43 protein-coding genes and 1 pseudogene are annotated in these 56,176 nt (G+C 52.0%); 17 read left to right on the forward strand and 27 right to left on the reverse strand.

Going from position 1 to position 56,176, the window contains the following annotated elements:
• Positions 1-215 precede the first annotated feature (215 nt).
• The 3 genes and pseudogenes from sinH (at position 216) to HEN33_RS14150 (ending at position 11,640) form a co-directional block, all read left to right on the forward strand.
• Positions 216-2,392: pseudogene (gene sinH / locus HEN33_RS14140) on the forward strand (intimin-like inverse autotransporter SinH).
• A 55-nt stretch (positions 2,393-2,447) separates the two neighbouring features.
• Entirely contained in the window at positions 2,448-3,440 is a 993-nt protein-coding gene (locus HEN33_RS14145) for a SinI family autotransporter-associated protein (protein ID WP_160529974.1), read from the forward strand.
• A 109-nt stretch (positions 3,441-3,549) separates the two neighbouring features.
• On the forward strand, positions 3,550-11,640 hold the full coding sequence (locus HEN33_RS14150) for an adhesion domain-containing protein (RefSeq protein WP_176263277.1): 8,091 nt from the start codon (positions 3,550-3,552) through the stop codon (positions 11,638-11,640).
• Positions 11,641-11,684: 44 nt separating this feature from the next.
• On the opposite strand, the gene xseA is transcribed toward HEN33_RS14150, so the two are convergent.
• Positions 11,685-13,061 (reverse strand): exodeoxyribonuclease VII large subunit, encoded by a 1,377-nt coding sequence (xseA, locus tag HEN33_RS14155; protein ID WP_176263278.1) that lies wholly within the window; start codon positions 13,059-13,061, stop codon positions 11,685-11,687.
• 161 nt (positions 13,062-13,222) lie between these two features.
• Here xseA and guaB point away from each other — a divergent pair, with 161 nt between their 5' ends.
• On the forward strand, positions 13,223-14,689 hold the full coding sequence (guaB, locus tag HEN33_RS14160) for an IMP dehydrogenase (RefSeq protein WP_001299507.1): 1,467 nt from the start codon (positions 13,223-13,225) through the stop codon (positions 14,687-14,689).
• A 68-nt stretch (positions 14,690-14,757) separates the two neighbouring features.
• Positions 14,758-16,335, forward strand: coding sequence for a glutamine-hydrolyzing GMP synthase (gene guaA / locus HEN33_RS14165; RefSeq protein WP_000138270.1), 1,578 nt, complete (start codon positions 14,758-14,760; stop codon positions 16,333-16,335).
• A gap of 93 nt (positions 16,336-16,428) precedes the next feature.
• Here the strand turns inward: guaA and HEN33_RS14170 are convergent, their stop codons facing one another.
• The 3 genes from HEN33_RS14170 to HEN33_RS14180 all read right to left on the reverse strand — a co-directional run bounded on the left by HEN33_RS14170 (position 16,429) and on the right by HEN33_RS14180 (position 18,004).
• The gene (locus HEN33_RS14170) at positions 16,429-16,968 is read right to left on the reverse strand and encodes a DUF5384 family protein (protein WP_000755178.1); all 540 of its coding nucleotides are present in this window, start codon (positions 16,966-16,968) and stop codon (positions 16,429-16,431) included.
• 15 nt (positions 16,969-16,983) lie between these two features.
• On the reverse strand, positions 16,984-17,502 hold the full coding sequence (locus HEN33_RS14175; protein ID WP_001295476.1) for an outer membrane lipoprotein: 519 nt from the start codon (positions 17,500-17,502) through the stop codon (positions 16,984-16,986).
• Between the two features lie 310 nt (positions 17,503-17,812).
• Positions 17,813-18,004: a YfgG family protein gene (locus HEN33_RS14180; RefSeq protein ID WP_000076001.1), complete on the reverse strand. Its 192-nt coding sequence runs from the start codon at positions 18,002-18,004 to the stop codon at positions 17,813-17,815.
• A gap of 17 nt (positions 18,005-18,021) precedes the next feature.
• Here HEN33_RS14180 and HEN33_RS14185 point away from each other — a divergent pair, with 17 nt between their 5' ends.
• Both HEN33_RS14185 and pdeF read left to right on the forward strand, forming a co-directional pair.
• Positions 18,022-18,174: a hypothetical protein gene (locus tag HEN33_RS14185; protein WP_000017552.1), complete on the forward strand. Its 153-nt coding sequence runs from the start codon at positions 18,022-18,024 to the stop codon at positions 18,172-18,174.
• A 181-nt stretch (positions 18,175-18,355) separates the two neighbouring features.
• Complete coding sequence (gene pdeF, locus HEN33_RS14190; RefSeq protein ID WP_176263279.1) at positions 18,356-20,599, forward strand: cyclic-guanylate-specific phosphodiesterase PdeF; 2,244 nt, start codon at positions 18,356-18,358, stop codon at positions 20,597-20,599.
• Positions 20,600-20,637: 38 nt separating this feature from the next.
• Here the strand turns inward: pdeF and ppx are convergent, their stop codons facing one another.
• The 4 genes from ppx to purM form a co-directional block, all read right to left on the reverse strand.
• Positions 20,638-22,179 (reverse strand): exopolyphosphatase, encoded by a 1,542-nt coding sequence (gene ppx / locus HEN33_RS14195; protein ID WP_176263280.1) that lies wholly within the window; start codon positions 22,177-22,179, stop codon positions 20,638-20,640.
• Between the two features lie 4 nt (positions 22,180-22,183).
• Positions 22,184-24,250 (reverse strand): polyphosphate kinase 1, encoded by a 2,067-nt coding sequence (gene ppk1 / locus HEN33_RS14200; RefSeq protein WP_176263281.1) that lies wholly within the window; start codon positions 24,248-24,250, stop codon positions 22,184-22,186.
• Positions 24,251-24,421: 171 nt separating this feature from the next.
• Complete coding sequence (gene purN / locus HEN33_RS14205) at positions 24,422-25,060, reverse strand: phosphoribosylglycinamide formyltransferase (protein WP_088541209.1); 639 nt, start codon at positions 25,058-25,060, stop codon at positions 24,422-24,424.
• Positions 25,060-26,097 carry a phosphoribosylformylglycinamidine cyclo-ligase gene (gene purM / locus HEN33_RS14210; protein ID WP_001295474.1) on the reverse strand — a complete coding sequence of 346 codons (1,038 nt, stop codon included), beginning with the start codon at positions 26,095-26,097 and terminating at the stop codon, positions 25,060-25,062. Before purM ends, purN begins: the two co-directional genes overlap by 1 nt.
• A gap of 325 nt (positions 26,098-26,422) precedes the next feature.
• Here purM and upp point away from each other — a divergent pair, with 325 nt between their 5' ends.
• The 3 genes from upp (at position 26,423) to HEN33_RS14225 (ending at position 29,220) form a co-directional block, all read left to right on the forward strand.
• On the forward strand, positions 26,423-27,049 hold the full coding sequence (gene upp / locus HEN33_RS14215; RefSeq protein WP_001295473.1) for a uracil phosphoribosyltransferase: 627 nt from the start codon (positions 26,423-26,425) through the stop codon (positions 27,047-27,049).
• Positions 27,050-27,134: 85 nt separating this feature from the next.
• Positions 27,135-28,424, forward strand: a complete 1,290-nt coding sequence (uraA, locus tag HEN33_RS14220; protein WP_000198328.1) for a uracil permease — start codon at positions 27,135-27,137, stop codon at positions 28,422-28,424.
• Between the two features lie 94 nt (positions 28,425-28,518).
• Positions 28,519-29,220, forward strand: a complete 702-nt coding sequence (locus tag HEN33_RS14225; RefSeq protein ID WP_001307333.1) for a DnaA inactivator Hda — start codon at positions 28,519-28,521, stop codon at positions 29,218-29,220.
• 105 nt (positions 29,221-29,325) lie between these two features.
• On the opposite strand, the gene arsC is transcribed toward HEN33_RS14225, so the two are convergent.
• A complete protein-coding gene (gene arsC / locus HEN33_RS14230) occupies positions 29,326-29,685 on the reverse strand; it encodes an arsenate reductase (glutaredoxin) (protein WP_073519558.1) in 360 nt (119 codons plus the stop codon).
• Between the two features lie 20 nt (positions 29,686-29,705).
• Positions 29,706-31,169: a beta-barrel assembly-enhancing protease gene (bepA, locus tag HEN33_RS14235; protein WP_000489665.1), complete on the reverse strand. Its 1,464-nt coding sequence runs from the start codon at positions 31,167-31,169 to the stop codon at positions 29,706-29,708.
• A gap of 212 nt (positions 31,170-31,381) precedes the next feature.
• Between bepA and HEN33_RS14240 the strand changes: the two genes are divergently transcribed.
• Positions 31,382-32,443 carry an AI-2E family transporter gene (locus HEN33_RS14240; RefSeq protein WP_000892044.1) on the forward strand — a complete coding sequence of 354 codons (1,062 nt, stop codon included), beginning with the start codon at positions 31,382-31,384 and terminating at the stop codon, positions 32,441-32,443.
• A 36-nt stretch (positions 32,444-32,479) separates the two neighbouring features.
• Here HEN33_RS14240 and focB read toward each other — a convergent pair whose 3' ends face one another.
• From focB to HEN33_RS14310, 14 genes are all read right to left on the reverse strand, one after another.
• A complete protein-coding gene (gene focB, locus HEN33_RS14245) occupies positions 32,480-33,328 on the reverse strand; it encodes a formate transporter FocB (RefSeq protein WP_105288168.1) in 849 nt (282 codons plus the stop codon).
• 21 nt (positions 33,329-33,349) lie between these two features.
• Complete coding sequence (gene hyfR, locus HEN33_RS14250) at positions 33,350-35,362, reverse strand: DNA-binding transcriptional regulator HyfR (protein WP_001251517.1); 2,013 nt, start codon at positions 35,360-35,362, stop codon at positions 33,350-33,352.
• Between the two features lie 29 nt (positions 35,363-35,391).
• Positions 35,392-35,805 carry a hydrogenase 4 assembly chaperone HyfJ gene (gene hyfJ, locus HEN33_RS14255; protein ID WP_032184868.1) on the reverse strand — a complete coding sequence of 138 codons (414 nt, stop codon included), beginning with the start codon at positions 35,803-35,805 and terminating at the stop codon, positions 35,392-35,394.
• Positions 35,798-36,556 carry a hydrogenase 4 catalytic subunit HyfI gene (hyfI, locus tag HEN33_RS14260; RefSeq protein WP_000075547.1) on the reverse strand — a complete coding sequence of 253 codons (759 nt, stop codon included), beginning with the start codon at positions 36,554-36,556 and terminating at the stop codon, positions 35,798-35,800. Before hyfI ends, hyfJ begins: the two co-directional genes overlap by 8 nt.
• Entirely contained in the window at positions 36,553-37,098 is a 546-nt protein-coding gene (hyfH, locus tag HEN33_RS14265) for a hydrogenase 4 subunit H (protein WP_000916074.1), read from the reverse strand. Before hyfH ends, hyfI begins: the two co-directional genes overlap by 4 nt.
• A 9-nt stretch (positions 37,099-37,107) precedes the next feature.
• Positions 37,108-38,823: a hydrogenase 4 catalytic subunit HyfG gene (gene hyfG, locus HEN33_RS14270; RefSeq protein WP_001102310.1), complete on the reverse strand. Its 1,716-nt coding sequence runs from the start codon at positions 38,821-38,823 to the stop codon at positions 37,108-37,110.
• The gene (gene hyfF / locus HEN33_RS14275) at positions 38,813-40,393 is read right to left on the reverse strand and encodes a hydrogenase 4 subunit F (RefSeq protein ID WP_000122523.1); all 1,581 of its coding nucleotides are present in this window, start codon (positions 40,391-40,393) and stop codon (positions 38,813-38,815) included. The genes hyfG and hyfF overlap by 11 nt, the downstream gene beginning before the upstream one ends.
• Before the next feature lie 4 nt (positions 40,394-40,397).
• The gene (hyfE, locus tag HEN33_RS14280) at positions 40,398-41,048 is read right to left on the reverse strand and encodes a hydrogenase 4 membrane subunit (protein WP_000147995.1); all 651 of its coding nucleotides are present in this window, start codon (positions 41,046-41,048) and stop codon (positions 40,398-40,400) included.
• Between the two features lie 11 nt (positions 41,049-41,059).
• A complete protein-coding gene (gene hyfD, locus HEN33_RS14285) occupies positions 41,060-42,499 on the reverse strand; it encodes a hydrogenase 4 subunit HyfD (protein WP_176263282.1) in 1,440 nt (479 codons plus the stop codon).
• Between the two features lie 16 nt (positions 42,500-42,515).
• On the reverse strand, positions 42,516-43,463 hold the full coding sequence (gene hyfC / locus HEN33_RS14290; RefSeq protein WP_176263283.1) for a hydrogenase 4 subunit HyfC: 948 nt from the start codon (positions 43,461-43,463) through the stop codon (positions 42,516-42,518).
• A 10-nt stretch (positions 43,464-43,473) separates the two neighbouring features.
• On the reverse strand, positions 43,474-45,492 hold the full coding sequence (gene hyfB / locus HEN33_RS14295; protein ID WP_176263284.1) for a hydrogenase 4 subunit B: 2,019 nt from the start codon (positions 45,490-45,492) through the stop codon (positions 43,474-43,476).
• Entirely contained in the window at positions 45,492-46,109 is a 618-nt protein-coding gene (hyfA, locus tag HEN33_RS14300) for a hydrogenase 4 subunit HyfA (protein ID WP_105277931.1), read from the reverse strand. Before hyfA ends, hyfB begins: the two co-directional genes overlap by 1 nt.
• Before the next feature lie 252 nt (positions 46,110-46,361).
• Entirely contained in the window at positions 46,362-46,832 is a 471-nt protein-coding gene (gene bcp / locus HEN33_RS14305) for a thioredoxin-dependent thiol peroxidase (RefSeq protein WP_038339517.1), read from the reverse strand.
• Positions 46,832-47,404 carry a glycine cleavage system transcriptional repressor gene (locus tag HEN33_RS14310; protein ID WP_000176186.1) on the reverse strand — a complete coding sequence of 191 codons (573 nt, stop codon included), beginning with the start codon at positions 47,402-47,404 and terminating at the stop codon, positions 46,832-46,834. The genes bcp and HEN33_RS14310 overlap by 1 nt, the downstream gene beginning before the upstream one ends.
• A gap of 145 nt (positions 47,405-47,549) precedes the next feature.
• Between HEN33_RS14310 and dapA the strand changes: the two genes are divergently transcribed.
• From dapA to ypfH, 6 genes are all read left to right on the forward strand, one after another.
• Positions 47,550-48,428, forward strand: a complete 879-nt coding sequence (gene dapA, locus HEN33_RS14315) for a 4-hydroxy-tetrahydrodipicolinate synthase (RefSeq protein WP_001295469.1) — start codon at positions 47,550-47,552, stop codon at positions 48,426-48,428.
• Positions 48,429-48,444: 16 nt separating this feature from the next.
• Positions 48,445-49,479: an outer membrane protein assembly factor BamC gene (gene bamC, locus HEN33_RS14320; RefSeq protein ID WP_032184860.1), complete on the forward strand. Its 1,035-nt coding sequence runs from the start codon at positions 48,445-48,447 to the stop codon at positions 49,477-49,479.
• Positions 49,480-49,691: 212 nt separating this feature from the next.
• Complete coding sequence (gene purC / locus HEN33_RS14325; RefSeq protein ID WP_001295467.1) at positions 49,692-50,405, forward strand: phosphoribosylaminoimidazolesuccinocarboxamide synthase; 714 nt, start codon at positions 49,692-49,694, stop codon at positions 50,403-50,405.
• A 167-nt stretch (positions 50,406-50,572) separates the two neighbouring features.
• Positions 50,573-51,436 (forward strand): KPN_02809 family neutral zinc metallopeptidase, encoded by an 864-nt coding sequence (ypfJ, locus tag HEN33_RS14330; RefSeq protein WP_001267498.1) that lies wholly within the window; start codon positions 50,573-50,575, stop codon positions 51,434-51,436.
• A gap of 14 nt (positions 51,437-51,450) precedes the next feature.
• The gene (gene tmcA, locus HEN33_RS14335; protein WP_176263285.1) at positions 51,451-53,466 is read left to right on the forward strand and encodes a tRNA cytosine(34) acetyltransferase TmcA; all 2,016 of its coding nucleotides are present in this window, start codon (positions 51,451-51,453) and stop codon (positions 53,464-53,466) included.
• Positions 53,467-53,539: 73 nt separating this feature from the next.
• Positions 53,540-54,241, forward strand: coding sequence for an esterase (ypfH, locus tag HEN33_RS14340; RefSeq protein ID WP_000679813.1), 702 nt, complete (start codon positions 53,540-53,542; stop codon positions 54,239-54,241).
• A 94-nt stretch (positions 54,242-54,335) separates the two neighbouring features.
• Here ypfH and HEN33_RS14345 read toward each other — a convergent pair whose 3' ends face one another.
• The 3 genes from HEN33_RS14345 to HEN33_RS14355 are packed head-to-tail and all read right to left on the reverse strand — an operon-like array spanning position 54,336 to position 56,051.
• Entirely contained in the window at positions 54,336-54,536 is a 201-nt protein-coding gene (locus HEN33_RS14345; protein WP_000383836.1) for a YpfN family protein, read from the reverse strand.
• Positions 54,537-54,563: 27 nt separating this feature from the next.
• Complete coding sequence (gene dapE, locus HEN33_RS14350; RefSeq protein ID WP_105271471.1) at positions 54,564-55,691, reverse strand: succinyl-diaminopimelate desuccinylase; 1,128 nt, start codon at positions 55,689-55,691, stop codon at positions 54,564-54,566.
• 3 nt (positions 55,692-55,694) lie between these two features.
• On the reverse strand, positions 55,695-56,051 hold the full coding sequence (locus HEN33_RS14355; RefSeq protein WP_176263286.1) for an ArsC family reductase: 357 nt from the start codon (positions 56,049-56,051) through the stop codon (positions 55,695-55,697).
• Between the last annotated feature and the right edge of the window lie 125 nt (positions 56,052-56,176).

Consider the following 56,176-nt stretch of genomic DNA (forward strand, 5'->3'; position numbering starts at 1 on the left):
GCTTAATATTATTTAAATATATGGTGTAATCATTTGTATTCATAATATAAATGATTGCATCCTATTTTATTTGTTGAAACGCAAATGTAAGTGAGCGAAATCACTGTGTTATAAATTTAAGATTATATTTAGTTTTCCTGGCGTGCCTTTCTGAATAATCTGGAATAGAATATTAGAGCTAATTTTAAGCATTATTAATGTCACAGGGGATGTGCATGCTGCGATGGAAACGCTGTATTATGCTCAACATTTATCTCTGGAGCTGCTTTTGCGGCTCCAGAGATAAATGTTGAGCATAAAGAATCGTTACCTGATTTAGGTAGTCAGGCCGCACAACAGGAAGAGCAAACTAACAAGGGTAAATCGCTAAAAGAGCGTGGTGCCGATTACGTCATTAACTCTGCCACGCAAGGGTTTGAAAACCTGACACCCGAGGCGCTGGAGTCCCAGGCCAGAAGCTATCTGCAAAGTCAAATTACCTCTACGACACAATCTTATATTGAGGATACACTCTCCCCCCTACGGTAAGGTCCGAACGAATCTTTCTCTTGGTCAGGGCGGCGATCTGGATGGCAGTTCCATCGACTATTTTGTTCCCTGGTATGATAATCAAACTACTGTTTATTTCAGCCAATTTTCTGCACAACGAAAAGAAGATCGTACGATCGGGAATATTGGGCTTGGTGTAAGACATAATTTTGATAAATGGTTGTTGGGTGGAAATATATTTTATGATTATGACTTTACCCGTGGGCATCGCCGTTTAGGTTTAGGCGGCGAAGCGTGGACTGATTATTTAAAATTCTCTGGCAACTATTATCATCCGCTTTCTGACTGGAAAGACTCCGAAGATTTCGATTTTTATGAGGAGCGTCCTGCGCGCGGTTGGGATATTCGCGCCGAAGCCTGGCTACCTGCTTACCCGCAGCTTGGCGGTAAAATCGTTTTCGAACAATATTACGGTGATGAAGTCGCGCTTTTTGGCACCGATAATCTGGAGAAAGATCCCTTCGCCGTCACGCTGGGTGTGAAATACCAGCCCGTACCGCTCATTGCCGTAGGAACGGATTTCAAAGCTGGCACTGGCGATAATACCGATCTTTCTGTTAACGCAACGCTGAACTACCAGTTTGGTGTCCCGCTCAAAGATCAGCTTGATCCTGACAAAGTGAGCGCGGCTCACTCGCTCATGGGCAGTCGTCACGACTTTGTTGAACGTAACAACTTTATTGTTCTGGAATACAAAGAGAAAGATCCCCTCGATGTCACTTTGTGGCTGAAAGCCGATGCGACGAATGAACATCCCGAGTGCGTGATTAAAGATACGCCAGAAGCAGCCATCGGGCTGGAAAAATGTAAGTGGACCATTAACGCGCTCATTAATCATCATTACAAAATCGTTGCTGCCTCCTGGCAGGCGAAAAACAATGCTGCACGTACGCTGGTGATGCCGGTTATCAAAGAAAACACCCTTACCGAAGGGAACAACAACCACTGGAATCTGGTACTGCCTGCCTGGCAGTACAGCTCTGATAAAGCCGACCAGGAAAAACTCAATACCTGGCGGGTACGCCTGGCGCTGGAAGATGAAAAAGGCAATCGGCAGAACTCCGGCGTGGTGGAAATTACCGTTCAGCAGGACCGTAAAATTGAGCTCATCGTTAACAACATCGCCAATGTACCGGATGAGAACAATCACAGCCACGAAGCCAGTGCGCAAGCAGATGGTGTAGATGGTGTCGTCATGGATCTCGACGTTACGGATAGCTTTGGCGACAACACTGACCGTAACGGTAATGTCTTGCCGCAGGATAATCTCAGCCCGCAGCTGTTTGATGCCAACGATAAAAAAGTGACGCTGACGAATAAACCCTGCACCACCGAAGTGCCGTGCGTTTTTATCGCCAAACAAGATAAAGAAAAGGGGACCGTTACGCTCTCCAGTACGTTGCCCGGTACTTTCCGCTGGAAGGCGAAAGCCGCCCCTTATGATGACAGTAACTATGTTGACGTAACGTTCCTGGGTTCTGACATCGGCGGGCTGAATGCTTTTATCTACCGTGTTGGTGCAGCTAAGCCCGTCAATCTTATCGGCAACAAAGAACCGTTGCCCCTCAATAGCCGCTATCGCTTTGTGCTGTGGCGCGACGCTAACAAAGACGGCGTGTTCCAGCTTTCTGAGAAGCTCACTGACGACGAGATGAAACAGTATGACTATCAGTGGGAATTCACGGGGAATAGCGTAAATGGCAATACCGGCGCGCAAACCAATACCACGAACGTCGATATAGAGATCCCGGCAACCAACAAGGAAGCGGCAGCAAAATTTAATGCTCAGGTAACCGATGGTGTGCAGGGATACGGTTTGCAGGTCAATTACAGCAAGAAATAGGGTCGGCGCCATGGCTGATCGGGCCACCGCTGAATATTAATCAAGGAGAGTGTTTATGAAACCTCATATGAAACGTGGCCTGACAAAAGTCGCGCTGGCACTGATGCTGGCTGGATACTGTGCCGTACCAGCCGCTATGGCGGAAGATGCCGCCTGGGTCGCCAGTGGAACGACCGCTGAATTCGAGGGGACCATACCCTGGCTCTATCGCGAAGGGGGGAATGCCACGATTAACTCGGAAGATGCGGATCACATTAAAGTGACGTCTGATGGTAAAGGTACCCGCCCTGCAGGTAGCGAGACGGATAAACGCCTTTACTCAGGGGATACCATCACTCTGGGATGGGATATCGGCGATACCGAAGGGGATATTGATGATGGTCCCGCAGGCATTGATGCGAAAACGACAGCCACTATCAAGTGGTACAGTTACAGCGATAATGCGGGTGGCGGTAAAACGGAGCTGACCGCAGCGGCAGGTAAGACGAGTTATAAACTCACTGATGACGAACGTGGGCGTTATATCGGTGTTGAAATCCAGCCCATCACCCAGACAGGTAATCCTTTCCAGGGAACGTCGCTGACTCTGCTGGATATTTCAACGGCCAGCGGTGGCGGCAGCGATACCGATAATGTTGATCCCGGCCCGGTTGTGAACCAGAACCTGAAAGTTGCCATCTTCGAGGAAGGTACCACTACCAACCTTATCGGTGGTAATACGGCCATTGCGCTTAACAAAACGTATGTGGCCAAACTGTACTCGGATGAAAACCAGAACGGTAAATATGACGCGGGTACGGATATGGACGTTACCGCTAACTATGACTTTGCATGGGTCTTTAACGGTAACAGTAAACAACTCGGTGCTGCAGGCGGTATTGCTAATGCCAGCTTCGATAACAATAAAATTGTTATCCCACAAACTAACGAAGAAGCAAGAACCAGCCTTAACGGTAGTGATCGTAATGGTAAGAGTGGTCTTGCGATCCCGGCAAACGGCGACGGCGTTCAGGGCTATACGCTGTCTATCATTTACAAACACCACTAATGCGCACAACAGCATTCCCATACGGGGATGCTGTTTTCCGCCTGTTTTGCTTAGCGACGCGTTAAGCAAAACAGGTTGATGTTTTGTTTATCATGCTGGAGTTTTTTACATGTCGGTATGTCTGAAACCAGGGAAAATCATTATGCTTCTGGGCATGTTGGCAGCGTTTATGCTGTCTGACTTTGCACGGGCAGGGGCGGAATGGCAGACATATCCTGATTCTACAGGCGAGTTTAACGGAACCGTTCCTTTTGCCGACAGCGCCAGCGTACCCGTCTATCAGGGCAGTGTTCAGCTTAATCCTGCTGAATCTCATGATGTCGGGTTTACTGCTAAACCGAATGAATTTAGCGTTGACGATGACGCTGCTAACCTGATTGTTGCTAATCCTCAGGACAATGAAGGCGACCAGTTTTCCACACCACCTGCGCTGCGCTGGGAAAATCAAACACCCCCTACCGTCAGCCTGGTGTGGGCCGATGCCGTCACGCCTGATGTGCCCCTTAACCCACAACCCATTGCTAACCGTAGCTTTTGTGCTCAGGGGCTGGCCGGACGCTCGCTGGTGGCCTGGCCACAGATTGATGCGCAGCAAACCCTCCCAATGCTCTACCTGCTGACCTCGACCGGGTATCCCTATGCGGGGACGGTGGCGCTGGTGGACCAGAAAGTGACCCTGAACATCGCGCCAGCACAGGGGGATTTAATCTCGGTGAGCGCCAGTGGTTTTAACGAAACGATCGCGGCGGCAAAAACCACCGTTGGCGACACCATCACGCTCACCGTCACCACTAAAGATTGTCAGGGCAACGTCGCGGGTAATATTCCGTTTATTATCAAACGTAAAGATGCTGAAAATCGCCAGGGGGCAGTGAATAATAGTGCGCCAGTGGTACTGGATAGCACCGAGTTAACGACGACGGCTACCGAATACCATGGCACCTCTGATGCCAACGGCACGGCCACCATCACGGTGAGCCAACCGAATGGCCCTGGCGTCAAAACGCCACTGGTGGTCAGCATTTCCGGCATTGCGCAAACCAGTGAAACCGCAGTGATTTTTACCGTACTCACCAGCCCGGACGTGGCGCAGGCTACGATGTGGGGCCATATGGCGGAGACGGTAGAAGCCCACGGTTACACCTTCAGTCGACCAAAGCTGGCGGCAGAAGTCAGCAATGAAAGCGCCACGGTCGTCGATCACAACGAAACCTGGTCCACCTTCACCTGGAGCGGCGCAGATAGCCACTGCACCGTGCTGCCCGGCATGCGCCACTTCGGCGCGCTGGCGACCGTTATCCCCACATCGGTGCAGACAGTCCTTGGCTGGCCGATGCAGGGGGATTATTACTGGTCATCGCTGGCGGGCACCACCGGGCAGCACCATGCGGCGGATGTCTCTAACCGTGGTGAAACGCAAAAGCCGGATAGCACCACGTTTCTTGTGAGCTGTGTGGATAAGCCAGCGCCTGATGTCGAACCGAAAATCGTCCTTACGCCCGAAAACTATGATGATGCGGCACAGGCGATGAAAGCGAAGGTGGGCGAAGACGCCTCGATGCGTCTGACGATCACTGACACCAAAAACAACGATCAACCGCTGGCGTACTACTACTTCTCGCTGCACCTGGATGACGGTGTTAACCGCAAGAATCAAACCGACCCTACCTGGGAAGCCCATCCGGTACAGATTACTGGTGGTTCGAATTTACAACAGGTTGATGCTCACACCTATGAAGGCATGACCGATGTCAACGGTCAGGCTTCGCTAACCCTGAGTCAGCCCGACGGCGCAGGCGTGAAAACCCATATCACGGCGAAAATGCGCAGCAATTTTACGGCTACAGATGCCAAAGACGTGATTTTTACTGTGATCACCAGCCCGGACAGCGACAAGGCGCGGATGTGGGGCCATATGCGCGGTATTATTGAATCTGGCAGTCTGTTCAAACGCCCATTACTGGCGGATGAAACTGAGCATGAACTGGGAACGGTGCGAGAAAATAACGAAGACTGGGCGCTGTATGATCAAAACACCAGTATGCAGGCGGAATGCGGTGTGGGTCATATACCCCGGCAGAGTTCACTTGAAGGCTTATTTACCGCCCATCCAGGCAACGCCATCGGCACGGAATATGGCTGGCCCACCGCCCAACAGAGCTACTTAAGCGCGGTGGAGCAAGCCACGCATTCATCGGTGAATCTGGGGAGCGGAAGCGTCGACAGCTACTCCGGCTTTAAGCAGAATTACCTCTCCTGTTCGGGCAATGAGATGGTAGCGAAGGTTGAAGTCAGCACCGATCACGATATCACCCCTGGCAGCAAAGCGCAGGCCAAAGTAGGTGACACCATCGTGATGACCGTGCGTACGATTAACGCGCTCAATAATACCCCGGTACCCTTTACTGCATTCACCATTACCAAAGGCATGGGGTATAACCGAGCGGGGCTGGTGAGCGGGTTTGATGACCCGAGCAGCGGCGCAATCACGATGAACGGCACGCAATACGGCACATCACAGCCGTCGATGGTCTACACGGGTACGACAGATGCACAAGGCGTAGCAACGGTCGAAATAGAGCAACCCCAAGGGGTGGGGTTAAGAACCGTGCTGAGCATTACGCCAGTAAATTCCCATTTACCAAATGCCATTAATTACAATGTTATTTTTACCACCCCAACCAGCCCGGACGTTAGTGGCGCGCAGATGTGGGGCCATATGGATGAAACGATTACCGTTGATTCATTAACCTTTACCCGGCCTAAGCTGGCAGCAGAAATCACCAGTCCGGATGGCACACTAACGGAAAAAAACGAAGTCTGGGCGCGCGTTAGCCAGGCCAGTACGGCCATTACCAGTAAAGGCGGTTGCGGAACCAATATGCTGCCGCGCCGCTCCCAGCTCAGTGCGCTCTATGACGCTAATAACGGTAATGCGGTGCAAGCCACACACGGCTGGCCGACGCAGCGTCAGCCCTACTGGAGCAGTTCCCCCGCGGATTTAACGCCGCACAATTACACCATTGCCCTGGATAACGGCGCACAGGCCATCGGCGGCGATACGCCGGTTTACGTCAGTTGCCTGACGACGGCGAACAAACCTGCCAGCAGCATTACGCTGGATGTGGTTGATAACGCACAGTGGGCTGCCGGAAATAACGCGGCGAAGCTGAAAAAAGGCGAAACGCTACAGGTTAAGGTAACGGTAAAAGATGCGCAGGGTAACCCGCTCGCGGATATGCCATTTAAACTGAGTCGCGGAGACGGTTATACCCGCACGGGCGAAAAACATATTGCCGGTAGTGGCGATGCGCTGGTGGCACCGGTGGTGATTAACAGTGGGCTGGCGGATGAAACGACGTTGAACGACACCGCGGGATTTTATACTGCCATGACCGGTAGCGACGGCAGCAAAATCCTCAATATTACCCGCCCGGATACTCACGGCACCAAAACGGCGCTGACGGCGACGTTGTATTCCGATCCAACAAAAAAAGACAGCCTGGATACAATCTTTACTGTGGTCACCAGCCCGGATAGTAGCAAAGCGAAAATGTGGGGCCATATGCCGGAAACGGTGACGGCTGCGGACGGTACGGTATTTAAACGCCCGCTGTTGTTGAAGGAACTGGCCTATCAGACTGGGCGAACATCGACGTCTGAAGACAATGAAAACTGGGCGTTGTTTAACATTAATTATGCGAGTTCTTCCACGACGTATAGTGGCTGTGGAACCAACTATATTCCGACTCAAGCCGGTCTGACGTCACTGTTTGCTAATAATGCGGGCAACACCATGAAAACCGTGCAGGGCTGGCCGGTGGCAACACGCTATTTGTCCAACACGTCCGACAACGGCAGCATGGAGCAGCGTAACTACAAGGCGGTAGATCTCAGCAATGGCACGAGTGCGGCAGTGTCATCAACGGCGCTGCAACTGCTGACCTGCCAGACCACGCCGGTAACCACGGTGGGCCAAATTCTGCTGGAAGCGGCAGATCCGGCGACGCTGGATACCACCTATAACGTGGTAAAAGCGAAAAAAGGCGAAGAATCCGTGGTGCGCGTCACCACCAAAGATACGCAAGGCAACCTGGTGGGCAATACGGCATTTATCCTGACGCGTGCCAACAGCGTGAGTCGGGCTAACGCATCAGCAACCGCGAGCGTGGGCGCGCTGACGGTGACGGATGCTTGGGGAAATACGCGAAATAATTTCCAGTCGACGAGTGAAACGATTTACGGCGTGACTGGTGCAGACGGGTCAACGACATTTACCCTGAAACAGGATAACAGTACCGGGTTAAGAACCGATCTCACGGCAAAACTGGATACGTCCAGCAGCGTCAAGGCGACGCTACCGGTGGTCTTTACTGTCGTGACCAGCCCGGATTCGCCAAAAGCGAATTTTTGGGGACATATGGCCGAAACGGTGATGGCCTCCGACGGTACAATCTATAAACGACCACTGTTGTTGAAAGAGCTGAGTAACACCAGTGGTCGAAATTCTACGGCTGAAAACGGTGAAGATTGGGCAAGATTCACCTGGACTCAGTCGGCTGACACCAGCATGAATGGGTGTGGTACAGATTATATGCCGACGCTGGATGGACTGAAGTCTTTGTATGACGCCAATAGCGGTAATGTGATGAGTACGGTGCAGGGATGGCCGGTAAAAACGACCTATCTCACCAATACCCCGAGTGATACGCAAACAGGGAGCCGTTACTACAATGTGGTGCAACTGAATACTGGTGCAGTCTCACAAATCTCGACGAACACAGTCGTGCTACAAACCTGCCGCACAACGCCGTTGACGGCTGCTAGCCAGATTACGCTGGAGGCCTCAGACCCCGCGCAATTTGTCAGCATTGACAGTACGCTTAGCGCGATCAAAGTGCAGAAAGGCGATAGCGTGTCGATCCGCATTTCGACTAAAGATGCACAGGGGAATTTAGTCGGCAATACGCCGTTTGCCCTGAAACACGCTAACCCGGTCAATCGCCAAAATGTGGCGTCAACATCGCAGAAAGTGTCGGTCACGACTGCGTCGGGTACGACGGTGGATACCACTGCATCGACCATTCTGTATGGCGTGACCGGGCCAGACGGAACCACCACGATGACACTCCGACAGGATGCGTCTACTGGACTCAAAACCGACTTTTATGCTCTGTTGAACGATACCGGCGTGTCGTCGAACACCTTGCCAGTGATCTTCACCGTCGTCACCAGCCCGGATACACCGCTGGCGGCCAACTGGGGGCATATGGCGGAAACCTTTACCAGCAGCAAGGGCGTCACCTTCAAACGGCCTTTCCTCAAAGCTGAACTTTCTGGTGGTACGGCGGTAACGACCAATAATGAAGTCTGGTCGCGCCTGACAGCAACGGAGAAAACGGATGCCAGCAAGGCGGGTTGTGATGAGAGTTATCAACCGCTGATGACTGACATGCAGGGGTTGTATGCGGATTACCCTAACAACCAGTTGGGCACGGTGCTCGGCTTGCCGACTTCCGCCGGGTATATGTGGGCCTACGACATGATGACGGTTTCTGGCAGCAGCTGGAGCAACCAGGCATATTCGCTCGTTAATGGTCAGACAGTTCAGGCATCGTCCAGTTATACGGCGGTAGTGATGTGCCTGGTGGAACCGCATACCGTTCCGGCGATGATAGAGATCACTTCAACAGCACAGGATACGGCAAAAACGGTCAGCAATGGTGGTCGACCGAGCGCCGTAGCGAAGAAAGGTGAGACGATTCCGCTGACGGTGACCGTACGTGATAGCACCGGGAATCCGGTACCCTACGCCGACTTTACCCTCACGCGTGGAACGACGCTGGATCGCTCGAAAGCAACCGTTAACTCGAGTGCGGACGATCTTACCGTGAAGTCATTGATACCCGCGAACAGCGACGCTGGGCTGACGGCAAATGGGGCAAAAGTGCTCAGAACAACGGGCAGTGATGGCACAGCCACCTTTGAAGTGAGCCAGAATGCCACGACCGGTCTGGCGACACCGATAACCGTCACGCTGGCGCGCGATACAACCAAAACCGCCACGCTGGATGTTATCTACACGGTGATAACCAGCCCGGACTCACCGAGCGCGAAATTCTGGGGGCACATGCCGGACACCTTTACCAGTTCGGCAGGTGTCACCTTCAGACGACCGCTGCTGAAAGCCGAAGCGACTTCAGGGTCATCGATTAGCACTAACGGCAATGGTGAAGTGTGGTCGTATATGAGCAACGTTCAAAATTTAACATCGACAGATTGTCCGCTGGAGAATCAACCGCGCAGTAATGAATTGTTGGATTTGTATAATGATCATCCCAACGGCGCGATAATGACTGACCTGGGGCTGCCGATATATGCAGGCAAGTGGTGGGCTTATGATATGGTCATGCCGGATTTATATACATGGCAGTATCAGACTGTCAGCCTGAGCGCAGGAGATATCGCGAAGAGCTCGGCAAACAACGCGCTGATGCTTTGCCTGGCGAAGCCGCATCCGGCAGGCGTCAGCGTAATGTTGACGTCATCCGCAATGGATAACGCCAGAACCCTCAGCAATGGCGGGCGACCCAGCGCGTCAGTGAAAAAAGGTAACCCACTGCCAATTGTGGTGACGGTCAAAGATCGTGATGGCAACCCGCTGGCGGGAGAGGCCGTGACGCTCAGGCGTGGTTCAGCGATGAGTCGTTCAGGAGTAGGAGTGGGTACGCCGGCAAATGGAATGACGTTGACAGAGTTGACACCTGTGTCGGCGGAGTTTTCTCTGGCCGCACACGATACGCAATGGCAAGGTTTCACCGGCAGTGATGGTACGGCCACTTTCAATGTTGAACAGCCTGAGACCATCGGCCTGGCCATCTCGTTCACCGCTATACTGGCGCGAGATGTCGCAACTACCAGCGTCATTGATGCGATCTTTACCGTCGTCATCAGCCCGGATTCCGCAATGGCGACCTACTGGGGCCATATGCCGGATACGGTAACGGCGGAAAACGGCGTGGTCTTTGAACGGCCTAAATTGTTGAAAGAGCTGCCGTCGAGCGCCGGAGTCAGTCAGGTGACGGATAACAATGAAGTGTGGCCGTTGTTTAAGGCAACGCAAAGGGAAGATAGCAGCCTCAGTCCTTGTGAAGCGGCACGTCGGCCATTGAGCGATGATTTATTATCGCTCTACGCGCGCTATCCGGGGAACACGCTGACGACTCAAATCGGCTGGTCTACGAAGTATGCATGGTGGGCACTGGATAACAAGCAGGGGAATGCCCTGGTTGTCAGTCTGAATAATGGTTTTGAATCGTCGACGGCGAGTACGGGGTATCAGGGATGTCTGGTCAATCCCCGCGCGACCGTCTCCAGCGTCACGCTGACATCGACGGCGATAGATGCTACTACGCAGGCAGCGAAGGTAAAAAAAGGTGAAGCCGTGCCCCTCGTTGTTACCGTAAAAGACAGCGCCGGGAAGCCGGTACCGAATGTCGCTTTCACCTTAAAACGTGGTGAAGCCGTGCCACGCAACAGCGGGGCGACGTTGTATGGTGATATTGCGGCGATGGATGATATGACGGTACAACCTGCCAGCGGGACGGTGGTAACGCTGGTTGACAGTGGGAATACGGTCGACGGAGTGACTGGGGCGGACGGTACGGCAAGTTTTACCGTTCGTCAGGATAATACGCCAGGATATAAAACGCCGTTGACGGTGACGCTGACGGATAACGCCACAATAACGGCGATGCTGGATACGATTTTCACCGTCGTTACCAGTCCAAATGTACCCACAGCCCATTTTTGGGGACATATGTCGGATACCACTGTGGTAAACGGTAAAACGCTACATCGTCCACAGTTGGAATCAGAACTGCCATCGGCAGCCATCATGGTGGCAACACCGAACGTCAATAATGAGACGTGGGCACTGGCGCATACTGTTGACTCGCAAAAATGGGATATTTCGCAGCAGTGCGGCCTCCTTGATTTTGCACCGAATTATGCGGATTTAGAGGCTCTGCACACTAACTTCAGTACTCTCGGATGGCCGTCAATGCCTAATACCCCCTATCTATCTAAAGACAGAGAGCGGTCAGGTAAGTATTACTGCGGTATGATTGAAGAGACAGGTTCTCAATCTTGCAGTATTGAGCCTACCAGCACGCCGGGATTTGCTACTTGTGTCAGGTAAAAAAAACAGAGCCAGCACGACGATGCTGGCGCGTTTTATCTGATTTATCGATTCCGCATTTTGTTAGGTGACTGGCGTGAGCGCTTCACTTGACTCACTTCACTGATCACTACGCCATCGCCCAGGCGAGTGGTCAGTGTCTCACCCACTTTAACCTGCTTAACCTGTTTCAGCACTGCGCCATTAGCAGCGCTGGTAACGCTATAACCGCGCGCGAGTGTGGACAGTGGACTCACCGCTTCGAGGTGCGTCACTGTGTTACCAAAGCGTTCGCGCATAGTGCTAAGCTGCGCACGCAAGTTTTCCGCTAAACGATATTCCAGTTGCTGAACCCGCGTTTGTGCGCGATGAATCTTCGGTTGCGGGTTTTGCTGATTCAGCCGCAGTGTTAATCGCTGCTGTAGCTGACCGGCGCGTTTAAGCTGATTCTCCAGCGCAAAGCTCATCCGCTTTTGCAGACGCTCAAGCGTGGTTTGCTGACGCGCCAGCCGGAGCTGTGGATGCTGCTGCTGTAAACGGTGATGAATCTGCGTAAAACGTCGTGTGCGGTTGGCGAGGTAGTAATCCATCGCCATTTCCAGCCGTTGCTGCGCAGACTGCACCTGACGCAGTAACTCTTGCTGATTGCGGCTCACCACTTCGGCGGCGGCTGACGGCGTTGGCGCACGTAGATCAGCAACAAAGTCGGCAATCGTCACATCGGTTTCATGCCCAACGGCGCTGACCACCGGAATGCGGCTGGCAAAAATCGCCCGTGCCACGCGTTCATCGTTAAAACTCCATAAATCTTCCAGCGAACCACCGCCACGCCCGACGATCAGTACGTCACATTCGTTGCGAAGATTCGCCAGCTCAATGGCGCGAACGATTTGCCCCGGTGCGTCATCGCCCTGAACGGCGGTCGGGTAAATTATCACTGGCAGAGACGGATCGCGGCGTTTCAACACATGCAAAATATCGTGCAGTGCAGCACCGGTCTTTGAGGTGATAACGCCCACGCAGTGCGCAGGTGACGGTAGCGGATTCTTGAATTGCTGGTCGAATAACCCTTCAGCCTGCAACTTCGCTTTAAGCTGTTCGTACTTCTGTTGCAGTAAACCTTCACCGGCGGGCTGCATACTTTCGACAATAATTTGATAATCGCCGCGCGGTTCATACAGCGTAATGTTGGCACGAACTAAAACCTGTTGCCCATGCTGCGGGCGAAAGGTCACCCGGCGATTGCTGTTGCGGAACATCGCGCAGCGCACCTGGGCGTTATCGTCTTTAAGCGTAAAGTACCAGTGACCGGAAGCCGGTTGTGTGAAATTAGAGATTTCGCCACTGATCCACACCTGCCCCATCTCATGCTCAAGCAGCAGACGAACCGTTTGATTCAGGCGGCTAACGGTAAAAATTGCAGGGGATTGAGAAGGTAACATGTGAGCGAGATCAAATTCTAAATCAGCAGGTTATTCAGTCGATAGTAACCCGCCCTCCGGGGATAGCAAGCATTTTTTGCAAAAAGGGGTAGATGCAATCGGTTACGCTCTGTATAATGCCGCGGCAATATTTATTAACCACTCTGGTCGAGATATTGCCCATGCTACGTATCGCTAAAGAAGCTCTGACGTTTGACGACGTTCTCCTCGTTCCTGCTCATTCTACCGTTCTGCCGAATACTGCTGACCTCAGCACCCAGCTGACGAAAACTATTCGTCTGAATATTCCTATGCTTTCCGCAGCAATGGATACCGTAACGGAAGCTCGCCTGGCTATCGCTCTGGCTCAGGAAGGCGGTATCGGCTTTATCCACAAAAACATGTCTATCGAGCGCCAGGCTGAAGAAGTTCGCCGTGTGAAAAAACACGAATCTGGCGTGGTAACCGATCCGCAGACCGTACTGCCAACCACGACGCTGCGCGAAGTGAAAGAGCTGACCGAGCGTAACGGTTTTGCAGGCTATCCGGTAGTTACCGAAGAAAACGAACTGGTTGGCATCATCACCGGTCGTGACGTGCGTTTTGTTACCGACCTGAACCAGCCGGTCAGCGTTTACATGACGCCGAAAGAGCGTCTGGTAACCGTGCGTGAAGGCGAAGCCCGTGAAGTTGTGCTGGCAAAAATGCACGAAAAACGCGTTGAAAAAGCGCTGGTGGTTGATGATGAATTCCACCTGATCGGCATGATCACTGTGAAGGACTTCCAGAAAGCGGAGCGTAAACCGAACGCCTGTAAAGACGAACAAGGCCGTCTGCGTGTAGGTGCAGCGGTTGGTGCAGGTGCGGGTAACGAAGAGCGTGTTGATGCGCTGGTTGCCGCAGGCGTTGACGTTCTGCTGATTGACTCCTCTCACGGTCACTCTGAAGGCGTTCTGCAGCGTATCCGTGAAACTCGCGCTAAATATCCTGACCTGCAAATCATCGGCGGCAACGTGGCAACAGCTGCAGGTGCCCGCGCGCTGGCAGAAGCCGGTTGCAGTGCCGTTAAAGTGGGTATCGGCCCTGGTTCTATTTGTACTACCCGCATTGTTACTGGCGTCGGTGTACCGCAGATCACTGCCGTTGCTGACGCAGTAGAAGCCCTGGAAGGCACCGGGATTCCGGTTATCGCTGACGGTGGTATTCGTTTCTCTGGCGATATCGCGAAAGCTATCGCTGCTGGTGCAAGCGCGGTGATGGTAGGTTCCATGCTGGCGGGTACTGAAGAATCCCCAGGTGAAATCGAGCTCTACCAGGGCCGTTCTTACAAGTCTTACCGTGGGATGGGCTCTCTGGGCGCGATGTCCAAAGGTTCTTCTGACCGTTACTTCCAGAGCGACAACGCTGCCGACAAACTGGTGCCGGAAGGTATCGAAGGTCGCGTAGCCTATAAAGGTCGCCTGAAAGAGATCATTCACCAGCAGATGGGCGGCCTGCGCTCCTGTATGGGCCTGACCGGCTGTGGTACTATCGACGAACTGCGTACTAAAGCGGAGTTTGTACGTATCAGCGGTGCGGGCATTCAGGAAAGCCACGTTCACGACGTGACCATTACTAAAGAGTCCCCGAACTACCGTCTGGGCTCCTGATTCTCTTCGCCCGACTTCATGTCGGGCGATTTATATTATCTGTTTCACTTGCCTCGGAATAAGCGTCAATGACGGAAAACATTCATAAGCATCGCATCCTCATTCTGGACTTCGGTTCTCAGTACACCCAACTGGTTGCGCGCCGCGTGCGTGAACTGGGTGTTTACTGCGAACTGTGGGCGTGGGATGTGACAGAAGCACAAATTCGTGACTTCAATCCAAGCGGCATTATTCTTTCCGGCGGCCCGGAAAGCACCACCGAAGAAAACAGCCCGCGTGCGCCGCAGTATGTCTTTGAAGCAGGCGTACCGGTATTCGGCGTTTGCTATGGTATGCAGACCATGGCAATGCAGTTGGGTGGTCATGTTGAAGCCTCTAACGAACGTGAATTTGGCTATGCGCAGGTTGAAGTCGTAAACGACAGCGCACTGGTTCGCGGTATCGAAGATGCTCTGACAGCAGACGGTAAACCTCTGCTCGATGTCTGGATGAGCCACGGCGATAAAGTTACCGCTATCCCGTCCGACTTCATCACCGTAGCCAGCACCGAAAGCTGCCCGTTCGCCATCATGGCAAATGAAGAAAAACGCTTCTATGGCGTACAGTTCCACCCGGAAGTGACTCACACCCGCCAGGGGATGCGCATGCTGGAGCGTTTTGTGCGTGATATCTGCCAGTGTGAAGCCCTGTGGACGCCAGCGAAAATTATCGACGATGCAGTAGCCCGTATCCGCGAGCAGGTAGGCGACGATAAAGTGATCCTCGGCCTCTCTGGTGGCGTGGATTCCTCCGTGACTGCAATGCTGCTGCACCGCGCAATCGGCAAAAACCTGACTTGCGTATTCGTCGACAACGGCCTGCTGCGTCTCAACGAAGCAGAGCAGGTTCTGGATATGTTTGGCGATCACTTTGGTCTGAACATTGTTCACGTTCCGGCAGAAGATCGCTTCTTGTCAGCGCTGGCTGGTGAAAACGATCCGGAAGCAAAACGTAAAATCATCGGTCGCGTTTTCGTTGAAGTATTCGATGAAGAAGCGCTGAAACTGGAAGATGTGAAGTGGCTGGCGCAGGGTACTATCTACCCTGATGTTATCGAATCTGCCGCGTCTGCAACCGGTAAAGCTCACGTCATCAAATCTCACCACAACGTGGGCGGCCTACCGAAAGAGATGAAGATGGGCCTGGTTGAACCGCTGAAAGAGCTGTTCAAAGACGAAGTGCGTAAAATTGGTCTGGAGCTGGGCCTGCCGTACGACATGCTGTACCGTCACCCGTTCCCGGGACCAGGGCTTGGCGTTCGTGTGCTGGGCGAAGTGAAGAAAGAGTACTGCGACCTGCTGCGCCGTGCTGATGCCATCTTCATTGAAGAACTGCGTAAAGCGGACCTGTACGACAAAGTTAGCCAGGCGTTTACCGTGTTCCTGCCGGTACGTTCTGTTGGCGTAATGGGCGATGGTCGTAAATACGACTGGGTTGTGTCTCTGCGTGCTGTCGAAACCATCGACTTTATGACCGCACACTGGGCGCATCTGCCGTACGATTTCCTTGGTCGCGTTTCCAACCGCATTATCAATGAAGTGAACGGTATTTCCCGCGTGGTGTATGACATCAGCGGCAAGCCACCGGCGACTATTGAGTGGGAATGATTTGATCCCTGCACTATGAATTAGCAAAACCCTCTGTTACTACAGAGGGTTTTTTATACTCACGAATCATAGGATTGAAGTTACTGACATCGCTTAGTTAAACCAGCTGTCCGATTTGTTCTCTTCTGCTTTGCCCACGCTTTTCATCAGATCGCGACCGCCTTCAGTCATATTCCTGTTTGCGTCAGCTTCAGATTGCACCACATCGGTTTGCGCAGCTTTGTGCTTCAGTTCCTGATCGATAAATTCGTTTTCTCGCTTAACGCGGGCTTCTTCTTTCGCCAGCGCCAGTTTTTGTTTCTGAATCTCTAAGCTGCGTAGCTCATCTTCATAACTTTGATCGCGTTTCTTGTCCGCAGTGGCTTCGGCGTCCAGTTTATCCTGACGAGCTTTCTTATTCGCCGCTGCCGTTGCCGCTCTTTTATTAGCCGCGGCCTGGGCGTTTGCGCGACGTTGCTTCTCTTGCTGGATTTCCCTGTTGCGCTCCGCGACCCATTCGTCATGCTGCCTTTGCTCTTCATTTTTACCTTGCTGTTCCGCTTCTGCGACAGCAGAGAGTTGATCCTGCAATGATGAGGCGATAGCCGGATAGCTTAAGGAGGCTAAGATGGCGCAAAGAAAAACTTTCTTCATGACTCCTCCTGATTATTAGCTCTTTTCAGGACATTTGGTATTTGGCTGAATACGCGTTTCGTTATACGTCGTGGTAATAACAACGGCTAAACCTGTCGTAAACTGGCACTCTTTACCCACCTGGGTGGAGGTATACACTTTGGTGCCTTCCTTATACGTTAGAGAAACACCTTCCACTAAGGTTTTATCATTCACCATAGAACCTGCTGCCGCGCCAACAGCTCCGCCGCCAACTGCACCTGCCGTCGTTCCGGAATTGCTGCCAGACCCCACGTTGTGGCCGATAACACCGCCAGCGACTGCACCAATAAGCGCGCCGAAGGCTTGTGCGTTTCGTTTATTTTGGGAGTTGTCTACGGCAACTTTTGCGGGAAGAATGGAAATAATATTAACGGTTTTAGTTTCTTGTTTGGTATTCAGTTGATCGGTTTGATAAACATCGGCGGCATGATCATCAGCATTTGACTGGCATCCTGCCAGAGTGAATGACGCTAACATTGCCACAGGCAGAAGACATTTTTTAAATTTCATCACTATTCCTTGTTATACACATTACGAAAAATAAGACATTTAAGATCATCAAAAGAGGAAAGTAAATGTATTGCGTATAAAGGAATAGATTAAATTTATTAAAATTCATGTGGAAAATAATTTATAAAAATACATCATTAAAACATATGTATTAATTTTATATTTATTTCGCAGCCAAACAGGATAAACATCAGTCAGGACAAAGACGTAAAATTTAAGATGAAAGAATATCTGCCGCTTTGATAATCCCAAAGAGCAAAAGCATCCGACAGCGAGGTGCCGTTATGTTCTGTGAAAGTGGAGAAGGTAACCGCTAACGTTGTACCGGTGATTCGACGGAGAGTGTGGATTGCTGAGCTTCTTTTTTGCTCTGATGGTGCTGCCATGCACCGACGGACGAGTAGATAAAACGGCCAAAGAAGAAGATAAAGCTGATGAGCAGTACGATACGGGTCATGCGACTGTTAAATCGGTGTCGTTTTCGCATACTGGTTGCCTGACTCACAAAAGGTTCCTTGAAGTATGTCCCACGCCGTGGACGGTACTTACATTAAGGCACAACAGGACAAAATGGTCAATTCTTCGTTATGTAAAAAAGCGTCAGTGGATACATATTTTAATGTTATGGAAGTTAATTTAATTATTTACAATGATGATGTAATAATGATGAATTAACATGATAAACGTAATAATTCATTAATCAGGGTTATTTTGTTTGATATATATCAATTGGAACTTTCATATGACACTTAGAATCAATGCTCTCTATAGTGATGAATAATCATCATTCGAAGTCAGGTGGGATGCCTGTCTGAATACACCTCCTTCAGGATGTGGGGGATTCTGCTGAGCATCTATGAAACTGAATGCAACCTATATAAAAATACGTGATAAATGGTGGGGGCTTCCGCTGTTCCTGCCTTCTTTAATCTTGCCCATTTTCGCCCACATCAATACTTTCGCGCATATTTCTTCCGGTGAGGTTTTTCTCTTTTATCTGCCTTTGGCACTGATGATCAGCATGATGATGTTTTTCAGCTGGGCGGCATTGCCAGGTATCGCTTTAGGGATTTTTGTTCGCAAATATGCAGAGCTGGGTATTTACGAAACGCTCTCATTAACAGCTAATTTTATTATCATTATCATTCTCTGTTGGGGCGGTTACAGGGTCTTTACTCCCCGGCGTAACAACGTTTCACATGGTGATACCCGTTTAATTTCCCAGCGTATATTCTGGCAGATTGTGTTTCCTGCAACGCTGTTTCTGATACTTTTCCAGTTTGCCGCATTTGTAGGGTTACTGGCGAGTAGAGAAAATCTGGTCGGCGTCATGCCTTTTAACCTCGGGACCTTAATCAATTATCAGGCCTTACTGGTGGGCAATCTGATTGGTGTTCCGCTGTGCTACTTCATCATTCGGGTGGTGCGAAATCCGTTTTATTTACGCAGCTATTATTCGCAATTAAAACAGCAAGTTGATGTGAAAGTCACCAAAAAAGAGTTCGCGCTCTGGCTACTGGCATTAGGTGCGTTGTTGTTGCTGTTATGCATGCCGTTAAATGAAAAAAGCACGATTTTCAGCACCAATTATACCTTGTCATTATTGCTACCCCTGATGATGTGGGGAGCCATGCGCTATGGTTATAAGTTGATTTCGCTGCTCTGGGCGGTCGTGCTGATGATCAGCATCCACAGCTATCAAAATTACATTCCCATTTATCCTGGCTATACCACGCAACTGACCATAACCTCCTCCAGTTATCTGGTATTCTCTTTTATTGTCAATTATATGGCTGTACTGGCAACCCGTCAGAGAACGGTAGTCAGACGCATTCAGCGGCTTGCGTATGTAGACCCGGTGGTTCATCTGCCAAATGTTCGCGCCCTGAATCGCGCGTTGCGTGATGCACCCTGGTCTGCGCTTTGTTATTTACGCATCCCCGGCATGGAAATGCTGGTTAAGAACTATGGCATCATGCTACGTATTCAATACAAGCAAAAACTTTCTCACTGGCTGTCACCATTGCTGGAACCGGGTGAAGATGTTTATCAGCTTTCGGGTAACGATCTCGCGCTGCGACTGAATACAGAATCGCACCAGGAGCGCATTACCGCACTGGATAGCCATCTCAAGCAATTTCGTTTCTTTTGGGATGGAATGCCGATGCAACCGCAGATTGGCGTCAGTTACTGCTATGTACGCTCGCCGGTGAATCATATCTACCTGCTGCTGGGAGAGCTAAATACGGTTGCTGAACTCTCCATCGTGACCAACGCTCCAGAAAATATGCAGCGCCGCGGGGCTATGTATTTACAACGTGAATTGAAAGATAAAGTCGCGATGATGAATCGGCTACAGCAGGCGCTGGAACACAACCATTTTTTCCTGATGGCCCAGCCGATTACCGGTATGCGTGGTGATGTCTACCATGAAATTCTTCTGCGCATGAAAGGTGATAATGATGAACTGATCAGCCCCGACAGCTTCTTGCCGGTCGCGCACGAATTTGGTTTATCGTCGAGTATCGACATGTGGGTCATTGAGCATACGCTGCAATTTATGGCTGAAAACAGAGCGAAGATGCCCGCTCACCGTTTTGCTATTAATCTGTCGCCAACCTCGGTATGTCAGGCTCGTTTTCCATTTGAAGTCAGTCAGTTGCTGGCTAAATACCAGATTGAAGCGTGGCAACTTATTTTTGAAGTCACCGAAAGTAATGCGCTGACCAATGTTAAGCAGGCGCAAATCACCTTGCAGCATCTTCAGGAATTAGGCTGCCAGATTGCGATTGATGATTTCGGCACCGGCTACGCCAGCTATGCGCGGCTTAAAAATGTGAATGCCGATCTCCTTAAAATTGACGGCAGTTTTATCCGCAATATTGTGTCAAATAGTCTGGATTACCAGATAGTGGCGTCGATTTGTCACCTGGCGCGAATGAAGAAAATGCTGGTAGTGGCAGAGTACGTTGAAAACGAAGAGATCCGCGAGGCGGTGCTTTCTTTAGGGATAGATTATATGCAGGGTTATCTTATTGGTAAGCCGCAACCGTTAATTGATACGCTGAATGAAATCGAACCCATTCGCGAAAGTGCCTGAACAGCGAGGGCCGACATTTCTCGTCGGCCCGCAAAGCATTAAGCAGCTATTTCAGGTGAACTTTCTTCTTCAATTTTCAATCGCCAGCCAGCCACGCCTTCCCAGTATTCTTGCTCCTTTTCCAGATCAAGCAGTACCAGTGCATTCTGACTAAACCAGTCATGCGGAAAACGCAATGTCCAGTGACTGTCATCGGTAATCAGCGTTAATGTTGGCGGTGTGGTGGTTGCCTGACGTTGATTGTTGAGCAAGACGCCAAGACGCAATAGCTGAATCAGCGGCAGAAACTGTTTCTTTTTAAACAAGGTAAAGCGCGGCAGATCGTCGAGCTTAATCGCTTTACGGTGATAGCGCACCAGCGTCGCCATCATCAGCTGCTGTTCCTGATTAAAACCCGGCAAGTCGCTGTTTTGCAGAATATAAGCGGAGTGGCGATGCAAACCGCTGTGGTTGATATTCAATCCGACCTCATGCAGCATGGCGGCCCATCGCAGTAGCGCTTCCAGTTGCGGATGCGCCAGCTTCGGTTGCTGCTCCCGCCACTGTTCGTACATTTGCATAGTGGTATCCAGCACCCGTCGGGCCTGTTCACTGTCGATGTGATACTGGTTGGCGAGGCTGCTGGCGGTGCGACTACGCACATCCTGATGACGGAAACGTCCTTCCATTTCATACAGTACGCCTTCGCGTAACGCCCCGTCAGAAAGGCGCAGTTCACGGATGGCTAAAGCATCAAACACACCGCATAAAATCGCCAGTCCAGGAACGAAGACTGTTTTCCGTTCTTCGGAAAGACCCGGTAAACTCACCGATGCGAAATTACGGTGACGTAAAACTTCTTTTACCAGTTTTTCCAGACGTTCCGGGGTAATTATCCCGTCTTTCTCGCCCATTTCCATTAACACTTCATGGGCGGCTTTTATGGTACCGGAAGCGCCCATTGCCACGTTCCAGCCCTGAATTCGAAATTGCCAGGTTAAAGTTTCCAGTTTTTGTGCTGCCGCCATGCGAGCGCGCTGAAAATTCTCTTTATTGATGACCCCGCCAGGGAAATAAAGCTGGGCAAAGCTGACACAACCCATCCGGCGGCTTTCAACGAGAATCGGTTCGAAATTTTCACCAATCACCAGTTCCGTAGATCCGCCGCCAATATCAATAACCAGTTTGCGACCTTTTTCCGGCTGGGTATGTTCCACGCCCATGAAAATCAGACGGGCTTCTTCATTACCGGAAATAATTTCAATCGGGTAGGGAATGACCTTTTCCGCGCGTTTCAAAAAGTCAGTAGCATTCAACGCCTGACGCAGCGTATGGGTGCCAACAATACAAACGCTGGCAGGCGAAAATCCCTGCAAGCGTTCAGCAAACAACGATAGGCAGTTCAATCCGCGTGTGATTGCCTCTTCACTCAACATATTATCTGGCCCCAGACCGTCTGCCAGATGGACACGCTGTTTCAGGCGACCAATAATCTGCATAGCGCCATCCACCACACGGGCAATAACCATGTGGAAACTGTTTGAACCAAGATCGACCGCAGCAAACTCCTGCGGACGAGGGGATTTGTCGTGTATTGGCATAGGGTTATTCAGGTTGTTCGAGGGATTTGATGTAATCGTAAATCGCCAACTGCGCCCGCACTTTGCGGCGGTTACCGCGGGGAACGTAGCGATTACTAAGTTCTTTATCGATATAACGCGCTTTGACCGTATCGCTGAATAAAATGTCGATGATGTCCAGTACTCGCTGCTTCAGGCGTGGATCGAGTAGTGGCGTCGCTACTTCAATACGATAATCAATATTGCGCGTCATCCAGTCGGCGGAAGAAAGGTAGACCTTTTTATCGCCGCCATTTTCAAAAATATAAACCCGGTCATGTTCAAGGTAACGGTCAACAATACTGATAGCACGGATGTTATCACTAATGCCTTCCAGATTAGGGATCAGCGAACACATTCCACGAACCAGCAGATTCACCGGCACGCCGGAGCTGGAAGCCGCATACAGACGGTCGACCAGACCTTTATCGACAAGGTTATTTAGCTTTAGAGTGATACCGCTGGGCAGCCCTTGCTGCGCGTTGGCGATCTCGCGGTCCACCATCTCATACAACAAACGGCGGGAGTTTTGTGGTGACACCATTAAATAATCAAATGTCACCGGACGGTATGGGTTTTCAATAAAGTTGAACACACGCCGTACTTCGTTGGTAATGCGCGCATCAGCGGTCAGCAACGAATAGTCAGTATAAAGACGCGCGGTTTTTTCGTTAAAGTTCCCGGTCCCGATGTGTGCGTAACGCACCATTTCACCGTTTTCTTTACGTGAAATCAGGAACAGTTTGGCGTGAATTTTCAGCCCCGGCGCAGAGAAGATAACGTGCACGCCTGCTTCGGTCAGGCGCTTCGCCCAGTGAATGTTGGCTTCTTCGTCAAAACGCGCCTGTAGCTCAACCACCACGGTCACTTTTTTACCGTTGTGCGCGGCGTGGATCATCGAGTCGATGATGCGTGAATCTTTCGCCACGCGGTAAATGTTAATCTTAATCGCCAGTACGCTCGGGTCGAACGAAGCCTGACGCAGCAGTTCCAGTACATGCTCAAAAGTGTGATAAGGATAATAGAGCAGCACATCACGTTCGCGAATGGCATCAAAACCGTTGCGGAACTGGGCTTTATCGAACCAAATATGGCGTAAACGCGGCAATGGTTTGTTCACCAGATTGGCTTTGCCGACGTTGGGGAAATTAATAAAGTCTTTAAAATTGTGATAACGACCGCCGGGGACAATGGAGTCGTAGCGGGAAATAGTCAGTTTTTCACGTAATACTTCAACCAGCGCATTGGGCATATCGCGCTGATAAACAAAACGTACCGGTTCTGCGGTTAAGCGCTGCTTCAGGCTGGAAGACATCAACTCCATCAGGCTGGCTTCCATCTCGTGCACTAAATCGTACTCGGCATCGCGGGTCATCTTCATTGAATAGGCATTCAGCGCGTCATAATCAAAGAATCCTTTGAAAATATCATCAAGGCAGTAACGCAGAATGTTATCCAGAAGAATCATCGGCTTGCGTCGACGCGGCGCTTCTGGCGGTAAATTCACAAATCGCGGCACTTTATCTGATGGGATCTCAAGCAGCGCGTAACGGATGGTATCGCCACGGATAATTTCCACCGCCAGATAGGTGTAATCATCTTTCAGGAACTGCACTAAGTCAGTGTCAGGATTGATTAAAATCGGCGTAATGTGCTGACGCAGATACTGCTTAAAATAATGACGCAGCCAGTTTTGTTGATTGACGGAGAGCTGTCGTTCATTAATCAGGAAGATCTGGTTGCGCGCCATCTCCAGCAGCAGCTCGTTGTAGAGGCCGTCGAATTCCTGATCGGCTTTCAGTACCCGGGACTGAATTTTGCCCAGTAAATGGCGGGAATGAGAGTTGGAACCTTGTTCTTCGCTAATAATGATGCGTCGCTTCAGTTCAGCGAAGCGGACTTTATAGAACTCATCAAGGTTATTGGAATAGATCCCCAGGAAACGCATCCTTTCAATCAGCGGGTTAGATTTGTCCGCCGCTTCCTGAAGCACGCGTTCATTGAACGATAACCAACTGAGCTCTTTTTCGATGTATAGCTTTTCCTGACCCATTACCACTTTTACTCCGTTTTATTCACGGGACACTGCCTGGATATTATGGCGAGCAATATTGGCAGATGTCCAACTATGCCAGAAAAGGGGGAAAAAAACTGCTGGAGCTTGCGATTTACAGGTGAAATGAAAAACGCCAGCGGCAGAGCTGGCGCTTTAACTACGGGGGCATTACTCGTCGGCAGCGTAGCCCTGCGGCGGCAGACGTTGACCATCCAGCCACGCGGCGTTATCGTGCATTTTCAGACGACCATCGGCAAACCAGCTAATCACCAGTGGATAAATAGCGTGTTCCTGAGTTTGCACGCGGGCGGTAATTTCATCTTCAGTATCACCAGCAAATACCGGAACTTTAGCCTGTAAAACAACCGGGCCACCATCCAGTTCATCGGTGACGAAATGCACCGATGTGCCGTGTTCCTCATCGCCATTTTCAAGCGCCTGACGATGGGTGTGCAAACCGGGATATTTTGGCAGCAGAGAAGGGTGGATGTTCAGCAAGCGCCCGGCATAGTGGGAGACAAATGTCGGGCTGAGAATGCGCATAAAACCAGCCAGCACGACTACATCGGGTGCGTACATGTCGATTTCATGAGTTAACTCCCGGTCATAGGCTTCACGACTGTCAAACGCGCTGGCGATGAGCGTATGGGTAGCAATACCCGTCTGGCGGGCGCGTTCAAGGCCGAACGCGTCGGCCTTATTGCTGAAAACTGCCCGTACGGTGCCTTTAATTTTATTGGTTTTGCAGGCGTCAATAATTGCCTGCAAATTACTTCCGTTGCCGGAAATAAGCACCACAATATTCATTATTCGATAACCACGCGTTGTTCGGAATCAGAGGCTTTGATGATACCGATTTTCCACGCGTTTTCACCGTTGGCATTGAGCAGGGCGAGGGCTTTGTCCACTTCCGGAGCAGGCAGGGCAATAATCATCCCGACGCCGCAGTTGAAGGTGCGATACATTTCATGGCGCTCAACGTTACCTGCCGTTTGCAGCCAGTTGAACACTTCCGGCCACTGCCAGGAAGATTCATCAATCACTGCCTGGGTATTATCTGGCAATACGCGCGGAATGTTTTCCCAGAAGCCGCCGCCGGTCAGGTGCGCAATAGCATGCACATCGACCTTTTCAATCAACTCCAGCACGGACTTCACGTAAATGCGGGTTGGTGCCAGCAGATGATCGGCTAATGGCTTACCATCAAGTTCGGTGGTTTGCGGATCACAACCGCTGACTTCAAGAATTTTGCGCACCAGCGAATAGCCGTTCGAGTGCGGACCGCTGGAGCCGAGTGCAATCAGCACATCGCCATCGCTGACTTTAGAGCCGTCGATGATTTCTGATTTTTCTACCACGCCAACGCAGAAACCAGCGACATCGTAATCTTCACCGTGATACATCCCCGGCATTTCTGCCGTTTCGCCACCCACAAGCGAACAGCCCGATTGCAGACAACCTTCAGCGATGCCGCTGATCACCGCTGAAGCGGTATCAACATCCAGTTTTCCGGTTGCGTAATAGTCGAGGAAAAAGAGGGGTTCCGCGCCTTGTACTACCAGATCGTTAACACACATGGCGACCAGATCGATACCAATGGTGTCGTGACGTTTTAAGTCCATCGCCAGACGCAGCTTGGTGCCAACGCCATCAGTGCCGGAAACCAGCACGGGTTCACGATATTTTTGCGGCAATGCACACAGCGCACCGAAGCCGCCCAGACCGCCCATCACTTCCGGACGACGCGTTTTCTTCACTACGCCTTTGATTCTTCCAACCAGAGCATTACCCGCGTCAATATCAACACCGGCATCTTTGTAGCTAAGAGAGGTTTTATCGGTCACTGCTTGGGTCCCCACGCGTTACTTGCGGTAGAAAAATAAAAATTCGGCGCAATTCTAACAGGGAAAGCAAACGTTTGCGAGACTGCTTTACACAACCTTTTTGCACGTCTTTTCCCCAGGCGCGCGGCGAAAGAATACTTGTACCAGGGCAAAGGATCGTTTTCGGATGGAATAATCTTCTTTCATAACCATTTGAATACAAAATAACTTTATCTCAAACCGTTATCATTTTGACTAAAGTCAACGAAAATAATATTGCCGCCTTGAAGAAAGGAGGTATAATCCGTCGATTTTTTTTGTGGCTGCCCCTCAAAGGAGAAAGAGTATGAAGATCGTGGAAGTCAAACACCCACTCGTCAAACACAAGCTGGGACTGATGCGTGAGCAAGATATCAGCACCAAGCGCTTTCGCGAACTCGCTTCCGAAGTGGGTAGCCTGCTGACTTACGAAGCGACCGCCGACCTCGAAACGGAAAAAGTAACTATCGAAGGCTGGAACGGCCCGGTAGAAATCGATCAGATCAAAGGTAAGAAAATTACCGTGGTGCCAATTTTACGTGCCGGTCTGGGGATGATGGACGGTGTGCTGGAAAACGTTCCGAGCGCGCGCATCAGCGTTGTCGGCATGTACCGTAATGAAGAAACGCTGGAGCCGGTACCGTACTTCCAGAAACTGGTTTCAAACATCGATGAGCGTATGGCGCTGATCGTTGACCCAATGCTGGCAACCGGCGGTTCCGTTATCGCGACCATCGACCTGCTGAAAAAAGCAGGCTGCAGCAGCATTAAAGTGCTGGTACTGGTAGCTGCGCCAGAAGGTATTGCTGCGCTGGAAAAAGCGCACCCGGACGTCGAACTGTATACTGCATCGATTGACCAGGGACTGAACGAGCACGGATACATTATTCCGGGCCTCGGCGATGCCGGTGATAAAATCTTTGGTACGAAATAAAGAATAAAAATAATTAAAGCCGACTTTAAGAGTCGGCTTTTTTTTGAGTAAAGCGCCTATAACACATAATACAGAGGATAATACTATGACGCGCCGTGCTATCGGGGTGAGTGAAAGACCGCCACTTTTACAGACAATCCCGCTTAGTTTGCAACATTTGTTCGCCATGTTTGGTGCAACCGTCCTGGTGCCCGTCTTATTTCATATTAACCCGGCGACTGTACTGTTATTTAACGGTATAGGAACGCTGCTGTATCTCTTCATCTGTAAAGGGAAAATCCCGGCTTATCTTGGTTCAAGTTTTGCCTTTATTTCGCCAGTATTGTTACTGTTGCCGTTGGGTTATGAAGTCGCGCTGGGCGGCTTTATTATGTGCGGCGTGCTGTTCTGCCTGGTTTCTTTTATCGTGAAGAAAGCGGGGACCGGCTGGCTGGACGTGCTGTTTCCACCTGCGGCAATGGGCGCAATCGTTGCCGTCATCGGTCTGGAGTTGGCGGGCGTAGCTGCCGGTATGGCAGGTTTACTCCCGGCTGAAGGGCAAACGCCAGACTCCAAAACCATCATCATCTCCATTACCACGCTGGCAGTCACGGTTTTAGGTTCCGTGCTGTTTCGTGGTTTCCTGGCAATTATCCCGATTTTAATTGGCGTGCTGGTGGGCTACGCGCTCTCTTTCGCAATGGGAATTGTCGATACCACGCCGATTATTAATGCTCACTGGTTTGCGCTGCCAACTCTCTATACGCCGCGCTTCGAGTGGTTTGCCATTCTGACTATTCTGCCAGCGGCGTTAGTGGTTATTGCCGAACACGTAGGGCACCTGGTAGTAACGGCTAATATCGTCAAAAAAGATCTGCTGCGCGATCCAGGTCTGCACCGTTCGATGTTTGCTAACGGCTTGTCGACCGTGATCTCCGGCTTCTTTGGCTCCACGCCAAACACCACCTACGGGGAAAACATTGGCGTTATGGCGATCACCCGCGTTTACAGTACCTGGGTTATCGGTGGGGCGGCGATTTTCGCTATCCTGCTTTCCTGCGTCGGTAAACTGGCTGCTGCTATCCAGATGATCCCATTGCCGGTGATGGGCGGCGTTTCGCTGCTGCTTTATGGTGTTATCGGTGCTTCCGGTATTCGTGTTTTGATCGAATCGAAAGTGGATTACAACAAAGCACAGAACCTGATCCTGACTTCTGTCATTTTGATCATCGGTGTCAGTGGCGCGAAGGTAAACATCGGCGCGGCGGAGCTGAAAGGTATGGCGCTGGCGACCATCGTCGGTATCGGCTTAAGTTTGATCTTCAAACTGATTAGTGTGCTGCGCCCTGAAGAAGTGGTGCTGGACGCAGAAGACGCGGATATAACAGACAAATAATGTACCGACCGGGCAGTGTTGCTGCCCGGTTCAAACATCATGGGATTCTGTGGTAAACTTCTCGCGATTTTGTGAAATCCTGGTTGAGGTATCTCTGAACACACCGGCACAGCTCTCTTTGCCACTTTATCTTCCTGACGACGAAACCTTTGCAAGTTTCTGGCCGGGGGATAACTCCTCTTTACTGGCCGCGCTGCAAAACGTGCTGCGTCAGGAACATAGCGGTTACATCTATCTCTGGGCACGCGAAGGCGCGGGGCGCAGCCATCTGCTGCACGCGGCTTGCGCGGAATTGTCGCAGCGTGGCGATGCGGTGGGCTATGTCCCGCTGGATAAACGCACCTGGTTTGTTCCGGAAGTGCTCGACGGTATGGAGCATTTGTCGCTGGTCTGTATCGACAACATTGAGTGTATTGCAGGCGATGAGTTGTGGGAGATGGCGATTTTCGATCTCTACAATCGAATTCTGGAATCGGGTAAAACACGGTTGTTAATCACCGGCGATCGTCCACCGCGGCAGTTGAATCTGGGATTACCGGATCTCGCGTCGCGACTCGACTGGGGGCAGATCTACAAATTGCAGCCACTTTCTGATGAAGATAAGTTGCAGGCGCTACAGTTACGCGCGCGTTTGCGTGGTTTTGAACTGCCGGAAGATGTGGGGCGTTTCTTGCTGAAGCGGCTCGACAGAGAAATGCGCACGTTATTTATGACGTTGGATCAGTTGGATCGTGCGTCGATTACCGCGCAACGTAAGCTGACCATTCCGTTTGTGAAAGAAATTCTGAAACTGTAGACAAGACGTTTATCGTCGGATGCGCGCCCATTGTATTCGTAGGCCGGATAAGACGCGGCAAGCGTCGTATCCGGCAATGTGCTTCAACTAGCGATGGAGCACTTCTTAACCCACGATTTCCAGCACCTGCTCCGGTGGACGACCAATTCGCGCTTTGCCATTCGCGACCACAATCGGGCGCTCCATTAGCTTCGGATTATCCACCATTGCCTGAATCAGCGCCTCTTCGCTAAGCGAACTGTCAGTCAGGTTCAGCTCTTTATAAAGATCCTCTTTCTGGCGCATCAACTCACGGGCACTATTCATCCCCAGCATTTTAAGCAAATCGCGCAGCGTTGCCGCATCGGCGGGTGTCTCAAGGTAGAGCACCACTTCTGGCTCCACGCCGTTTTCTTTCAGCAGGTTCAGCGTTTCCCGGCTCTTTGAACAGCGTGGATTATGGTAGATTTTTACCTGTTTGGTCATGGTTCTTCCTTTAATGCGAATTACATCTTGGTATAAGGCTTAAAGCGTTCCTGCAGCTGGCGCAACTGGTCGATGCGCGCATCGTAACGTGCTTGTTGCAGGCTGCCTAATTTCACCTGCGAACTGGCGCTGCTCAACAGGGAAATGGCCTGATCGAGTCGCCCGGCGAGCGCATAACCTTCTGCTCGCGCTGCCAGTTCCTGATCGCGGTTATTTAGTGCGGCTTCCGCCTGTGCCAGTAAATCCCAGCCGTTGCTGTCATCTTTATTGTTAAAAGTGTAGCGATTCAGAATATTGGCCGCTTCCTGTGGTTGCCCCCCTTGCAGATAAGCGTTCGCCAGGTTGAGCTGCAACACCGGATTGGTGCGCAAATCGCGGGCATTTTTCAGGCGATTGATAGCGTCATTGGCTTTGTTTTGCCCAAGATCGATATCGGTAGCCAGATCGAGATACCATGCGTTGCCAGGTTCTGCCGCCAGTAACGGTTGCAGCGTTTTACGCGCTTCGTCGTATTTATTGGCTTCCATCGCCTGTAAAGCACGACCATATTGCGCCGCTCGTTGCTGACGAACGTTTCCTTTCGCCCATTCATCCAGCAAATCACTGGTGAGCTGATTACGTCCGGAATTATACATCCCCAGTGTGCGCGCTTTCGCCAGATAGAAATCCTCCGACGACTGCACCACCATCGGGCGCATCTGATTAGCACGGTTGCGGGCATCTGCCAGACGACTTTCCGGCAATGGGTGAGTCAATAAAATTTCCGGCGGACGCGAGGAGTAACGCGCCTGATCGAGCAATTTTTCGAGGAAGGTCGGCATCGCCTGCGGATCGAATCCTGAGCGTTGCAGTACCTGAATACCAATGCGATCCGCTTCCTGTTCATTTTGCTGGGTGAAGCTGATCATCCCCTGGCGCGTTCCCGCCAGTGTACCGGTCAGCGCTGCCATCCCCGCCTGCGGACTGGCCATCGCCAGTAAAATAGAACCTAACGCGCCGACCCAGGTCAGCGGCGCGCTGCGCTGTTGATCTTCCATCGCTCGTGCCAGGTGACGTTGGGTGACGTGGGAGATTTCGTGCGCCATAACTGAAGCCAGTTGGCTTTCGTTATCGGAATAACGGAACAGGGCAGAGTGCAGCACCACGTTGCCGCCAAAGAAAGCAAAGGCGTTAATTTCGTCGTTATTGATCAAAAAGAAATGGAACGGCGTCTTAACCGAATTGGCATGCGAAACCAGACGCATCCCCAGCGAATTAATGTACTGCGTTAACAACGGGTCATTAATTAACGGCGCACTGCCGCGTAATTGGCGGACATAATAGTCGCCCATCTGCATTTCCTGACCAATGGAAAGCGTGCTTCCTGCGGAGGTTCCCATATCCGGCAAGGTGTCTGCGCTATCGGCAAACGCCGGGGCTACCTGACCGATAGTCATAGCAGCAATGAGGGTAGCAACCAGGTTTTTTTTCAACTGCCTGAACATAACCTCTGTCCTGTGTTTCTGGAGATAGTCATTTGACCGATACTGTGAAATATCGTTCCCACCGCGCCGCCTTTGAGTGTAACGGCGAAGATTAGCCCACTCAAATGACTTTTCAGTTTCCTGAATCCGTCATAAAAAGCGAAGTCTTTTTTGTGACATTTCGATACAATTGCGGATCACAATCCCGCTCTTGAGGTTCAGGGAAGGTCTTTATGCTCGAAATGTTGATGCAATGGTATCGCCGCCGTTTTAGCGACCCGGAAGCGATTGCCTTGCTGGTTATTTTAGTTGCCGGATTTGGCATTATTTTTTTCTTTAGTGGCCTGCTTGCTCCGCTGTTGGTGGCTATTGTGCTGGCCTATTTGCTGGAATGGCCAACCGTGCGCCTGCAATCTATTGGCTGCTCCCGCCGCTGGGCGACGTCGATTGTATTGGTGGTTTTCGTCGGTATATTGCTATTGATGGCGTTCGTGGTACTGCCTATCGCCTGGCAGCAGGGCATCTACTTAATTCGCGATATGCCGGGGATGCTCAATAAGCTTTCTGACTTTGCCGCCACGTTGCCGCGCCGCTATCCGGCGTTGATGGATGCGGGCATTATTGATGCAATGGCCGAAAATATGCGCAGTCGGATGCTGACCATGGGCGATTCGGTGGTGAAAATTTCCCTCGCCTCGCTGGTCGGTTTGCTGACCATTGCCGTCTATCTGGTGCTGGTACCATTGATGGTCTTCTTCCTGCTGAAAGACAAAGAGCAGATGCTGAACGCCGTTCGTCGGGTGCTGCCGCGTAACCGTGGTCTGGCAGGCCAGGTGTGGAAGGAGATGAATCAGCAAATCACTAACTATATCCGTGGGAAAGTGCTGGAGATGATCGTGGTGGGGATTGCCACCTGGCTGGGGTTCTTACTCTTCGGTCTGAACTATTCGTTGCTGCTGGCGGTGCTGGTCGGCTTCTCGGTACTTATTCCGTACATTGGTGCATTTGTGGTGACCATTCCGGTGGTTGGCGTGGCGCTATTCCAGTTTGGTGCTGGCACGGAATTCTGGAGCTGCTTCGCGGTGTATCTGATCATTCAGGCGCTGGACGGCAACCTGTTAGTACCTGTGTTGTTCTCCGAAGCGGTTAACCTGCATCCGCTGGTCATTATTTTATCAGTAGTGATCTTCGGTGGTTTGTGGGGATTCTGGGGCGTATTCTTCGCCATTCCATTGGCGACGCTGATCAAAGCCGTGATTCACGCCTGGCCCGATGGGCAAATCGCGCAAGAATAATCTTCAGCCCGACGAACTGTTTCGCCGGGCTGATTTTTAGGGTTCCTGACGTAAATAAATAGCCCGATAACAAATACTCACCAGCACTGCACCGCCGATAATATTACCCAGCATCACCGGGAGCAGATTGGCGGTAATAAAATGGCTGACCGTCAGTGCCGGAAAATTGTCTGCGCTACTGTGCGCCAGTTGCCAGAAGGAGGTAGGGGCGAAATGGCGAATGGCAATGGCGAACGGAATCACAAACAAATTGGCGATACAGTGCTCAAAGCCACTGGCGACAAACAGGGTGATGGGCAAAATCATGGCGACGATTTTGTCGCATAATGAACGTCCGCAATAACTCATCCACAGCGCCAGACAAACCATCAGATTGCACATAATGCCGAGGCTGACTGATTCAGTAAATGTATGATGCATTTTGCCCTCGGCGCAGTGTAAAACCGCGACTCCCCACATCGCGTTTTCACTCATCACCAGCCCGGAAAACCAGATTAACAAACTGAAACAGGCAATACCTGCCAGATTACCGCAGGCCACCAGAAGTGCATTAATCAGCCATGTTCGCAAGCTAATAACGCCCCGACTTTTTGCCATCACCGTCATTACCGACGAGGTGAACAGGCTGGTGCCGCAAACCGCCAGCAAAATAAAGCCGAGTGTAAAGCAAAGGCCACCCACCAGATGGGTTAATGCCTGTGAAGACGGGGCATCGGCGATAACGGTAAGGTAAAAAGTAAATCCGATCGCCATAAACACGCCTGCGGACATCGCCATTAAAAAGACCGACACTTTGCTGCGGGCAATTTTATGGGCGGCAATCCGTTCAGCGATTGCCGCTTTTCTGGCGCTCAACTGCAAGTCGAAAGAGAGTTTGTTTCTCATGCATACTCCTGCAAAAACAGATTACAACACCTCGCGAACCGAGATCCCCAGCCGCTGCATTCGTGATAGCAGCGTGGTGCGCTTCATCCCTAATCGCGTCGCCGCGCCACGGGGCCCGGCAACAATGCCATTGGTTTCTCGCAATACCTGAACAATGCGCTGACGTTCTTCTTCGTCGTTTTCTGGCGTCGTCGGGTTCAGCAACTGCGCCATTGAACGGCGAAGCGCCGAATTTTCATTTAACGTTGGCAGTAAACGGCTTTGGCGGACATTAAGATGTAAATTCAGACTGTTACCGCGAGTCAGTAATACCGCTCGCTCAATCACGTTTTCCAGCTCGCGCACGTTGCCCGGCCAGTCCCACGACATCAACTGGCGTAGCGCTTCTGTTGGAATGGCATCAATTGTGCGATTCATATGGCGAGCCATTTTTTGTGTAAAATGTTTTGCTAAAAGAGGGATATCTTCCGGACGGTCGCGTAGCGGCGGCAATTCCAGTGGAAAGACGTTAAGTCGATAAAAGAGATCGCTGCGAAACTGGCGATCTTCTACCATTTGCCACAAATCACGGTTGGTGGCGGCAATGACTCTGACATTCACCGGGATCGTTCTACTCCCACCGAGACGCTCAATTTCCCGCTCCTGTAATACGCGTAGCAGTTTGGGCTGAAGTTCTAACGGCAGATCGCCAATTTCATCGAGAAATAACGTGCCGCCATCGGCAATTTCAAAACGACCACGATGAGTGTTAATCGCGCCAGTAAATGCCCCTTTGTCGTGACCGAATAACTCACTTTCCAGAAGACTGGCGGGGATAGCGGCGCAGTTGATTTTGACCAGCGGCTTGTCGCGTCGCGGGCTCAGTTGATGGATCGCCCTGGCGATCACCTCTTTGCCGGTTCCGGTTTCACCACAAATCAACACCGTACTGTCGCTCTTCGCCACAATATCTACCTGCTGGAGTAAATCTTCCATTGCCTGGCTTTGGTAGATAATGTCACCGACGCCCAGATTCGAAAGGAGCTGCTCGCTAAGCTGGTGGTTTTCTTGCTGCAAGCTTTCCTGCAAATCGGTCATGCTGCGCCAGGCATCGGCATTGCCAACGGCAATAGCGATGCGATCGGCAATATGTTGTAGTAGCTGGCAGTTTTCCTCACTAAAGAGAGTGGGAGAGGTATGCGCCAGCAACAATGCACCCGGTGTATGGTTGCCAAAGGTGAGCGGTATAAGGAGCGCAGATTCGCAGCCGTTAGATGCAAGTAAGTGTAATAACGGGTCGCGTTGCCAGAGAAACAGATCGTCTGCACGGTGCGTCAAGGTCGGTTGTCGGGTTTGTAGCGTTTGTGTCAGCAATACACTTTCGCCAGGCATACAGCGTGGCAGACACGCACAATGTGAGGCAGAAAGATCGCTGCACCACAGGCTGAACTTCTCGTTCTTTCGATGATCGCCCAGTACCATACTGACTGAAGCCAGACCGAAAAAATGATGGATCTCACGAGCGACGTCAGCGATCAGATCGTCGAGATCAAGATGTGACAACACTGCATTAGTGATATCCACCAGTACCCGATGATGATCGCGATCTTTCTCCAGCAAACGCAGCGCCACCTGCTGTTCTTCATCATTGAGCCATGATTGCAGAACCGGAGTGATTATGTGTGCCAGCCAGTTAAACAGTGTGCAATCCTGGGGAGTAAAACGACTGCCGTGGGTGCGAATAAAGCGTAGCTCCGCCATTCCACTACTGCCGAGAAGGACGGCGTGGCGCGAATAATCGACCATCTCGCCCTGATACTCTGTTGTTGCCGTCACATCGCTGCCATCATCATGGTAGCGGTAATAGAAGTTGCTTTTGAGAACATGCAGTTCAATAAGTTGTACCGGGCTGAACGGCGGCGGCAGCGGGATGAAGGCGCGTAATAAAGACGCCTTGCCGTGTTTCTGCGCTAACCGCTCCGCGAGCATTCCGTTTACCGCTTCAATTGTTATTCCTTGTGGCGGGGCAAACATCGCCTCGTCTGACATAGCCATCAACAGTCCTTATTAATGAGAAATCCTTCTCATGCAATTTTTCTGGCCATCATATAGATGGCCGGTTCCTGCACAATTTCATCCAACAGATGAATGAATTGAATGCTACGCGCCTGCCACACAGACGTCGCGTCATCTGCCAGTGGCGCGAATGCCCGGGTCAACAGGGCGGTGTGGCTGGCGTCAATAACAATCTCACCAAAGGTCATCACCCCCAGCATCTTACGTCGGGCTTGCTCCTCTTCGACCTGTGCAAGCCAATCTTCGTATTCCGTCTGTGGGCAGCGGAAGGCGACATTCAGACAATCAATCACGCCAACGTGATGACCGATAGCCAACGAGTAATACATTACCTGGGAGCTGTGTTCCGGCATCTCGTCGCTACTGGCGATAAATTTTTTTCGCAGCGTCCAGAAAACAATTTCCCCGCACTCCTCAGCCATGTAACCCCCGGAGAACGCGAAAGAGTTGCTGAACGATACTATTGAGACGCGGATCGTCGGCTTCGCGCAACCAGGTGTTAACCCGATTTCCTGTAGGATCGTCGCTTAAATGGCGCAGGAGCCGATCGCAAATTTCTCGCCCCTGACGATAGCCCGCCAGCCGCCTCGCTTCTCGCTCAATGGCGATACGCTGTGATGGCGGGATCTGCGGCCACAGCGGTTGCATGGTCACCCCGGTGGGATCGCGATAATCCACCGCGTGAATCTTCTGTTGTAGCAAACCGAGCGCCACGGCGAAACCGTGAATGGTGGCGGCCGGTGTTGGCGGGCAGCCGGGGATCCAAACATCAATGGGGACAATGGTGTCGCTGCCGCCCCAGACGCTGTAGAGATCGTGGAAAATACCGCCGCCGACACCGCACGCGCCGTAGGAAACACAGATTTTATGATCGGGGGCAGACTCATATGCCCGAAGTGCAGGCATACGCATCGCCCGGGTGACTGCGCCAGTAAATAACAAAATATCGGCGTGACGAGGTGATGAAACAACCTTAATGCCAAAGCGTTCTGCGTCGAATACTGGTGTGATGGCGGCAAAAATTTCGATTTCGCAGGCGTTGCAGCCGCCGCAATCGACGCGATAAACGTAGGCCGAGCGACGGATATCCTGTAACAAATGCTGCTTCATCTTTTGCGTTTGTTCGTCCAGCGTGATGGGCTGGCTGACATGTTGCGTAAGCACTGGACTCATAGCTGCTCCTTAGCCACCAGCGGTTCATCTGTGTCGTCGTTGATCAGCGTCGCGCGTTGTTTGCATTCCGGGCAGACGCTCGCTTGCGCCCACAACATTTCGCGGTTTTGTGGTGCATTTTGTTGCTGTGCCAACAGTTCTGCAGCCAGTGCGACGGTTTTTTGCGGGGCAAACGGGCGTTCGCAACGGCTGCAACGTTGTAGATGGAACGTCGCGCGGGTATAGAGATCGGCTTTATTGGTGACGGTCAGTTCAAAGTTATTGGTAAGCTGAATGGCTCTGGTCGGGCACACTTCTTCACAACGTCCGCAGTAAATACAACGCCCCAGATAGAGCTGCCAGGTGCGCGTATTTTGCTGGTCGTCGGTCTGGATAGTCAGCGCATTTGCCGGACAAGCACAGGCGCAGGCACCGCAGGCAATACATTGGCTGGGCATCAGATCCGGTTTCCCGCGAAAGCCTGGGCTGACCTCCAGTGGCGCGAAGGGATATTTCACCGTCGCGGTTCCGGCGCGCATAATAGTTTTCAGTAACTTCAGCATTTTCTGTCCTTACTTCAGCGGCGAACGGTTACGATCAATGCCGTAGCGTTCGATCTCTTTATACGGCACGGTTTTTGACTGGCGCTTGCGCACATCAACCAGCGTCACACGGTCGGTACAGGAGTAGCAGGGATCAAGGCTACCGATAATCAGCGGTGCGTCAGAAACGGTATTGCCGCGCAGCATGTAACGCAGCACTGGCCAGTTGGCGTAGGTGGCGGCACGACAGCGCCAGCGGAACAATTTTTGGTTATCGCCGAGCATGCTCCAGTGCACGTCTTCACCGCGTGGCGCTTCAACAAAGCCCAGCGCGAATGCGTGAGGTTTATAGCTAAAGCCTTCGGTCAGCAGTGGGGTATCCGGCATGTTGTCGAGGGCAAATTCCAGCATTGCCAGCGAATCAAACGTCTCTTTGACACGGACCATCACGCGGGAGAAGACATCGCCGCCGGTAAAGGTAAACAGCGTTTTTGGAATATTTCCGTAGTCGGCGTAGGGGTGATCAAAGCGCAAATCACGGGCAAAACCACTGCCACGGATCAGCGGCCCTACGGGGCTATAATCACGGGCGATTTGTCGGTCGAGAATGCCAATGCCCTGAGTGCGTTGTTCCATATTCGGCGTGGCAAGCAGCATCTCTACCAGCTCCGACACGTCGGCGCGCATCTCGCGCACCAGTTTCATCGTTTGCAGACGTTGCTCTTTGAGAATATCGCGGCGAACACCACCAATCAGATTCAGACCGTAGGTTTTACGCGACCCGGTCAGCAATTCCGCCATCGTCATCGACTTTTCCCGCACGCGGAAAAATTGCATAAAACCGGTATCAAAACCAACAAAATGGCAGGAGAGGCCAAGGTTGAGCAAATGACTATGCAGCCGTTCGACTTCCAGCAGAATCGAGCGAATAGTATGCGCTCGTTGCGGCACCTCAATCCCCAGTGCATTTTCAACCGAGTTGGTATAGGCCACACTGTGGGCAAAACCGCAAATCCCACACACGCGGTCCGACAAGAAGGTCACTTCGTTGTAGCCCATCCGCGTTTCTGCCAGTTTCTCCATGCCGCGATGGACATAAAACAGGCGGTAATCAGCATCGACAATATGCTCGCCATCCACAAACAAGCGGAAGTGGCCTGGTTCATCGGAGGTGATATGCAGCGGGCCAACAGGGATCACCCGCGCATCGCTGTTGCCCTCGTTGATAAACGGATACGTTTCGGTATCAGTCGTCGGTTCAGGGCGCAGTCGATAATCCATCGCGTCTTTGCGCAGCGGATGCATATCTTCCGGCCAGTCATCGGGCAACACCAGGCGACGCTGATCCGGCAGGCCAACCGGAATCAGCCCGTACATATCGCGAATTTCTCGCTCGCCCCAGACCGCGGCAGGGACGCGCGGTGTGACTGACGGAAACTCCCGACTGTCGGCATCGACCAGTGCCTTCACCACGATCCAGCATTTTTCGGCCCCTTCCATTGAAAGGGCATAATAAACCGCGTAATGACCGTTAAGTGTCCGCTCGTCGTTGCCAAACAGGACCGGAAGCCAGCCATCATGTTGATAATAAAGATAATGTACAACGTCAGGCAGCAGATTTATTTTCACCGTAATGGTGACCTGTTCAGGCGTTTGTCGCTCTTCATCCAGCACCGCGCCGGGGAACTGCGTTTTCAGGGCGGCGAGAATCGCTTCGCCACGATTTGACGATGAATTAACGTTCACTGTGTTTCTCCGAAACAGATGCGGTGCCTGAAGGCAAAAAATCATGCCAGGTGCTACGTTGTGCAGGCAGGTCGTGCGTCCCTGAGAGGACTATAGTGGAAGCGCCCGCCAGGATCCTGATGACAGGTTGTGGAATATGCGTTCCCATCGCCAGCATCATGACCAGCAGAATCACCATTGGCGAGGTGGTCAACCAGCCAAGTTCCCCCCGGTTAACGGCCTGCGGCGGTTTCGCCATTAACACCCGCGCAGCCATCCGTACCAGGCCCGCCAGCACCAGCGTTAACAGCAATAACAGCAGGACGATAATCAACAGGTGATTACGAGCCAGTCCGGCGGTAACGGTCATAAATTCGCTAAGAAAAATGTTGAAGGGCGGCATCCCGGCCAGCGCCAGCGCACCGCCGCCAAACAGCACGGCGGTAAATGGCATGATTTTGAGCATTCCGCAGACGACGTTGAGATCGCGCGTGCCGTACTTGAGCAGTACATTGCCGGAACCGCAGAACAGCAGCGTTTTTGCCAGACTGTGGTTTAAGGTGTGCAGCAGCGCAGCAAAAATTCCCAGCGGCCCGCCAATGCCTAGCGCCACCGCGACCAGTCCCATGTTCTCCACGCTGGAGTACGCCAGCAGACGCTTAATGTCCCGCTGTACCAGAATGAAAAATGCCGCCACGGCAACCGACAACATGCCGAAGATGAGCAACAACCGGTTGGGGAAATCGCTGCCGATGGCCTGGCAAATAATGATGTAATAGCGAATCAGCACCAATAGCGCGCAGTTCAGCAATACGGCGGAGAGCAGGGCGCTGACCGGACTCGGCGCTTCACTGTGAGCATCCGGCAGCCAGGCGTGCATGGGAAATAGCCCGGTTTTGGTGCCAAAGCCAATTAGCACAAACACAAAGGCCAACAGCATTAATGTTGGGTCAAGCAAGGACGATTGCTTAAGAACCTCGCTCCAGAATATCGCCATTTCTGCCTGCGGCATAACGCTGGCGGCGTTGGCGTATACCAGCACGGTACCGAACAGACCAAAAGCGACACCAACAGTACAAATAATGATGTACTTCCATGCAGCTTCCAGAGATGAACGCTGACCGTAAATGCCTACCAGAAACGCCGAGCTTAAGGTGGTGGCTTCGATTGCCGCCCACATCACAATCAGGTTATTGCTGGTAACAACCAGCAGCATGGTGAACAAAAACAGATGGAAGAAACCGTAGTAATCGCACAGCGTAACGGGTGAAAGCTCGCCGTGAGCCACTTCATGACGCATGTAGCCAATCGAGTAAACACCGGTGAGAAAGCCAATCACACCAAGAATGGCGAGGAACAAACCGCCCAGACCATCAATATGAAGCCACAGTCCCGCAGCGAATATTTCTCCCGCATCTGCGGCAGTTTGGACCACCCACAGTGCCAGAATCAGCAGCAGTGTGATCCCTAAGCTATGTAGTACTGTCACCGTGCGAGTCGCAGAGTGTCCCCGTTTCCGGCAGGCAAAACAGAGCAGCGAAAAAAGCAGCGGCGTGAGCAGGAGTAAAGCGAACATCACAGAATAACTCATTTCATTATCCCTTCAGCGCGGTCAAGTTGTTCACGTCCAGCGTGCCGTGGGTACGCCATATTTTTCTTGCCAGTAACACCATCACAATGACGGCGAAGATGGCGTCGGTAGCGATACCAATTTCCACCAGTTCCGGTGCACGCCAGGCAAGAAGCGCCAGCACCAGATGGGAGCCGTTTTCCATCAGGCAGTAACCAAAAATTTGCCGCAGGATATTGCGCTGGCTGACAATGCACAGCAGGCCAAGCAGAAAATGACCTAACGCCACCGCCAGCGCCGGTTTCAGCCCGGTAGCCATCGGTAGCTTCACGGGCTGAACGACAAATGCGCAAAGCAGGACAATTAATGCCGCGAGCAATGCCATCATTGCCGGACCGAATAACGCTTTTTCCGGGAGGTTCTGGGGAATATTTCGTGCAGCGTAAATCATGATTAACGGTACCATCAGTACTTTGGTGATAAAGGCGCTGGCGGACCAGATCAGCAGTTGCTCTGCGGCGAACAGGCACGAGAGGGTGGCGAAAATAGACACCAGCACCAGCGACTGGCAGGCGTAAAATCCGCATGACAGGCGATAGCTTTTGACACTAATCACAAACAGCGATGTCAGCATCATCAGTCCCGCCAGATTATTTACGATCATAGAACCGGTCATTCATCATCTCCTTACTGCAACCAGGTCGCGGCGAATACGCTGGAAATCAGCGACATCACAATCAGTACAATCAACACCAGGCGCATTGATCCTGGCAGCGGTGCGGCATCGGCGACGGCTTCGCTCGGTTTGCCAGGCACGACGCGACCAAACCAGCGAATAAACCAGGCGAAACTGGCGACCGATTCAATCATCAGCAGAATCATGGCGGGCAGCAGGATCCAGTACTCCACTGACAACGAAAAACCGGCAGCAAACAGTGGGAATTTACTGAAGAAGCCGTTGAACGGCGGCACGCCAGTAATCGCCAGCGCGGCCACGCAGAAACCCACGCCTGGCAACGGCAGGGTGTGCAATACGCCACGCAGACGCGGCAACAAGCGCGTGCCGCATCTGTAACTCAGCGCACCTGCTACAAGGAAAAACAGGCTTTTAGCGAACGCGTGGTTGACGATGTAGGCGATGCTGCCCTCCAGTGCCAGCCGCGAGCCGAAGATGGAGAGCGACAAGCCGAAGAACATCCAGCCAAGTTGAGTGATGGTCGACCAGGCCAGCAACCGCTTCATATCCTGCTGCGGCAAATACATCAGGAAGCCGTAAAGAATGGTGACCAGTGCCATGACCATGCCAACGCCGCCAATCACATGCGGGATATTGCCGCCGTCGATAATGGCGCGGGCAAAAATGTAAACGCCCACTTTCACCATCGATGCGGCGTGGAGATAGGCGCTGATCGGTGTAGGCGCTTCCATTGCATCCGGTAGCCACGCTTGCATCGGTAGCTGGGCCGATTTTCCCCACGCGGCAAACAGGATGCCGCCATAAACCAGATAACGTGCGTCGCCGTGTAACTCGCTCATCGCGCTAAGCGCAAACGTTCCGGTCTGCAAAAACAGCGTGGCGGCGGCAAGATACAACCCCAGCGAACCGATATGAGTGATAAGTAACGCTTTTAGTGCTGAACGTTGCGCTTTATCGCTCTGGTAATAACTGATCAACGCCCAGGAGCAGCCGCCCGTAATTTCAAAAAACAACAACTGACCGAGCAGCGTCGAGGAGAGTACCAGTCCCGCCATCGCGCCGATAAAAACCAGCAAAAATGCGTAATAACGATTCGTGCCGTTATGCGGGTGTTCGCGATTTTTATCCGTCAGATAACCCGTGGAGTAGATCGTGACCAGCAAACCGAGGAACACCACCACAAACAGAATCAGCGTACTCACGCGATCAATGACCAGGCCAAACAACGCCACATCCCCCACGTTGACCAACGTCAACGTGACGGCAACTTTATCGGCCTGATAAAACGCGGAGATCAGCGACAACATGCACAGCGTGGTCAGCGCGGCGAACAAAATCCCCCATTCGGCGGCCCGACGTTGTGGCGAAAACGAAACGACCAGTGCGCCGATAAAAGGCAGCAATAACGTCGTCAGAGCAAGATTTTCCATATTCCGTCAGTGCTCCTTACAGACCGGTTAACCAGAAGACCCAGGCAAGCGCAGCAAGGCTGAAGCCAAGCCAGGTCACATGGTGAATGAGTAAAAAACGCCCGCGTGCCAGCGTGTTTTCTGCGATAGAGGCCAGAACAAAAATCAGCAAAACCTTGAGCAGCGTAACGACAAGTGAAGTCAGCAGGCAGGTGAGAGAAAGCTCTTGCGCGCGCCCAAAGGGCAGAAACAGGGCCACAAACAGTGATGCCATCACGACCTGTTTCAGCCCCAGCCCCAACTTCGCCAGCGCCAGCCCGGCACCGGAATATTCGGTCAGCGGGCCTTCCTGTAATACCTGTTCTGCTTCAGCAACATCAAAGGGAATTTTTCCCATCTCAATGAAGCAGGCAAAACCACAGGCCAGTAACGCCAGTACGGTGGTTAGTGGCGAGTTCCAGCCCGTCGCCAGCGTCTTGCTGATCATCTCGATATGCGTGGAATCCGCTATCAGCGCCAATACCAGCAGTGAGAGAATGAGCATTGGTTCGACCAGAATGCCGAGCGTCAACTCGCGACTGGCACCGACTCCCGCAAACGGGCTTCCGGTATCCAGCCCGGAAAGAGCAAAGAAAAAACGAAACAGGGCAAGAAGATAGATAAGGGTGATCAGATCGCCGCCGCCCGCAAAAGGGGAAACAGTAATAAATAGTGGTAGGGCCATCGCCAGCACCAGCATGCTGCTGATTAATACCCACGGCATCAGGCGGAACATCAGACCTGAAGATGTCGGCGCAACTTCCTGGCGTTTAAACAGTTTGTGGATATCGCGATAATCCTGCCAGATCCCCGGTCCGCGACGGGAGTGCATACGCGCGCGTATCTGCCGGGAAATCCCCGTAAAAAGCGGGGTTAGCGCCAGCAGAATCACGGCCTGTGCTAACGCAAAAATGATCAGATATCCGTCGCAAAGAGTTTGTCTCATGGTGATTTCCTTAGACGGCAATAGCGATTAGCAGCACAACCAGTGCGGCGACCACATACAGGCAATAGAGACGAAAGTCGCCGCTTTGCAGATGCTGTATTTCTTTGGCCAGCCGTTGGGTGGCGCTCACGATGGGGCGGATCACCCGCTCATCCCAAAAGGGTTCTGTGCTCTGAGCCCTGGCGGTGACGTGCGCAAGACCTTTATTTAGCCTCAGCGTAGGGTCGAGCTGTTGTCGTAGACGAAATAACGCAGAAAAGACCACACGCAGCGGCTGCATCACGCCATTGCCTGACGGGGCCATCGCATTTTCCCAGCCGTAGCCGCATGCCCAGGCATCTCCTGTGCGACGAAACGCTGCGCGGCGCGAACGACACCACAGCCAGTAAAGGCCAGGCAGCAAAGGCATCGCCAGTAGTAACAGCAACAGTAATGAGGGAGTGACCCGTGTATGAAACGTGCCGGGTACAAGTGCTATTCCGCTGGCGACAGTGACGGGAGGGGTATTGGTAAACGCATGGGCAATGTGCATTATCTTCGGTGCCAGCCAACTGGCACTAAGCGCAATGAATACGCAGAGTGCCGCGAGCAGTAGCATGGCGACGATCATCGTATTTGGCACGTCCTGTGCCTCTTCAGCGTGTGTACTGCGCGGCGCACCACAGAAAGTAATGCCGTACATTTTGACGAAGCACATTACTGCCAGCCCACCAGTGACTGCCAGCATCACCATAGCAATAGGACCCGCAAGTTGTAGCGCTACGGCTTCCACACGACTTAGTGAGAACAGCGACTGCCAGGTGTACCATTCGCTGATAAAACCATTCAGCGGAGGAATGGCTGATATCGCGAGGCAACCAATCAGGCATGCTGCGGCTGTCCACGGCATCCGTTTTGCCAGTGCCCCCATTTTTTCCATGTCGTGGGTATGCAAACGCGAAATAATCGCACCCGCGCCGAGAAATAGCAGCCCTTTGAACAGCGCATGGTTGAGCAGATGAAACAGTGCGCCGAGCAGTCCAACCACGGTGAGCAGCGGGTCGTGCAGTGACAGACCGACCATGGACACACCGACCGCCAGCAAAATAATGCCGACGTTTTCGACGGTACTCCAGGCCAGCAGCCGTTTGATATCCTGTTCCGCCAGCGCATACAGCACGCCCAGGAGCGCGGAGATTGCGCCGATCGCCATCACCAGAATGCCCCACCACAGCGGCAAACCCGTTTGCGCCAGCAGATCCATCGCCACTTTCAGGATGCCGAAAATACCGATTTTGACCATTACGCCAGACATCAACGCCGAAGCGTGCGATGGTGCGGCAGGGTGAGCGCGCGGCAACCAGCTGTGCAACGGCATCATCCCGGCTTTCGCGCCAAAACCGAAGAAGGCCAGCAGGAACACCGCCGACGCCAGCCCCGGAGAAAGTGAAAGCGTGCGGAAACTGGCAAAATCGAGGTTGCCGCTTTCGCGCCACATCAGCAAGAAGGCAATCATAATCAGCACCGATCCGGCGTGGGCGATAAAAAAGTAGAGCATGCCAGCGTTGATTGACGTTTTATCCTGCCTGGCAATGACCAGAAACCAGGAAGACAGCGACATCATTTCAAACAACACGATGAACCAAAAAGCGTTGTCCATCACCAGCAGGGCAACCATCGATGCGATGAAAAGATTCATAAAGAAGCCCATCGCCGCCGCGCCTTTGCCCTCGTATTCGCGCATATAAGTCAATGAATAGAGCGAACAAACCATCACCAGCAAGGAGATAACCAGCACCATAAATGCCGAGAGGCTATCCATTCGCAGGGTTAAATCGGCAAAGTCAAAAGGCGTGGCAAAACGGGCGACTAAAGTTACGCCTGCATGTAATTGCGTAATTCCGCTGATGATGCCAATCGCGCCGCCCACCAGCGATGTGATGCCGGAAAGCTTAATAGCCAGTCTGTCCAGACCGAGTAAAAACAGCGAAGCCAGACTGGCAAACAGATAGAGGATCAGCGACCAGGTTAATAATTGCAGGGCATCCATTAGCGTTGCTCCTGAGTGAGGGAAAGGGGATCCTCCCCGCCATTGGCAAACCAGCTTGCGGCAAGGCGCTGTTTTTCTTTCATCTGACGTTGCAGGCTATCGTCGGTGATCAGCCGTAACGCATGATTCGGGCAAGCGCGAACGCAGGCCGGACCTTCTGGCAAGAAATCACACAGGTCGCATTTCACCGCGACGGTCTGGACACCCGGTTCCCAGCGCAGCAAAGCATGTTGGGTCGGCGCGTTTTCTTCGCCGTCTTTGAGTGAGCCGTCAGCCTGAAAAACATATTGCGCAGGGGCATTCACCGGACGGCTTCCTGAAGCGCTGATTGCGCCAAATGGGCAGACCACGGCGCAAAGCTTGCAGCCAATACAGAGGCTTTCGTTGAGTTGGATCGCATCATCTCTCTGGGAGATGGCATTGACCGGGCAGACCTGCTGGCAAGGGGCTTCCTCACAGTGATGACACACGACAGGGGCAGTGAGTGTTGACGTCTTCGCCAGGGCCAGGCGCGGGTGTTGCTGTAAACCTTGCGTTTTATGCACGTCCGAACAGGCAGCGAGACAGGTATTACATCCTGTACACCACAGTGGTTCGGCCACCACAAAGCGGTTCATGTCGGCTCCTTGAAAATGATATGAAACATTGCATTTCATATTGCATAAAGGATGCCAGTCTGATTAATTTAATATATTCAATAAGTTATGTGTTAACTGGATTCTGAGCGGTACAAAAATGATGGTCATTAACGTTCAGCAATAAATGGATTCGACACCCGTGTCGCAGGGGAAAGCGAGAATGTGATCTTGATCACGAGAAGTGAGGTGTGCTGGCCGCAAGCGCAGCCAGCACTGAATGGAGCAAAGTAATCAGGCGTGTTCTTTCAGCCAGTTCAGCACAACGTCGTGGTGATTGCTGGTTTTGAAATCGTCAAAGACATGTTCGATTTTGCCATCAGCGTCAATCAGGAAGCTGATGCGATGAATACCATCGTAGGTTTTGCCCATGAAGGACTTTTCACCCCAGACGCCGAATTGTTCGCACACCTGGTGGTCCTCATCAGACAGGAGCGTAAAGTTAAGCAGCTCTTTTTCCGCAAAACGGGAGAGTTTTTCGGGTTTATCGGTGCTGATACCCAGCACATCAACGCCCGCTTTTTTCAATTCATCCATGTTATCGCGTAAGCCGCAGGCCTGTACGGTACAGCCGGGAGTCATGGCTTTTGGGTAAAAATAAACCAGAACACGCTGTCCCTGGAAGTCGGTCAAATTAACTTGTTCTCTGTCTTGATCCGGCAAGCTAAATTTCGGTGCGATATCACCGGCTTTCAGTGGATTCATTACTTCACTCCATCCTGTTCATCATGTGGGGAATAATTGACGACGTTTATACTGCCTTGTGCATTGAGTTCTGTACATAGGGCTTTAAACGCTTGCTCAATATTTGCTGCATCCGCAGAGGCGGGACTGTGGGCGGTTATCTGAATATGCAACTGTGCAGCCCGTTCATTTTCAGCAGGTTGCGTGCGCGACACCAGCTCCGCAATGTTCATATGGTGCGCGTCAAAAAGTGCCGTGAAGCGTTCAATTAAATGCGGGGAGTCTGCCACATCGACCTGAACCCAGACAGATGCTGGCATTGGCGGACGCGGACGCGCCGTCGTGCGCTTCATCACGATTAAAAGATCCAGTTCGGCACCTTTCAACGGTAACGTTGATTCAATCAGAGTGATGGCATTCCATGAACCGGAAAGCAGCATGATAAACGTGAACTCTTCTCCCAGCATTGCCAGGCGACTGTCTTCAATATTACAGCCGCAACTACTGACATGACGGGTGATGGTGTTCACAATTCCAGGGCGATCGGCACCCAACGCAGTGATCACTAGATAATGTTGCGATGACAGTGTCAAACTGGTTATTCCTTTAAGGGGTGAGTTGTTCTTAAGGAAAGCATAAAAAAAACATGCATACAACAATCAGAACGGTTCTGTCTGCTTGCTTTTAATGCCATACCAAACGTACCATTGAGACACTTGTTTGCACAGAGGATGGCCCATGTTCACGGGAAGTATTGTCGCGATTGTTACTCCGATGGATGAAAAAGGTAATGTCTGTCGGGCTAGCTTGAAAAAACTGATTGATTATCATGTCGCCAGCGGTACTTCGGCGATCGTTTCTGTTGGCACCACTGGCGAGTCCGCTACCTTAAATCATGACGAACATGCTGATGTGGTGATGATGACGCTGGAGCTGGCTGACGGGCGCATTCCGGTAATTGCAGGGACCGGCGCTAACGCTACTGCGGAAGCCATTAGCCTGACGCAGCGCTTCAATGACAGTGGTATCGTCGGCTGCCTGACGGTAACCCCTTACTATAATCGTCCGTCGCAAGAAGGTTTGTATCAGCATTTCAAAGCCATCGCTGAACATACTGACCTGCCGCAAATTCTGTATAATGTGCCGTCCCGTACTGGTTGCGATCTGCTCCCGGAAACGGTGGGCCGTCTGGCGAAAGTAAAAAATATTATCGGAATCAAAGAGGCTACAGGGAACTTAACGCGTGTAAACCAGATCAAAGAGCTGGTTTCAGATGATTTTGTTCTGCTGAGCGGCGATGATGCGAGCGCGCTGGACTTCATGCAATTAGGCGGTCATGGGGTTATTTCCGTTACGGCTAACGTCGCAGCGCGTGATATGGCCCAGATGTGCAAACTGGCGGCAGAAGGGCATTTTGCCGAGGCACGCGTTATTAATCAGCGTCTGATGCCATTACACAACAAACTATTTGTCGAACCCAATCCAATCCCTGTGAAATGGGCATGTAAGGAACTGGGTCTTGTGGCGACCGATACGCTGCGCCTGCCAATGACACCAATCACCGACAGTGGTCGTGAGACGGTCAGAGCGGCGCTTAAGCATGCCGGTTTGCTGTAAAGTTTAGGGAGATTTGATGGCTTACTCTGTTCAAAAGTCGCGCCTGGCAAAGGTTGCGGGTGTTTCGCTTGTTTTATTACTCGCAGCCTGTAGTTCTGACTCACGCTATAAGCGCCAGGTCAGTGGTGATGAATCCTACCTGGAAGCAGCACCGCTTGCGGAGCTTCATGCCCCGGCTGGAATGATTTTGCCGGTGACCTCCGGTGATTACGCAATCCCGGTGACCAACGGTAGTGGTGCTGTCGGTAAGGCGCTGGACATTCGTCCACCAGCCCAGCCGCTGGCACTGGTTTCTGGCGCGCGTACCCAGTTCACGGGCGATACCGCTTCATTGCTGGTGGAAAATGGTCGTGGCAATACTCTGTGGCCGCAGGTGGTTAGCGTGCTGCAGGCGAAAAACTACACCATCACCCAACGTGATGATGCTGGTCAGACACTGACCACCGATTGGGTACAATGGAACCGTCTGGACGAAGACGAGCAGTATCGTGGTCGTTATCAAATCTCTGTTAAGCCGCAGGGTTATCAGCAGGCGGTTACGGTTAAACTGCTGAACCTGGAACAGGCGGGCAAACCGGTTGCAGACGCGGCTTCCATGCAGCGTTACAGCACGGAGATGATGAACGTTATTTCCGCCGGTCTGGATAAATCTGCCACTGACGCCGCGAACGCTGCGCAAAATCGTGCCTCCACCACTATGGACGTACAAAGTGCAGCTGATGACACCGGTTTACCGATGCTGGTCGTACGCGGGCCGTTCAATGTGGTTTGGCAACGTCTGCCAGCGGCGCTGGAAAAAGTGGGCATGAAAGTGACCGACAGCACCCGTTCGCAGGGCAACATGGCCGTAACTTACAAGCCGCTGTCTGACAGCGACTGGCAGGAACTGGGCGCGAGCGATCCAGGCCTGGCATCCGGTGACTATAAACTGCAGGTTGGCGATTTAGATAACCGCAGCAGCCTACAGTTCATCGATCCGAAAGGTCATACTCTGACTCAGAGTCAGAACGACGCGCTGGTAGCTGTCTTCCAGGCTGCGTTTAGCAAGTAAAAATACAGGGCTGGAGTCATCCGGCCCTTTTTTCTGATATGATACGCAAACGTGTGCGTCGGCAGAAAAATGCGATTTTAGCGGTAATTCGCACGAAATTTGTTTGTCGGACGTAGGTCGGATAAGGCGTTCTTGCCGCATCCGACAAAACATCTGGCACATCAGATAGCAAAAGATTTTAAAACGTTAATTCACACCCAGGAGTGATAAAGATGCAAAAGCAAGCTGAGTTGTATCGTGGTAAAGCGAAAACCGTATACAGCACGGAAAACCCGGACCTGTTGGTGCTCGAATTCCGCAATGATACGTCAGCAGGGGATGGCGCGCGCATTGAGCAGTTTGATCGCAAAGGTATGGTGAACAACAAGTTCAACTACTTCATTATGAGCAAACTGGCTGAAGCGGGTATCCCGACTCAAATGGAGCGTCTGCTCTCCGATACCGAATGTCTGGTGAAAAAGCTGGATATGGTGCCGGTTGAGTGTGTCGTGCGTAACCGTGCTGCTGGCTCTCTGGTGAAACGTCTTGGAATCGAAGAAGGTATTGAGCTGAACCCGCCGCTGTTCGATCTGTTCCTGAAAAACGACGCCATGCACGATCCGATGGTCAACGAATCTTACTGCGAAACCTTTGGCTGGGTGAGCAAAGAGAATCTGGCGCGTATGAAAGAGCTAACCTACAAAGCGAACGACGTGCTGAAAAAACTGTTCGATGATGCTGGTCTCATTCTGGTCGACTTCAAGCTGGAGTTTGGTCTGTACAAAGGCGAAGTGGTTCTGGGCGATGAGTTCTCCCCGGACGGCAGCCGCCTGTGGGACAAAGAAACACTGGAGAAAATGGACAAAGACCGTTTCCGCCAGAGCCTCGGTGGCCTGATCGAAGCCTATGAAGCCGTTGCCCGCCGCCTGGGTGTACAGCTGGACTGATTTTTCTATTCATCATCTTGCCGTGCTGCTGGCACGGCAAGACAACCGCTCTCATAAGATGTGCATTGAACGCTCATTCCTCCGCCATTTCATCCCGCTTTCCTGTGGTAATCTTCCTCTGAACCACCTACGATCATTTCTATAATGAATATATTGTTGAGGTATCTATGCGTTGGCAAGGGCGACGTGAAAGTGACAATGTTGAAGACAGGCGCAATAGCTCCGGTGGTCCGTCAATGGGCGGTCCCGGTTTCCGTCTGCCAAGCGGTAAAGGCGGGCTGATTTTACTGATAGTCGTGCTGGTTGCAGGCTACTATGGCGTTGATTTAACCGGATTGATGACCGGACAGCCGGTTTCCCAACAACAATCAACGCGGTCAATTAGCCCTAATGAAGACGAAGCCGCAAAATTCACCTCGGTGATTCTGGCAACCACGGAAGACACCTGGGGACAGCAATTCGAGAAGATGGGTAAAACCTATCAGCAACCGAAGCTGGTCATGTACCGTGGAATGACGCGCACCGGCTGCGGGGCGGGCCAGTCCATTATGGGACCGTTCTATTGCCCGGCGGATGGCACGGTTTATATCGATCTCTCCTTCTATGATGACATGAAAGACAAACTTGGCGCGGATGGCGATTTTGCCCAGGGGTACGTTATCGCCCATGAAGTCGGTCATCATGTGCAGAAACTGTTAGGCATCGAGCCGAAAGTCCGTCAACTGCAACAAAACGCGACGCAGGCGGAAGTAAACCGCTTATCTGTGCGTATGGAACTCCAGGCCGACTGTTTTGCCGGTGTCTGGGGGCATAGCATGCAGCAGCAAGGCGTTCTGGAAACCGGCGATCTGGAAGAAGCGCTGAATGCGGCGCAGGCCATCGGCGATGACCGTTTACAGCAGCAAAGTCAGGGGCGAGTCGTACCAGACAGTTTCACTCATGGCACTTCTCAGCAACGCTACAGCTGGTTTAAACGTGGTTTCGACAGCGGCGATCCGGCACAATGCAATACTTTTGGTAAAAGCATTTAACTTTCGGGGCAGGGATGGCTGAACTGACTGCGCTTCACCCATTAACAGCGCAAATGAAACGTGAAGGGATCCGCCGCTTGCTGGTGTTGAGCGGGGAAGAACGTTGGTGCTTTAACTGTGCGCTTAAGTTGCGTGATGCTTTACCTGGCGACTGGTTGTGGGTTTCACCGCAGCCAGTCGCTGAAAACCACTGTACTCCCTCGGCGCTACAAACTTTACTTGGACGCGAGTTCCGGCATGCGATATTCGACGCCCGCCAGGGCTTTGATGCCGCTGCCTTTGCAGCACTTAGCGGAACGTTGAAAGCGGGAAGCTGGCTGGTGTTGTTACTCCCTGTATGGGAAGAGTGGGAAAACCAACCTGATGCCGATTCGCTGCGCTGGAGTGATTGCCTTGACCCTATTGCCACGCCGCATTTTGTCCGGCACCTCAAACGCGTACTTACGGCGGATCACGACGCTATCCTCTGGCGGCAAAACCAGCCGTTCACGTTGACGCATTTTATTCCCCGTACTGACTGGCACCCCGCGACTGGCGCACCACAACCAGAACAACAGCAACTCTTACAGCAGCTACTCACCATGCCGACGGGCGTGGCGGCGGTAACTGCTGCGCGTGGGCGCGGTAAGTCGGCGCTGGCAGGGCAACTCATTTCTCGTATTGCGGGCAGTGCGATTGTCACCGCGCCTGCAAAAGCGGCAACGGATGTACTGGCACAATTTGCGGGCGAAAAGTTTCGCTTTATTGCGCCGGATGCTTTGTTAGCCAGCGATGAACAAGCCGACTGGCTGGTGGTCGATGAAGCCGCAGCCATACCTGCGCCGTTGTTGCATCAACTGGTGTCGCGTTTTCCTCGAACGTTGTTAACCACTACGGTGCAGGGCTACGAAGGTACCGGACGTGGTTTTTTGCTGAAATTTTGTGCGCGTTTCCCGCATTTACACCGTTTCGAATTGCAACAGCCGATCCGCTGGGCGCAGGGATGCCCGCTGGAAAAAATGGTCAGCGAGGCACTGGTTTTTGACGATGAAAACTTCACTCACGAACCACAAGGTGACATCGTCATTTCCGCTTTTGAACAGACCTTATGGCGAAGCGATCCGGATACACCGTTAAAGGTATATCAGCTATTGTCTGGCGCGCACTACCGGACCTCGCCGCTGGATTTACGCCGCATGATGGATGTACCTGGGCAACATTTTTTCCAGGCGGCTTGTGAAAACGAGATCGCCGGGGCGCTGTGGCTGGTCGAGGAGGGCGGATTATCTCAAGAACTCAGCCAGGCGGTATGGGCAGGTTTTCGTCGCCCTCGGGGTAATCTGGTAGCCCAGTCGCTGGCGGCGCACGGCAGCAATCCACTGGCAGCGACATTGCGCGGACGGCGGGTCAGCAGGATAGCAGTTCATCCAGCTCGTCAGCGTGAAGGCGTTGGGCAACAGCTTATTGCCCGTGCTTTAAACTATACGCATGACCTCGACTATCTTTCGGTGAGTTTTGGCTACACCGCGGAGTTATGGCGTTTCTGGCAACGCTGCGGTTTTGTGCTGGTGCGAATGGGTAATCATCGTGAAGCCAGCAGCGGTTGCTATACGGCGATGGCACTGTTACCGATGAGTGATGCGGGTAAACAGCTGGCTGAACGTGAGCATTACCGTTTACGTCGCGATGCGCATGCTCTCACGCAGTGGAATGGCGAAACGCTCCCTGTTGATCCACTAAACGATGCCGTCCTTTCTGACGACGACTGGCTTGAACTGGCCGGTTTTGCTTTCGCTCATCGTCCGCTATTAACGTCGTTAGGTTGCTTAACGCGTCTGCTACAAACCAGTGAACTGGCATTACCGGCGCTGCGTGGTCGTTTACAGAAAAACGCCAGTGACGCGCAGTTATGTACCACACTTAAACTTTCAGGCCGCAAGATGTTACTGGCCCGTCAGCGAGAAGAGGCCGCGCAGGCGCTGTTCGCACTTGATAATGTTCGCACTGAGCGTCTGCGCGATCGCATAACGCAATGGCAATTTTTTCACTGACTCCTTCAATTTTCTCCCATGGTCATTGTGAGTCAGCGGCGTAAAATTAATGACATCAGTTAAGGAGTTCGCCATGAAACATGACCATTTTGTTGTTCAAAGCCCGGATAAACCTGCACAACAGTTGTTACTGCTTTTCCACGGTGTCGGGGATAACCCGGTAGCGATGGGTGAGATCGGCAGCTGGTTTGCGCCGCTGTTTCCTGATGCACTGGTGGTGAGCGTCGGTGGCGCGGAGCCGAGCGGTAATCCGGCGGGGCGTCAGTGGTTTTCGGTGCAGGGTATTACGGAAGATAATCGCCAGGCGCGTGTGGATGCCATCATGCCGACGTTTATTGAGACGGTGCGCTACTGGCAGAAACAGAGCGGAGTAGGGGCAAACGCCACGGCGCTAATCGGTTTCTCACAAGGCGCGATTATGGCGCTGGAGAGCATTAAAGCCGAACCGGGTCTTGCTTCGCGCGTCATTGCCTTTAACGGACGTTATGCCAGCTTGCCGGAAACCGCGTCTACAGCCACGACAATTCACTTGATTCATGGCGGTGAAGATCCGGTTATCGATCTGGCGCATGCGGTTGCGGCGCAGGAAGCGTTAATCAGTGCAGGTGGTGATGTGACGCTGGATATTGTGGAGGATTTAGGCCATGCAATCGACAATCGCAGTATGCAATTTGCCCTGGATCACTTGCGTTATACCATTCCGAAACATTATTTCGACGAAGCGCTAAGTGGTGGCAAACCTGGCGATGATGATGTAATTGAAATGATGCAATAATAGCCTGGTAGGCCTGATAAGACGCGTGAGCGTCGCATCAGGCATCGTTCACCATTGCCGGATGCGGCATTAACGCCTTATCCGGCCACTTAGCTTACTTCTTCGGTTGATCCTTTTTCGGCCAGTCATCGTCATCGTCCCACTTATCGTTGAAATCACGATGCGGGGGAAGCTCCGGTTTGTTGGCGAGAAATTTCTTATGGTCGACGCGCTTGAGATCTTTAATCACGTTCAGCAGGACGCCTACCAAAAAGACAATCACCAGAATCCACCAATATTTAGCCAGCCAGTCCATGCTTATTTCCTCATGCAGAACCACTCATCAGGCGACGAGCTGTTCCATGATACGTTGATACATACGGGCAAGTAGCTGCAGGTCGGCAGCGTTCACACATTCATTAATTTTATGAATAGTGGCATTGACCGGCCCGAGTTCCACCACCTGCGCCCCCATGCGGGCAATAAAGCGCCCGTCAGACGTTCCGCCTGTGGTCAGTAGCTGCGGTTTAATTTCATTATAGTGCTCAACCGCGTTAACGACCGCATCCACCAGTTTGCCGCGCGCGGTCAAAAATGGCTGCCCGGAAAGCCACCAATCCACCGTATAACGCAGTTGATGTTTTTCAAGCAGGGCAATCACCTGCGCTTTGATCATTTCATCAGTCAGTTCGGTGCTGAAGCGGAAGTTAAACTGCACAAACAGTTCACCCGGAATAACGTTGTTACTGCCCGTTCCCGCCTGAATATTGGCAATCTGCATACTGGTCGCCGGGAAAAATTCATTACCCTGATCCCACTCGATAGCCACTAGCTCATTTAGGAAAGGTGCTGCGCGATGTACCGGGTTGTCAGCCAGATGCGGGTAGGCTACATGCCCCTGCACGCCATGAATGGTGAGGTTGCAGGTTAACGATCCGCGACGACCATTTTTCACCACGTCACCAACCACTTCGATGCTCGATGGTTCGCCGACCAGGCAGTAATCGAGACGCTCATTACGCGCCATTAACGCTTCGACGACTTTTACCGTACCGTTGTGGGCACTGGCTTCTTCATCAGAAGTGATCAGGAATGCCAGTCGACCTGTATGGTTGGGATGTTGCGCGACAAAACGTTCTGCTGCTACCACCATCGCCGCCAGTGAGCCTTTCATATCTGCCGCACCACGCCCGAACAACATGCCGTCACGAATGGTTGGTTCAAACGGCGGATTAATCCAACGGTCGGCGTCGCCAGGCGGTACCACGTCGGTATGTCCGGCAAAGGCTAACGTTTCGCCCTGCCCACGCCACGCCCAAAAGTTTTGCGTATCGGCAAAGTCCATGCGTTCAACGGTAAAACCGATCGCCTGCAGACGTTCGATCATGATTGCCTGACATCCCGCATCATCAGGGCTTAAGGATGGGCGGCGAATAAGCTGTTGTGTCAGCTCAATAACCGGGCACGACATAGACTACACCTCATGGAAAAATTGCTGATAACTGGAATCACTGAAACCCAGCAGCATAGGCTTCCCGGGCGCGCAGAGCAATGGGCGTTTGATAATTGCAGGCATTTCAGTCATTAATGCCGCCGCAGAGGCCGCATCGGTGATTTTATTGCGGGTGGTTTCATCCAGTTTACGCCAGGTTGTACCACGGGTGTTGAGTAACGCCTCCCAGCCTAATTCGTTGATAAAACCGTTCAATAATTCGCTATCCAGCCCATCAATGCGGTAATCATGAAAACGATAGGCGATGTTATTGGCTTCCAGCCAACGGCGAGCCTTTTTAATGGTGTCACAATTTTTGATGCCGTAAAGTGTAACCATAATGAATCCTTTTTCGATTTATGAGAATAAATACTCATTTAAGGGTGAAAACATTTTGCCTGCAAATGATTATCAAGAAATATAACATTATCGAAGTATTCAAATTAACAACTATTAAATAATAT

This window comes from Escherichia sp. 94.0001, assembly GCF_013369155.2.
In the GTDB taxonomy this organism is placed as follows: domain Bacteria; phylum Pseudomonadota; class Gammaproteobacteria; order Enterobacterales; family Enterobacteriaceae; genus Escherichia; species Escherichia coli_F.

Excerpts from the sequence above, each read along its gene's own strand:
- HEN33_RS14145 (WP_160529974.1), top strand. The coding sequence starts at position 2,448 with ATGAAACCTCATATGAAACGTGGCCTGACAAAAGTCGCGCTGGCACTG.
- HEN33_RS14150 (WP_176263277.1), top strand. The coding sequence starts at position 3,550 with ATGTCGGTATGTCTGAAACCAGGGAAAATCATTATGCTTCTGGGCATG.
- xseA (WP_176263278.1), bottom strand. The coding sequence starts at position 13,061 with ATGTTACCTTCTCAATCCCCTGCAATTTTTACCGTTAGCCGCCTGAAT.
- guaB (WP_001299507.1), top strand. The coding sequence starts at position 13,223 with ATGCTACGTATCGCTAAAGAAGCTCTGACGTTTGACGACGTTCTCCTC.
- guaA (WP_000138270.1), top strand. The coding sequence starts at position 14,758 with ATGACGGAAAACATTCATAAGCATCGCATCCTCATTCTGGACTTCGGT.
- HEN33_RS14170 (WP_000755178.1), bottom strand. The coding sequence starts at position 16,968 with ATGAAGAAAGTTTTTCTTTGCGCCATCTTAGCCTCCTTAAGCTATCCG.
- HEN33_RS14185 (WP_000017552.1), top strand. The coding sequence starts at position 18,022 with ATGTCCCACGCCGTGGACGGTACTTACATTAAGGCACAACAGGACAAA.
- pdeF (WP_176263279.1), top strand. The coding sequence starts at position 18,356 with ATGAAACTGAATGCAACCTATATAAAAATACGTGATAAATGGTGGGGG.
- ppx (WP_176263280.1), bottom strand. The coding sequence starts at position 22,179 with ATGCCAATACACGACAAATCCCCTCGTCCGCAGGAGTTTGCTGCGGTC.
- ppk1 (WP_176263281.1), bottom strand. The coding sequence starts at position 24,250 with ATGGGTCAGGAAAAGCTATACATCGAAAAAGAGCTCAGTTGGTTATCG.
- purN (WP_088541209.1), bottom strand. The coding sequence starts at position 25,060 with ATGAATATTGTGGTGCTTATTTCCGGCAACGGAAGTAATTTGCAGGCA.
- upp (WP_001295473.1), top strand. The coding sequence starts at position 26,423 with ATGAAGATCGTGGAAGTCAAACACCCACTCGTCAAACACAAGCTGGGA.
- uraA (WP_000198328.1), top strand. The coding sequence starts at position 27,135 with ATGACGCGCCGTGCTATCGGGGTGAGTGAAAGACCGCCACTTTTACAG.
- arsC (WP_073519558.1), bottom strand. The coding sequence starts at position 29,685 with ATGACCAAACAGGTAAAAATCTACCATAATCCACGCTGTTCAAAGAGC.
- bepA (WP_000489665.1), bottom strand. The coding sequence starts at position 31,169 with ATGTTCAGGCAGTTGAAAAAAAACCTGGTTGCTACCCTCATTGCTGCT.
- HEN33_RS14240 (WP_000892044.1), top strand. The coding sequence starts at position 31,382 with ATGCTCGAAATGTTGATGCAATGGTATCGCCGCCGTTTTAGCGACCCG.
- focB (WP_105288168.1), bottom strand. The coding sequence starts at position 33,328 with ATGAGAAACAAACTCTCTTTCGACTTGCAGTTGAGCGCCAGAAAAGCG.
- hyfR (WP_001251517.1), bottom strand. The coding sequence starts at position 35,362 with ATGGCTATGTCAGACGAGGCGATGTTTGCCCCGCCACAAGGAATAACA.
- hyfJ (WP_032184868.1), bottom strand. The coding sequence starts at position 35,805 with ATGGCTGAGGAGTGCGGGGAAATTGTTTTCTGGACGCTGCGAAAAAAA.
- hyfI (WP_000075547.1), bottom strand. The coding sequence starts at position 36,556 with ATGAGTCCAGTGCTTACGCAACATGTCAGCCAGCCCATCACGCTGGAC.
- hyfH (WP_000916074.1), bottom strand. The coding sequence starts at position 37,098 with ATGCTGAAGTTACTGAAAACTATTATGCGCGCCGGAACCGCGACGGTG.
- hyfF (WP_000122523.1), bottom strand. The coding sequence starts at position 40,393 with ATGAGTTATTCTGTGATGTTCGCTTTACTCCTGCTCACGCCGCTGCTT.
- hyfE (WP_000147995.1), bottom strand. The coding sequence starts at position 41,048 with ATGACCGGTTCTATGATCGTAAATAATCTGGCGGGACTGATGATGCTG.
- hyfD (WP_176263282.1), bottom strand. The coding sequence starts at position 42,499 with ATGGAAAATCTTGCTCTGACGACGTTATTGCTGCCTTTTATCGGCGCA.
- hyfC (WP_176263283.1), bottom strand. The coding sequence starts at position 43,463 with ATGAGACAAACTCTTTGCGACGGATATCTGATCATTTTTGCGTTAGCA.
- hyfB (WP_176263284.1), bottom strand. The coding sequence starts at position 45,492 with ATGGATGCCCTGCAATTATTAACCTGGTCGCTGATCCTCTATCTGTTT.
- hyfA (WP_105277931.1), bottom strand. The coding sequence starts at position 46,109 with ATGAACCGCTTTGTGGTGGCCGAACCACTGTGGTGTACAGGATGTAAT.
- bcp (WP_038339517.1), bottom strand. The coding sequence starts at position 46,832 with ATGAATCCACTGAAAGCCGGTGATATCGCACCGAAATTTAGCTTGCCG.
- dapA (WP_001295469.1), top strand. The coding sequence starts at position 47,550 with ATGTTCACGGGAAGTATTGTCGCGATTGTTACTCCGATGGATGAAAAA.
- bamC (WP_032184860.1), top strand. The coding sequence starts at position 48,445 with ATGGCTTACTCTGTTCAAAAGTCGCGCCTGGCAAAGGTTGCGGGTGTT.
- purC (WP_001295467.1), top strand. The coding sequence starts at position 49,692 with ATGCAAAAGCAAGCTGAGTTGTATCGTGGTAAAGCGAAAACCGTATAC.
- ypfJ (WP_001267498.1), top strand. The coding sequence starts at position 50,573 with ATGCGTTGGCAAGGGCGACGTGAAAGTGACAATGTTGAAGACAGGCGC.
- tmcA (WP_176263285.1), top strand. The coding sequence starts at position 51,451 with ATGGCTGAACTGACTGCGCTTCACCCATTAACAGCGCAAATGAAACGT.
- ypfH (WP_000679813.1), top strand. The coding sequence starts at position 53,540 with ATGAAACATGACCATTTTGTTGTTCAAAGCCCGGATAAACCTGCACAA.
- HEN33_RS14345 (WP_000383836.1), bottom strand. The coding sequence starts at position 54,536 with ATGGACTGGCTGGCTAAATATTGGTGGATTCTGGTGATTGTCTTTTTG.
- dapE (WP_105271471.1), bottom strand. The coding sequence starts at position 55,691 with ATGTCGTGCCCGGTTATTGAGCTGACACAACAGCTTATTCGCCGCCCA.
- HEN33_RS14355 (WP_176263286.1), bottom strand. The coding sequence starts at position 56,051 with ATGGTTACACTTTACGGCATCAAAAATTGTGACACCATTAAAAAGGCT.